The sequence below is a fragment of the Lysobacter sp. CA199 genome, from assembly GCF_052078715.1.
Lineage (GTDB): Bacteria > Pseudomonadota > Gammaproteobacteria > Xanthomonadales > Xanthomonadaceae > Lysobacter.
In genome coordinates this window covers 112,909-170,579 of the sequence record NZ_JBQJIL010000007.1, presented here as the reverse complement: position 1 = coordinate 170,579, position 57,671 = coordinate 112,909, and the positions used below count along the sequence as shown (strand labels likewise).

Below are 57,671 nucleotides of genomic sequence, written 5' to 3'. Positions count from 1 at the left end.
TGATCGAGGACGAGGTCGCCACGGCGCACGCGCCGCAACGCGAACAAGCCGCGCCGGAAGGCTTGCCTATCCGCGGCCGGGTGCCTTCGGTACCGCTGTGGCAGGCGCAGGCGCTGTGCGGGTTCTTCGGCGCGGCGCAACGCTGGCCGCTGCGCGAGGGCGGCTGGCTCAGTTTCGCCCAGGCCACGCCGATCGACGGCGAAGTGGTGACGCTGGAAGGCGACGGCGCGCGGGTCAAGCTGCAACTCGACAGCGGCCTGTCGCTGGACACCGACACCGGCCTGCACTGGAGCGACTACCAGGGCCGCTCGCGCGTGCTGGCCTGGAGCCTGGCCCACGAATCGCAGCTGATGCGGCTGAGCCAGGCGCTCGACATCGCGCTGATCCCGGTGGTCGACGATGGCGATACCTCGCTGCAAAGCCTGCAGGCGCTGACCTCGGCCGATCTGGACGGGCTGTGGCTGGCCTTCGTCATCGCCGACGCCGGCGGCCAGCCGCGCGCGCGCGGGCATCTGCGCATTCCGCCGGGCTGGGTCGACCGCCTGCTGCTGCGCGCGGAGATATTCGAGCGCCCGCGCGGCGAGGACATCGACGGCTATCGCGACTGGTCCGACCTGCCGATTCCGATCGCGCTGCGCTGGAACGGCCCGCAACTGCGCTACGCGCAATGGCGCCAGTTGCGTCCCGGCGACGTGCTGGTGATCGGCAATTACCAACGGCCGCCGCCGGTGCAGGCGCAGGTGCCTGGCTTCGCCTGGCCGCTCGCCCCGGACGCCGAGGGCTGGCGCATCGACGGCCCGCCCTTGACCCTTTCCACGCATCAGGAGACTTCCCCGATGAGCGACACCGAGTCCGCCCCCGAAACCGCCGAACCCACCGGGCCGGACGTTCCGGTGCGCCTGGAGTTCGACCTGGGCCGGCTGGAATGCCGCTACGAGGATCTGGCCGGCTTCCAGCCCGGCTACGTGTTCGCCCTGCCCTCGCGGCTGGAAGGCGCCAACGTGGTGATCCGCGCCAACGGCCGCGACGCGGGCCGCGGCGAAATCGTCGCGGTCGGCGACACGCTGGGTGTGCGCCTGATCTCCTGGAGCTGAGCCATGGATTTCAGTTCGTTCTCGCCGGCATTGGTGCTGCTGACGGTGATCAGCCTGGCGCTGGCGCCGTTCGTGGCGGTGATGGTGACCTCCTTCACCAAGATCGTGGTGGTGCTGAGCCTGCTGCGCAACGCGCTGGGCCTGCAGCAGGTGCCGCCGAACGTGGTCATCAACGGCCTGGCGATCGTGCTGTCGATCTACGTGATGTATCCGGTGATCCTGGAAACCCATGCCGCGATCAACGCGCGTGCCAACGGCACCACGGTCGCGGCCACGCAAGGGCAGCCGCCGGGCACGGCGGCGCCTGCGGGCGCGGCGACGCCGGATCAAGCCAATCCGGCCGCGGCCACCACGGCGGCGCCGGCCAATACCGCCGCGGTCGCCGCAGCGCCCGTCGCTACGGCGACGGCTCCGGCCGCTCCCGCCGCGACGCCGGCCGCTCCAGCGGCCACCGCCAACGCCGCGAACGCGCCGTCCGCGGCGACGCCCGCGAACGCGGGCGCGAAGAAACCCGCGACCGCGCCCGGAGCGCTGCTCGGCGGCGGCAAGATGGACGCCCAGCGCATGCTCGCGCTGATGGACGCCGGCAAGGAGCCGTTGCGCGGCTTTCTGATCAAGCACTCCAGCGACGCCGAACGCGCCTTCTTCTTGCGCAGCGCACAACGCCTGTTGCCGACCAACGCGCGCAGCGACATCAGCGTCAACGATTTCATCGTGGTGATTCCGGCCTTCACCGTCAGCGAGCTCACCGCGGCGTTCCAGATCGGCTTCCTGATCTTCCTGCCGTTCCTCATCATCGATCTGGTGGTGTCCAACATACTGCTCTCGCTGGGCATGATGATGCTCTCGCCGACCACCGTCTCGCTGCCGTTCAAGCTGTTGTTGTTCGTGCTGATCGGCGGCTGGGCCAAGTTGGTGCACGGGTTGGTGTTGACGTATGGCGCTTGAGGCGGGGATTCGGGATTGGAGATTCGGGATTCGCAAGGGCGGCATGCACCATGCCTGCGATTCCCGCGTCCTGATCTCAACCCTGCTTTCCTAATCACGAATCCCTAATCACGAATCCCGGCTCCCTATGGGCGACATGCTCGAAATGACCAAACAGGCACTGTGGCTGACGCTGTTGCTGTCGGGCCCGCCGGTGGCCGCCGCGGCCGTGGTCGGTCTGGTGGTGGCCTTCATCCAGGCCGCCACTCAGCTGCAGGAACAGACGTTCGCCTACGCGATCAAGTTCACCGTGATCGTGGTGACCTTGTTCGTCACCGCATCGATGATCGGCGGCACGCTGTACACCTTCGCCGACCGCATCTTCATCGATTTCCCGGGCATGGTCCGGCACTGATGCGCGGCTGCGAGATCCGTCGGCGGCGCGGTCGCGGCGCGCGATGAACATCGACTCCTACGGCAATGTGCTGATCGCGCTGGGGCTGGTGCTGCCGCGGGTGATCGGCTCGTTCATGATGCTGCCGCTGATCACCACCGAGAACATGCCGCCGCTGGTGCGCAACAGTTTCATGGTGAGTCTGGCGATCGTCGCCATTCCGGTGGCGATGAACGGCGTGCCGCTCGATCAGTTGAACGCGCTGGATTTCGCGCCGGTGGTTCTGAAGGAACTGTTCATCGGCGTGTCGATCGGCTTCTGCTTCGGCATGGTGTTCTGGGCGCTCAGCGCCGCCGGCAACGTCATCGATACCCAGGTCGGCATGACTCTGGCGCAGGTGATGGATCCGATCCAGGGCCATCAGGCGTCTTTGCACGGCAACTTCTTGTCGCAATTCGCGGCCTGGCTGTTCATGGCCAGCGGCGCGTTCCTGGTGTTTCTGGATCTGCTGCTGTCGAGCTACGCGATGTGGCCGGTGGTGTCGTTCTTCCCGAACCTGCAGGCGGCGGGGATGGAGTTGTTCGTCGGTCAGTTCAGCTATCTGATGACCGCATTGCTGGTATTGGCCGCGCCGGTGATGGTGGTGCTGCTGCTGATCGACCTGTCGTTCGGCCTGGTCAACCGCTTCGCTCCGCAGCTCAACGTGTTCACCATCACCATGCCGATCAAGGCCTGGCTGGCGACCTGGATCATCCTGTTGATGCTGGGCGTGTACGTGGAGATCGTGCTCGACCGGCTGGCGGGCAATCGCGGCCTGTTGCAGGCGCTGCACAGGGTGTTCGGCGGCTGAGGCAGGCGGGTCTTGTAGGAGCGGCGTAAGCCGCGACCAACCGCAGCCCGGTACGCAAGAGCGGCGGTCGAAGCTGGGAGGTTTGAGGGCTCGATGTAAAGAGCACAGTCGGAGATTATCGCTCCGGCGGATTGAGTGGTATGCGGCGTCTAATGTAAAGAGCGGCCGGAGATTATCGCTCCGGCGGGGTGCGTGGTATGCAGCGTCTTCGGTTAGTCGCGGCTTGAGCCGCTCCTACAATCGGACCTCAGGCTGCGTCGGTTGTTCGCAAAACTGGGGCGTGCGGGCTTTGCGCGCTCACTCCACCGGCGGCGGCAACTCGATCTCGCTGGTGTCGCCGTCGCGCAAGCGGCGCACGCTCTCGGCCCAGTGCAGCACCTCGGCCACGGCCTCGAAGAACTCGTTGCCGATGTACTCGTCCAGTTCGGCGCGTTCGTTGAGGCCGCGCGCCAGCTCGACGTTCTGCAACACCGGCACGCCGGCCTCGATCGCCGCGCGCTTGATCTGCTCGGCCATGTAGCCCTCGCCCTTGGCCACCACCATCGGCAGATCGGTGATGCCGTGCTCGTACTGCAGGGCGATGGCGATGTGGGTGGGATTGGTCACGACGACGTTGGATTGGCGGACGGCATTGAGCATGTTCTGCTGCGACCACTCTTGATGCAACTGCCGGCGCTTGCTCTTCACGTGCGGGTCGCCCTCGCTCTCCTTGACCTCTTGCTGGATGTCGCGCCGGCTCATCCGCAACTGCTTGATGTAGGCGAACTTTTGATACCACACGTCGATGGCCGAGACGAAGAAGAACACGAAGATCGTCCAGATCACGATCCGCACCAGGCCGTACCAGATGCCCGAGCCCATCGCGTCGGCCGGCGCATAAGGCAGCAGCATCAGCTGCGCCAGCATCTTGTAGATGACGAACACGCCGATGCCGATCAGCGCGGAGCTCTTGATGGTCGACTTGACCAGCTCGACCAGGTTGTCCATCGAGAACATCTTCTTGACGCCCTCGGCCGGATTCATCTTGTCCAGGCTGGGCTTGAGCTTGCCCAGGCTCAGCACCGGGCCGACCTGCAGGAACTCGATGACCACGCCCAGGAACACCGCCATGGCCAGCAGCGGCAGGGTCAACCACAGCAGCGCGTCGAAGGCGGCGGCGCCGACTTCGCGCAAGGCGTCGCCGAAGGGTTGGTTGATCGCCTTCAGGCTGGTCTCGAACAGCCGGATCATCTTGGTGCGCATGAAATCCAGCATCAGCCAGCCGCACACCACCCAGCCGAGCAGCAGCACGGTGCTGGTCAGCTCCTTGCTCTTGGCGACGTTGCCTTCCTTGCGGGCGTCGCGGATCTTTTTTTGGGTAGGCGGCTCGGTCTTGTCGGCGCCCTGGTCCTTCGACATGCGCGACTCTGCTGCGAGAGGATCAGGAGGCTAGCATGCAGCCGGCGACGCGGAAGTGGCGGGTGTCAGCAATCGCGCGGGGCCTTCGCATGACCGGGGTCCACGCGCAGGGCCAAGCGAACGACTGTTGTTGCGCAGCGCGGGCTGACAACAGGGCGAAGGCTCGCTGCGCGAGCTCCTGCCCTGCGCCGACTCGCCCGATCCGTCCGTGTCGGCGCCAGGCCCCTGGGCTGGCTTCCCCGCCCAAACTCGCCCCGAAGCGCCGCCACGGATGAACGGGCCCCGCCCGACCTAGGGTCACCCCGAGTTGGCCCTTTGCCCCCCGGGCGCTACATTTCGCCCATCCCCCCGACTTCACCCGTTGCCCGCCCCGCATGAGCACTATCGGCCCCGACTCGCGCATCGACCGCACCGGCTTAGACAGCCAGGCTGCGCTTGAGACCCTGCGCAGTCGCGAGCCGGCGGCTCAGGATCCGATCCACCACAGCGCCGCGGCCTCTCAGAGTGTCCCGGCCTACGCCCCGCCGGCGGTCGATGCCGGCGAGACGGTGCTCAATGCCGACGCGTGGCGCGACGTGCCCGCTGGCGAACGCCTGCTGGCCGGCGATGCCGGTCTGGAGCGCGAACTCGGCGCGATGGACCTGTCGGCCGCGGCCGATCGCGGCACCGACGCGGTGCTGGACTCGCTGACCGCCTGAGCCCACGCCCGGGCTTGATCGCCTTGGGCCACGGCCGTCGCCGATTTTCGCATCGCCGCCCGCAGGCCCGCTGGGCTAGGCTAGTGATCTCTCCGCTCCCCGTACGCATCGCGCCGTGAACGACGCTGTTCCCTCTCCCGAAGCGCTGCGCGCCGCGGCCGACCGGCTGATCTCGGCGCTGGCCGCGCACAGCGACCCGGAGTACCGCCTGACCGTGCTCAAGCGGGTGGTGCGCCGATTGGGCGAAGAGCGCTATCCCTTGTTCATCCGCCTGCTCGGGGTGGTCGCCGAAAGCGACGACGTGCGCGCCCAGCGCCTGCTCGCCGACACCTTCGGCACCGCGCTGCGGCGCATGGACCTGCCCGGCGGCGCGCTCAGCTCCTGGGGCGCCACGCGCCTGCCCGATGCCACCGGCCCGGTCGCGGTCAGTTCTTTGTCCGGACATTTCTTCGGCGCCACGCCGCGGCGCCAGTTGGGCCCGGTGGAGTATCTGACGGTCTGGTATCTGCAGCGCACCCAGCGCACCGCACTCGGCGCGGCCACGTTCCGTACCGCGCTGTCGCGCCTGATCGCCCTGCTCAACCGTAACGAGGATGCGCGCACGCTGTACCCGCAAAAGCTCGCCTCCGACGCGCAGAACGAACTCGAAGGCGCCTACACCCGCGCCACCCGCGAACGCCTGGCGGCGATCGCCGCGGCCTGGCGCGCCGGTCTATCGCCCGACGCGGTGGCGCAAGCAGCCTTGGACGCGGACCCTTCGCCGCATCCCAGCGGCTGGGTGGTGCGCGATCTGTGATCGCGCCCGCGCCGCCGGCGCGGATATACAAGGGACTTGCGCATGGGCATGTTCGACACCTATCACCCCGACGGGCCGTTGCATTGCCCGGTCTGCGCCGCACCGCTGCACGAATGGCAGGGGCGTGACGGGCCGAACGCGCTGTTGCATTGGCGCCAGGGCGAGTCCGATCCGTTCGCTTGCGATCAACAAGACGAGGACCTCGTCGATCCCGACGTCGGTCTGACGGGCTGGTCGTTGCCGCCGCGCTTCAGTTTCTATTGCTACGATTGCGCGTGCCCGTATCCGGTCGATGCGATCGGCGAGTGCGAGCACGGCGTGTGGCGCCGGACCGTCCTCGTCGACGCCGCCAACGCGCGTCAGCGCAAGCACGAGACGCGCGCGCAGTGGTCGGCGCGGCAACGCTGGCTGCGCGGGCTCGCACGCCGCTGAACGCGTCGCGCTGCGACACTGGGCCACATCCGCGCCCGCCGCGTCGGTGCTGCAATGCAGCCCTTCCGTATCGACGAGGTGGCTCGTGCGCGATCATCGAACCTCGGCCGCATCCGCGTGGCTGCTAAGCGTAGGAGCGCTGTCGACAGCGTCGCTTTCACGCCGTCGCGTGCTCGCCGGCCTCGGCGCGATGGCGATGCTGTCGGCCTGCGGCCGCGCCCGACCGCTGTCGCTGCACGGCATCGACCTGAGCCACCACAGCGGCTTCGGCCAGGATTTCCGTCTGCTCGACCCGCAAGGGCGCGAACGCAGCCTGGCCGATTTCCGCGGCAAGCCGGTGCTGCTGTTCTTCGGCTTCACCTTGTGCCCCGACGTATGCCCGACCGCGCTGACCCGCGCGGTGCAGATCCGCAAACTGCTCGGCCGCGACGGCGACCGCCTGCAGGTGCTGTTCGTGACCCTGGACCCCGAACGCGATACACCGCAGGTGCTGCAGACCTACACCCGCGCCTTCGATCCGGATTTCCTCGGCCTGTACGCCAGCCCGCAACGCATCGCCGAGACCGCCAAGGCATTTCGCGTGGTCTACGCCAAGGTGCCCACCGGTTCGACCTACACCATCGACCATTCGGCGCTGAGTTACGTCTACGACGCCGGCGGCACGCTGCGCATGGCGCTGCGTCACGAGCAGAGCGCAGCCGACTGCGTGCACGACATCCGTCAAATCCTGTGAGGCCGCCATGCCGATGAACCGCTCTATCGCCGCGCTCGCGGCCGCCGCCGCCGCCGCCGCCGCCGTGCTGAGTCTGTCAGCCGCAGCTTACGCGCAGGTCAAAGCCACACAGGTCGCAGCCGCGCAGGTCGCGATCCAGGAGCCGTGGGTGCGCGGCACCGTACCGCAACAAAAGGCCACCGGTGCGTTCATGCGCCTGACCGCCGCGCGCGATCTGCGCCTGGTCGCGGCGCGTTCGCCGATCGCGGGGACGGTCGAAGTGCACGAGATGAAGATGCAGGACCAGATGATGCGCATGCGCCAGATTCCCGCGTTGGATCTGCCCAAGCACCGCGCGGTGGCGCTGGCGCCGGGCGGCTACCACATCATGCTGATCGATCTGAAGCAGCCGCTGAGCGCCGGGCAGCGGGTCGCGATCACCCTGGTGTTCGAAGATGCGACCGGACAGCGCAGCGAGCAGACCGTGCAGGCGCCGGTGCGCGCGCTGGGAGCGAATCCGCCTTGAGCTTGGGCGTCCTGGGCGCCTGAGCACGAACCGTGCGGGTGGAATTGCGGCGTTGCATGAGAACGGCGGGCGAGCGCTGCCGCGTTAGTCCCACGCATTCGTGAGTGCGTGAGCTTTTGTGGGAGGGAGCTTCAGCCCCGACGCTTTTCGATCAGGTCGATGCGGACCCGAATCATCGGATCGAAAAGCGTCGGGGCTGAAGCTCCCTCCCACAACAGAGTTCCTGCATTCAAGAGGTCAGTGGCCAGGCCGCATCGGCGACTACAGCCCGATCGCGCTGCGCTCCGGACCGGGACGCTTGCCGAGCTTGCGCTGCAGCGATCGCCGGTGCATGCCGAGCAAGCGCGCGGTCGCCGAGATGTTGCCACCGGTGTCGTTGAGCGCCTGCTGGATGTGCTCCCACTCCAGCCGACGCAGCGGCGTCATCGTATCGGGCGCGTCGGCCAAGGCCGGCGTATCGGTCGATTCCAGGCCCAAGGCACCGAGAATCGCCGCGATGCTGGCCGGCTTGGGCAGGTAGTCGTCGGCGCCGCGCTTGATCGCGTCGACCGCGGTGGCGACGCTGGCGTAGCCGGTCACCAAGACGATGCGCATGTCCGCGTGCAACTCGCGCAGCGGGCGGATCAACTGCAGGCCCGACTCGCTGCCCAGCTTGAGATCGATCAACGCGAACGCGGGCGCCTGGGCGAAGGCATGGTCGAGCGCTTCGCGGATCGTGGCGGCGGTGCGCGCCTGGATGCCGCGTCGCGCCAGGCTGCGCTGCAAGGTCGCGGTGTAGGCCGCGTCGTCGTCGACGATCAGGCCGTCGACGCCGGTGCCGTTCACAACGGCACGGGAGAAGGTCGTTGCGTTCATGCGCGGCATCCTAAACCCGACGGCGCGCGCCGGGCGTGCGGCAAACTGCCACAGGGTGAGTGGACGCCGCTTGCGAGCCACCGGCTCGCGCGTCCGCGAACGCCCAAACGCCATGCGCTTGGGCCGGAGCGAAAGCTGGGTGACGACGCCACCCAGCTTTGTCCAATCAGACGATCACCGCACGGCAACCATCACTGCCGCTTGCAATCCACCACTTGCTCGGCATCGGTGCCGTAAGCGACTTCATGCAGGGTGATCGACGTGCCCTTGCCCGCCTGCAGGCCGAACGGAACTTCCAGCTTGCCCATGTTCGCGCCAGCGGTGCGCACGCACTTGAGCGGCACGCCGATGCGCTGCCACTGGCCCTTCGGCAAACCGCGCAGGATATCGCCGAGCGGCATCTTGGCCTCGCACTTTGGTCCGCTGCACACCGCCAGCAGGTTCGCATCGCCCGCGCCGACCGCATCGACCTTGAGCGTGATCAGCAGCTGCACATCGCCGTTGGTTTCGCGGATCAGTTCGATCGGCGCATCGGCGACCCATTCCACCCGCGCGTCGTTCTTCCAATCCATCCGCCACGCGTCTTCCTGCGCCTTGTAGTCGACGGCGCTTACCTTGACCGCGCCGTCGGCCGTGGCCAGCGGCGGCTTGATCGCATCGGCTGTCTTGCCCTGGGAGTTCACCCGCAGCTTCCAGCCATGCGGCAGCGCGCCGCGGCCGAGAAACTGCATCGAGCGCTGATCCAGATCGGCCGTGCCCGGATCTTCCGACAGCGCGCCGGTCTTGATCGGTTTGGCGTAGCTTTGGCCGTAACCGAACGCGAACTGCGGCGCGTAATCCTTATCGCCGACGTTGACGATCTGCACCGCTGTGCGCGGCCAGGAATACGACAGCTTGCCCTTGAAGTCGTGCGCCACGCCGCCCTTGGCATTGCGCAGCAACACGTCGGCGATGCCGCCGCCTTCCGAACCCGGCAACCACGCCGCGACGAACGCGTCGGAGGCGTTTATCTCGCGATTGGTCCACAACGGCCGGCCCGACAGAAACACGCTCACCACCGGGATGCCTTCGGCCTTGAGCCGCTTGAGCGTGTCCAACTCGGCGTTGCGCGAGCCGCGGAACGACACTGTGCGCAGATCGCCCTGGAATTCGGCGTAAGGGTCTTCGCCGTAGACGAAGATCGCCACGTCCGGCTTGCTCGCGTACTTGCCGTCCTTGGACAGCTCGGCCTGGCCGCCGGCCGCCTGAATCTGCTCGCGCAGGCCGGCCCAGATCGACTGCGCGTTCGGGAAATCGCTCGGCTTCAACCCGGTGCCCTGCCAGTTCAAGGTCCAGCCGCCGGCCTGCTTGGCGATGTTGTCGGCGCCATCGCCCAGCACCAGCACGCGCTGCTTGGGCGAGATCGGCAGCACGTTGGCATCGTTCTTCAGCAGTACCAGCGACTCGCGCACCGCCTGGCGCGCGATCGCGCGATGCTCGGGGCTGCCGAGCAGTTCGAACTTGCCGCCGAGCGGACGCTTGGACGGCGCGCCGGCTTCGAACAGGCCCAGCCGCAGCTTGACCCGCAGGATGCGGCTGACCGCATCGTCCAGGCGCGCCATCGTAATCTCGCCGCTGTTGACCTGCTTGAGCGCGTTCTCGTAATAGCCGCGCCAGCTGTCGGGCGCCATCAGCATGTCCACGCCGGCGTTGAATGCGGCCGCGCAGTTCTCGTTGGTGCAACCGGTCACCTGGCCGTGCGCGTTCCAATCGCCGACCACGAAACCGTCGAAACCCAGGCGTTTTTTGAGCACGCCGGTCAACAGATCGGCGTTGCCGTGCATCTTGCGGCCCTGCCAACTGGAGAACGAGGCCATCACCGTCTGCGCGCCGGCCTTCAGCGCGGGCGGGTAACCGGCGCCGTGGATGTCGCGCAGTTCTTGTTCGCTGATCTTCGCATCGCCCTGGTCGCGGCCCTCGAAGGTGCCGCCGTCGGCGAGGAAGTGCTTGGCCGAGGCGATCACGTGCGCGCCGTCGAGGAACTGCTTGCTGCCGACCTTGCCCTGCAGGCCTTCGATCGCCGCGGCGGCGTAGCTGACCACCACCCGCGGATCCTCCGAATAGCCCTCGTAAGTGCGGCCCCAGCGCTCGTCGCGCGGCACGGTCAGGGTCGGCGCGAAGGTCCACTCCATGCCGGTGCTGCGCACCTCGGCCGCGGTCGCCGCGCCGATCTTGCGGATCAGTTCGGGATTGCGCGTGGCGCCCAGTCCGATGTTGTGCGGGAACAAGGTCGCGCCGATCAGGTTGTTGTGGCCGTGCACCGCGTCGATGCCGAAGATGATCGGAACGGCGACCTTGCCGTCGCTGTCATCCATCGAGGCGTTGTAGAACTTGTCGGCGATGTCCAGCCATTCCTGCGGCGGCGCGGCGTAGTTGCCGCCCGGTTCGGAGATGCCGCCGGGTTCGGAATTTCCGCCGGCGAGCACCGAACCGATGTGATATTTGCGTACATCCTCGGGGGTGGCGCTGTTGATGTCGGCCTGGACGATCTGGCCGACCTTCTCCTCCACGCTCATCCGGGCCAGCAGCTGCGCGATGCGATTTTCCAGCTTGGCGTCGCGCGGGATCGGCGGCTTGCCGGCCGGCCAATGCGCCGGATCGATGCTCGCCGAGGCCGCAGGCGCGGGGTCGGCGGCGGCCGCCAACCCCGGCAACAGGGCCAGGGCGATGGCGCAAACCAGATGCCGGCGCCGGGGATTTCGCGACTGGATCGAAACAATCGCCGTGCGCTGGTCTGCGCTAAGCTGTGCGTTCATGCAATGCTCCTGTGGCCTGGAAGGTAATGCGCGGCTTGCGTGTGAATAAAGCCAAAGCCGTGCGAAACGGATGAGTATTGGCCGCGCGTTCTGGCAAAATGCAGGCAACACGCGGTAAAGGAAACGACCGGTTATGCGGGTTCGCATCGAAGATGTGGCGGAAGCGGCAGGCGTGTCGATGAAGACCGTCTCGCGCGTGCTCAATCAAGAGCCCAACGTCAGCGAGGACACGCGCAAGCGCGTGGAAGCCGCCGCGCGCAAGCTGCAGTATCGCCCCAATCCATCGGCGCGCAGCCTGGCCGGGCAGCGCTCGTTCCTGGTCGCGCTGCTCTACGACAACCCGTCCAGCAACTATCTGATGGAAGTGCAGGCAGGCATGCTCGATGCCTGCATCGCCCAGCACTACAACCTGATGCTCGGGCCGGTCACCTACGGCGACCGCAAGTTCCTCGCCAACGTCGACGAGATCATTCAGCACTCGCGCGCCGACGGCCTGGTGCTGACGCCGCCGCTGACCGATCACCCCGGCCTGATGAAGCGCCTGGGCCAGCTCGGCATTCCCTACGCCAACATCTCGCCCAAGCTGCGCTCGGGCCGCATCGGCGTGGTGCTCGACGAGGAACGCGCGGTGCGCGAGATGATGGCGCACCTGGTCTCGCTGGGACATCGCCGCATCGCCCACATCAAGGGCCATCCCGAGCACGGTGCCAGCCAGTGGCGCCTGAACGGCTACCGCGACGGGCTGGCCGCGGCCGGCATCGAGTTCGATCCGGAGCTGGTGGTGGAAGGCGACTTCCACTACGACACCGGCGCGATCTGCGCGCAGCGCTTGCTGCTGATGGACGATCCGCCGACCGCGATCTTCGCCGCCAACGACGACATGGCCGCCGGCACCATCCGCACCGCCAGCGAGATGGGCTTGTCGATTCCCGGGGACGTGTCGGTGTGCGGTTTCGACGACACGCCGATCTCGCGCCAGATCTATCCGCCGCTGACCACGGTGCGCCAGCCCACGCGCGAGATGGGCCGCCTGGCGACCAATGAACTGTTCAAGCGGATCAAGACGCCCGATGGCGGCCAGATGATCACCGCCGGTTACGAGCTGCAGCTGCGCCAGTCGACCGGTCCGATCGGCAAGGGCCGCGCGCGGCGGCGCTGAGAAACCGCGCGGCCGGAGCCTCGGCCCGGCTTGCGCGAACGCCGTCGCGATGGCGACGGCGTTCGAAAGATGAGCGGTGTGCGCTCGCGTGTTCACCAGAACAGCGCGTACAGCGCGATCAGGATCGCCACCACCGCGACCGCCGCCACGTTGAACGACGGCGAAGTCGCGTAGCTGACGCCGTCGTTCTGGATGCGGTCGCGGCCGGCGCCGGACGGAGTCGCCAACGACACGATCACCGCCAACGCCGCGGCGAGCAGAAACACCACGCCGACCCGGTTGACGAACGGAAACTCCGGCCATGCCAGCTTCAGCGCCACCGACAGCGCGAACGAACCCACCGCCGCGGCCAGCGCGCCGGCTTCGTTGGCGCGCTTCCAGAACAGGCCCAGCACGAAGATCACCACGATGCCCGGAGTGAAGAAACCGGTGTATTCCTGGATGTACTGGAAGCCCTGGTCGAAACCGCCGATCAGCGGCCGCGCGGTCACGATCGCGATGGCGATCGCCACCGCCGCGGCGATGCGCCCGACCCGCACCAGACGCTGCTCGCTCGCTTCGGGGCGGTGCTTGGCGTAGAAATCCAGGGTGAAGATGGTCGCGACCGAATTGATCTTCGATGCCAGCGAAGCGACGATCGCCGCGACCAACGCGGCGAACACCAGGCCCAGCACGCCGCTGGGCAGCAGCGACATCATCGCCGGATAGGCATCGTCGGAGCGGCTCAGCCCCGGCGACAGCATCACCGCGGCGATGCCGGGCAATACCACGATGATCGGCAGGATGATCTTCAATCCGGCCGCGAACACGATGCCCTTCTGCGCCTCGCGCAGATCCTTGGCGGCCAGCGCGCGCTGGATGATGTACTGGTTGAAACCCCAATAGCTCACGTGCATCACCCACAAGCCGCCGAGCAGCACGCCGATGCCGGGCAGATCCTTGTAGTGCGGATTATCGGGCGACAGGATCATCTTGAAGTGATCCGGGTGCGTGGCGATGAGCTTGTTGAAACCGGCGACCACGCCCGCGCCGTCGCCGATCTTGCTCAAGGTCAGTCCCGCCACCAGCAGACCGCCGAGCACCAGCAAAGTCACCTGCACGATGTCGGTCAACGCCACCGCCTTGAGCCCGCCGTACAACTGATACGCCAGCGCGAACGCGCCGAGCAGCGCCAGCGCCAGCATCTGGTCCATGCCGGTGACCTGGGCGACGGCGAGCGAACCCAGCCACACGATCGAGGTCAGGTTCACGAACACGTACAGGCCCAGCCAGAACACCGCCATCAGGGTGCGGATGCGGTTGCCGTAACGCTCCTGCAGGAACTGCGGCATGGTGTAGATGCCGTTGCGCAGGAACACCGGCAGGAAGAACTTGCCGACCACCAGCAACGTGGCCGCGGCCATCCATTCATAGGACGCGATCGCCAGACCCAGCGCGTAACCGGAGCCGGACATGCCGATGATCTGTTCGGCCGAGATGTTGGCGGCGATCAGCGAGGCGCCGATCGCCCACCACGGCAGCGCCTTGCTGGCGAGGAAGTAATCCTTCGCGGTCTTCTCGTGCCCGGCTTTCTCGCGCGACACCCATTGCGCGAGAGCGAACACGCCGGCGAGATAGATCAGGACGATCAGGGTATCGAGCAGAGGAAGTTTCATGCGATTCCGTGGGCTTTGTTCATGGGCTCGAGTTCTGAGCGCTCTGTCTGCCGTCATTCCCGCGAAGGCGGGAATCCAGGGCCTTTCGTGCGAGAACGCTTGAAGTCACTGGATTCCCGCCTTCGCGGGAATGACGGCTGGGAGATACACAGCATCCGGAAGAATCAACTCGCGCCGACACCCGCGACACCCCGCCGACCCGGCGCCGCGCACCGTGGGGTATGCGCGGACACCGGGGCGGCGAGGCAGGGACGCCGCGATGCCGTCATCAGAAGTTCCAACGCACGCGTACGCCATAGCTGCGCGCGTCGTTGAGGAAGCGCGTGTTCACGCTTGAACCCACCAACGCTTTCTGCGACACATCCTTGTTGGTCAGATTGCTGCCCCAGGCCTCGACCCGCCAACTGCCGTCGAGCGAGCTGAAACCGATGCCGGCGTTGACCTGGGTGAAGCCCTTCTGCTTGTCCGGGAAACCGGCGGTGCTCGCGTCCTCGACCCGGGCGACCGCGCCGGACGCGTCGCGCAGGAAGGTCACGTCGCGATCGTTGTACTGGGTCAGGAAGAACGAAGAACGATGCGCGGCCAGGATCTGCCAGTCGAAGGTGCCGCGGCTGAATTCGATCGCCTGTTGCAGGCGCGCGTTGAAGGTGAACTCCGAGGACAACGGCAATTCGTTGCCGGTCAGGTCGATCTGCGAGGTGATGCCGCCGTTGGCGTAATCCTGGCTGCGTACGTCGGCGACCACGCCCTGCTTGATCTCGGTCTTGAGGTACAAGGCGTTGAGGTCGAGGGTGAAGCCGCCGCCGAAGCGCAAGCGGCTCTCGGCCTCGATACCGTACAGCTCGGACTTGCCGACATTGCGGTTGACTAACGCGAAACCGTTCGGCCTGCCGTCGGGATCGAAGGCGATCGTGGTCAGGTCCTGGAACACCTGATCCTGGTAGTCGTAATAGAAGCCGGCGACGTTGAAGGTCGACGTGCGGCCGAGGAATTCGAAGGAGTTCTTCGAACCGATTTCGAACGAGGTCAGCTCCTCGGGCTTGTAGGTTTCCGGAATGACGTTGACGTCGAAGCTGTCGTTGAAACCGCCGGCCTTGTGGCCGGTGGACACGATGGCGTACAGCAGACTGCGGTCGCTCAGGTCGTACTCAAAGCCCAGGCGCCAGTCGAGAAAGTCGAAGGCGCTCGAGCCGTGCTGCTCGGACGGAATGCCCAGGGTGATGAAGCTGTGCTGGCCGTTGGCCGGGCAGTTGACGGTGTTGCCGCCGATGTCGGGACGGTCGATGCAGGTACCGTTCGGACGCGTTCCGTCGACGATGCCCTGCAGTTGCTGCTGCATGGTGTCGCGCGCGCCGGCCTGCAGGATGCCCTGCAACAGATAGCGCGCCTTGTCGGCGTCGGTGACCAGGCCGGTGGTGTCGAAGCTGGGTCGGTCGAGCAAGGTCGGCTTGAAGCCTTCGGTGCCCAGACGGGTCTGGAACACGCCGCCGTCGCCGCCCAGGCCGATGGTCCAGTTGCCGCCGATGCCGTCGCGCGACTTGCGCTCGTCGGTGTAGCGCAGGCCGCCCTTCACCCGCAGGCGATCGTTGACGTCGAAGGTACCGTCGCCGAACACCGCCCAGGACTTGCCGTCGACGTCGGGCATGGTGAACTCGGTGCCCGAATAGAACGCGCCCTTGTCGGCCAGCGCGATGAAGCCGACCTGCTGCTTCTCGTGGAAGTAGAAGCCGCCGGTGGTCCAGCGGAAGCGCGCGTCGTCGTCGGACGACAGGCGCACCTCGTGGGTCTGCGCCTGCGAGCGCGCCTGCAGATAGTTGGTGCCGAAGTTGTCGTAATCCAGCCCGCCCCAGGTCGCCGGTTCGCCCGGCGGACGTTGGCGCAGGTCGCGGCCCGGCCAGGTGTTGCCTTCCGACGCCGAGTTGATCTGGAAGTAATCGACGTCGCGATAGCTGCCGTTGTATTCCAGATTCACCGCGCCGAAGTCGTAGCGCACCGTGCCCTGGAAACCCCACAGCTTGTTGTCGACCTTGCCCTGCACGCCGCGATAGACCATCGAACGCATGTCGATGTCGTCGGGTTTGAAGCCCGCCTCGGCCGCGTCGAACACGCCCGCGCCCGGATAGCCGGTGCCCAGTTCGCGGCCGACATCGAGCATGGCGAACACCGACAGCTTGTCGTCGGGTTCGTACAGGAACGACAGACGGCCGGCGGTGTCGTCCTGGATACCGGCCGGCTCCAGGTGTTGCCACAGACCGGCGTTCTTGTAGCCGGATTCCTTTTCGATGTGATAGCCGGCGAAACGCAGCGCGGCGTACTCGCCGAGCGGGAAGTTCAATGCGGTCTCGTAGCCTTTCTGATCGCGGTTGCCGACCTCGGCCTGCACGTAGCCGCCGAATGCGCCGCCCAGCTCGGGCTTCTTGGTGATGATGTTGAGCGTGCCGGCCAACGCGTTGCGGCCGCGCAAGGTGCCTTGCGGGCCCTTGTTGATTTCCACGCGTTCCAGATCGTAGAACATGGCGCCCAGGCCGCGCGGACGCGGGATGTAGGCGCCGTTGACGTGTGGCGCCGCGCCCGGATCGCCGAGTTCGGTGTTGTTCGAGGAACCCACGCCGCGGATGAAGACCTCCGTCGCGCCTTCCTGATTGGCGATGCTCAGGCCCGGCACGGCGACCTGGATCTGACGCAGCTCGTTATTGATGCCCAGACCGCGCAGATCGTCCTGCGACAAGGCCTGCGCGGTGCCGGCGTATTTCTGCAGGCTCTGCTCGCGGCGTTCGACGGTGACGATCACCGAATCCAGATCGGTCGCTTCGCGCTGCGCGGCCGGTTCGCGCGCGGGCGCGGTGTCCTGCGCGGCGGCGGTGCCGGTCAGCAGTGCGGCCACGATGGCCAGGTTCAAGCTCGAACAACGGTTACGCACCTTCATCAGAACATCCCCTCCCGAGGGTCGGCGTCGAGGCCGATCGTATTGTTGGTGGCGTGAGCGATTCCGGCGCGGACGCCCTGGCTCGGGCCGGCCGACAGTGCGGAAAAGCTTGTAACGCGGCTATGACAGCGCTGTCAACAAAGGGGACAGGATGCCGCAATGCAGCATGGTTTCGTCCGATAACTGTTGTCGCGGCGCCGGCGGAACATGTGTCCCGCGGTTGCGTGATGCCAATCACGCGCATGGCCCGTTCATGCGTCGAATTCGCGCATTCAAACGACGCGGCGTGGGGAACCGGCTTAGACCAAAGTCGTGCGCACGCGCGAGCGCGAGCTCATGAGCCGATGCCGCGTCGATGGCGGCAGGCGGTCCGCCGATTGCGCAATGCATCACATCGAATGCGCGCGGTGCCGGTTTCATGGGCAGACCAGCCGCCGCGCACCCTTACAAAGAAGAAACCCCGGCCAAAGCCGGGGTTTCCCATCACGACTCGCGATCGTGTCCTTCAACGCATGCAGTCACTACATGCCAGCGATCACGGCGTGGCGTCGGTCGCCTTGTCGGCATTGACGATGCCCGAACCGATCACCGGATTCTGCACCACCGGGAACGGCGTGATGTTCGCCACGGCCTTGATGATCGCCTCGGCCTGCGCCGGGGTCCGGTCGACGCCCGGCTTGGACTGCATCAACGCCACGACGCCGGCCACGAACGGCGCCGCCATCGAGGTGCCGCTGTAGTTCGCATACGCCGCCGCGCCCGGCACCGTGGTGCCGGAATTGAGCGTCGACAGAATGCTCTGCCCCGGCGCCGCCACGTCCACCAACGGGCCCCAGTTGGAGAAGCTCGCGCGCACGCCGGCCGAGGTGGTCGCACCGACGTTGATCACGTTGGCGCAGCTGGCCGGCTGGAATCCGGCCGCGTTGGCGTTGCTGTTGCCGGCCGCCACCACCACGGTCACGCCGCGCGACACCGCGCCGTTGATCGCGGTCTGGAAGGTCGAGCTGCACGCACCGCCGCCGCCCAGGCTCATGTTGATGACCGTGGCCTTGTTCACGCCCACCGCCGGCACGCCGGCGACCGTGCCGCCCGAAGCCCAGGTGATCGCATCGGCGATATCCACCAAGGTGCCGCCGCAAGCGCCGAGCACGCGCGCGGTCAGCACCTTGGAACGGAACGCGGTGCCGGCGACGCCGACCGCGTTGTTGGTCACCGCCGCGGCGATGCCGGTCACGTGCGTGCCGTGCCAGCTCGAGTTGGTCGCGGGGAAACCGGCGCCGCATTGTCCGGCCGTGGTCCAGTCGCCCTGATCGGCCGGATTGGCATCGCGGCCGTTGCCATCGCGCGCGGCGGCGGCGTTGGTGATGAAGTCGTAGCCCTGGGGCGAAGTCAGGTTGGCGGCGAGATCCGGATGGCTGGTGATGCCGGTGTCGATCACCGCGATGATCTTGCCCTGGCCCTGATAGGTGTTGTCCCACGCGGTGTTGGCGCGGATGCCCCAGGTGCCGCCCAGGCCGAACTGCGAGGGATAGCTGGGATCGTTGGGCGTCAGCGCCGTACGAAACAGCGAGTTGGGTTCGATGTACACGAGATCGGGGTTGGACGCGATCTGCTGCATCAGCGTGGTCGCCTCGACCACGTCGAGCGGACGGCTGACTTCGATCAGTTCGCCGCCGGTGGAGACCGGACGCACGTGCTTGATCTTCAGATCCTTCTGACCCAACGCGCGCACTGCGGTATCGAGCTGGCGCTGCAGATCCGGGCCTTTGGGCAGGCCGGACTTGTACGCGACGATGAAGCCGGCGACCGGCTGCTCCGGATCCAGGCTGGTCAGATTGACGCGATCGGCGGCGAACGCTGGCGCGACGGCGAGAACGGATACGGTGGCGACCGCCAGCAGGTGCGGGCGGAAAGACTTGGATTGCTGAGACATTGCGAAACTCCGTGAGGTTTCGTTGAGCCGCAGGGTGCGGCGGAACCGTCCTGGTCCCCTCTCGCGATCAAGCTTAGGGTTGTGATGACCTGCCTTACGCGAGTGCGTCCGGACGTGTCGGCGGACAGCGCTAATGTCCGCGTTACGCAGCCTAGGACGGAATATTTATTCGGCAATGTCTAAAAGGCCGTCCGTCACATCGCATTCGTTGATATCGATCATGGATTGCGTATCGGTGCGGCGGCGGCTCGCATCGGCCGAAAATAGCGTTGCGCGCATGCATCGACGAAGTGCGACGCGCAGCGTGAAGCGGCGTTCACGCGCCGATCGTGCGGAAACCGATTACCCAACCCAGAGTGGCAGCGACGCTGCGGAAGTCTCTCTGGACACGACTCGCCGCGCCGCTCATCCCAAGCCGAGCGCTCGCGTTCGCACCCGATCGACCCCTCTCCCATCACCGGGAGAGGGGCTCGCTGCTCAGCTCTCGTAAGCCGACTCGCCGTGCGTGGTGATGTCCAGGCCTTCGCGTTCGGCTTCTTCGGCCACGCGCAGTCCCACCACCAGCTTGACGATCGCGAACGCGATCACCGACACCACGCCCGACCAGACCACGGTGACGCCCACGCCGAGCGCCTGCACGCCGAACTGCGCGGCGATGCTGTCGTTGCCCGCGCCCAAGCCGAAACCGCCCAAGGCCGGCGAACTGAACACACCGGTCAGCAACGCGCCGATGATGCCGCCCAGGCCGTGCACGCCGAACACGTCGAGCGCATCGTCCGCGCGCAGCAGGCGCTTGAGACCGTGCACGCCCCACACGCACAGCGCGCCGGCGATCGCACCGATCGCGATCGCGCCGAACGGCCCGACCGTGCCGCAGGCCGGAGTGATCGCGACCAGACCGGCGACCACGCCCGAAGCGCCGCCGAGCATCGACGGCTTGCCCTTGATGACCTTCTCCACCAGGCTCCACGCCAACGCAGCGGCCGCGGTCGCCAACAAGGTGTTGAGGAAGGCCAGCGCCGCGCCCGCGGTCGCTTCCAGGTTGGAACCGGCGTTGAAACCGAACCAGCCCACCCACAGCAGCGACGCGCCGATCATGGTGAAGGTGACGTTGTGCGGCTTGATCGCCTCGCGTCCGTAACCCACGCGCTTGCCGACGAAGTAGGCGCCGACCAGACCGGCGACACCGGCATTGATGTGCACGACCGTACCGCCGGCGAAATCGATCGCTCCCTTCGCGAACAGATACCCGTCCGGCCCGTACCAGACCATGTGCGCGATCGGCAGATAGGCGAAGGTGAACCACAGCGCCGAGAACAGCAGCACCGCCGAGAACTTGATGCGCTCGGCGAAGGCGCCGACGATCAAGGCGCCGGTGATGCCGGCGAAGGTCGACTGGAACGCGATGAACACGTACTCGGGCAACGACACGCCGGCGGTGAAGGTGGCCGCCAGCGATTCCTTGTTCACGCCCTTGAGGAACAGCTTGTCGAGATTGCCGATGAAGGCGTTGCCGCCGTTGAAGGCCAGCGAGTAACCGTAGGTCACCCACAACAGCACGATCAGCGAGAACACCGCCAGCACCTGCATCAGCACCGACAGCACGTTCTTCGATCGCACCAGGCCGCCGTAGAACAAGGCCAGGCCCGGCACCGTCATCAGCAATACCAGCAGGGTCGAGGTCAGCATCCAGGCGACATCGCCCTTGTCGACGACGGGCTTGGCGGCTTCGGCGGCCGCGGCCGCTTCCTGCGCATGGGCCGGGCCCAGCGCCAGCAGTGCCGCCGCCGGCAACGCGGCCCAGGCCAGGGTTCGCAATGTCCGCTCGCGCGAGCGGGGGTCGAGCATCGTTTCGTACTTCATGTTCGTCTCTCGCAGGCTGGGGTCAGAGGGCGTCGTCGTCGAGTTCGCCGGTGCGGATGCGCACCGCGCTTTCCACCGGCAGGACCAGGATCTTTCCGTCGCCGACCTTGCCGGTGCGCGCGGCGTTCTGGATCGCTTCCAAGGCGGCGTCGAGCAGGCTCTCGGGCACCGCGCATTCGATCTTGAGCTTGGGCAGGAAATCCACGACGTACTCGGCGCCGCGATACAACTCGGTGTGGCCCTTCTGGCGTCCGAAGCCTTTGACTTCGGTGACGGTGATGCCCGATACCCCGACTTCGGTCAGCGCTTCGCGCACCTCGTCGAGCTTGAACGGGCGGATGATGGCGGTGATCAGTTTCATCTCGCGGCTCCGCGGGTTGGGATGGATGCGCGCAGCGTCAGAACGCCTTGCTTACCGTCAGGGTGAAGGCGGTGTCGGCCAGGAAGTTGTTGTGGGCGTTGGTGTAGAGCGCCTTTTCGGCGTCGGTGTCGCTGTAGGCGGCGGCGACGGAGAATCCGTTCTCGAAGCTCTTGGTCACTCCGAGCTTCCAGTCGGTGTACTCGAAGTCCTCGTTGTTCTCGATCCACTGCTTGCCGCCGTGCAGGTTCAAGACCCAACCGGGCTGGAAGGTCCAGTTGAGATTGAGATCGACATAGCCGCTGCCGTCGGAATCGGCATAGCCGAACAGATCGGTGACGGCGTAGGAGTACTTCAATCCCACCGACACCGTTTCGCTGGGCGCGAGCGTGCCGCCCAGATAGATCTCGGTGGTGTTGGGGCTGTTGAAGCCGGACGGATAATCGCCCGGGTAGTAGTAGGTCAATACGCCGACGTCGTACGAGAATATCTCGCCGGCCTTGCCGCGATAGCCCAGATAACCGTCGAGTTCCAGGCTGTTGGAGATGTCGTCACCGATGACGACCGTGTCCGACAGCCAGCTGACGTTGCTGCCCCAGGCGCCGACGTAGAACCCGCTGTCGTGCGCGTATTCGATGCCGCCTTGCAGAGCCGGTTCCTGATTGGTCTGCGAAACGCCGCGGAACAGGTAGTCCGAAGTCAGGCTGATCGAGCCCGTGGTTGCGGCGTGCGCGTTGCCGGCCGCGATAGCGGACAACGCGAGCGCGGCAACGAGTGCGCCCTTGAGTCCGATGACGGTCAGGCCAACGGATTCGGCGTGAACGCGCGCCGTCGTGTTGGCGACAGTGCGAACGGTTTCAGTCTTGAGATTAGACGACATGACGCAGGCTCCTCATAAGCGGTGGCCCCTCCCCGGTCATTGCTGTGTGCGCGGTGGTCTTTCGTGTTGGCAACGCGGAGCGCTTCGTTGGCGCTCTCGCTGTTTTTCGGAAACAAGCCGCCCCGCGGCGGGCTTGGCCCGTCGTGCGTGTCCTTATGGTTGTGGATGGAAAATAAAACGGCCCGAGGCGTACGCCGCGGACCGTGCTGAGTTACAACGCCTTGCTCATGAACACGCTGTTGGGATCGTCGCGATAGTCGGCGAATGGTCCGCAGTAATCGAAGCCGTAACGCGCGTACAAGCTGCGCGCCGGCTCGAATCCCTCCATCGAGCCGGTTTCCAGACTCAGCCGCCGGTACTTACGCCGGCCGGCTTCGCCCAATAGATGTTCGAGCAACGCCGCGGCCACGCCGCGACGTCGATGCGCAGTGGCGGTGCGCATCGACTTGATTTCCCCATGCTCGGCGTCGAGCTGCTTGAGCGCGCCGCAACCGAGCAGATCCTCTTGCTCCCAGGCGCTCCAGAAGGTGATCTCCGGGCGATTGAGGCCGTCCAGGTCGAGCGCGTGGATGCTTTCCGGCGGCGATAGTTCGGCCATGCCCTGCAGGTGTTCGCGCAGCAGCGCGATCACCTCGGGATGGTCGAGTTCGCCGGTACGGATGTGCATCGGGCGTTGCTCTCCTGTTTCACGATTGTCGAGTCACTGCGCTGCGCATCGGTCCGCAACGGCGTGTATATCGCCGTTGCGGACCTCACTGCGTACGCCGTGGCCGTTTTAGACGGCGTAGTACATCTGGTATTCGAGCGGATGGGTCGCCGCGCGGAACTTGGTCACTTCCTGCATCTTCAGCGCGATGTAGCCGTCGATGAAGTCGTCGGTGAACACGCCGCCGGCCTTGAGGAACTCGCGATCCTTGTCCAGCGCTTCCAGGGCCTGGTCGAGCGAATGGCACACGGTCGGAATGCCCTTCTCTTCTTCCGGCGGCAGGTCGTACAGATCCTTGTCGCTCGGCGCGCCCGGATCGATCTGGTTCTTGATGCCGTCCAGGCCCGCCATCATCAGCGCGGCGAAGGTCAGGTAGCCCGACTGGATCGGGTCGGGGAAGCGCATTTCGATGCGGCGCGCCTTCGGGTTGGCCACGTAGGGAATGCGGCAGCTCGCCGAACGGTTGCGCGCCGAATAGGCCAGCATCACCGGCGCTTCGAAGCCCGGGACCAGGCGCTTGTAGCTGTTGGTGCCCGAATTGGTGAAGGCGTTGATGGCGCGCGCGTGCTTGAACACGCCGCCGATGTACCACAGCGCCATCTGCGACAGGCCGCCGTAGCCGTCGCCGGAGAACAGGTTGACGCCGCCCTTGGCCAACGACTGGTGCACGTGCATGCCGCTGCCGTTGTCGCCGACAATCGGCTTGGGCATGAAGGTCGCGGTCTTGCCGTTGCGGTGGGCGACGTTCTTGATGATGTACTTCATCGTCAACAGCTCGTCGGCCTTGGCGACCAGCGAGTTGAACTTGGTGCCGATCTCGCACTGGCCGGCGTTGGCGACTTCGTGGTGGTGCACTTCGACTTCGATGCCGACCGCTTCCAACGTCTTGCACATCTCCGAACGGATGTCGTGCAGCGAGTCGAGCGGCGCAACCGGGAAATAGCCGCCCTTCACGCCGGGACGGTAACCGCTGTTGCCGCCTTCGTATTCCTTGCCCGAGTTCCACGCGGCTTCTTCCGAATCGATGTGGAAGAAGGTGTGGCCCATCTCGTTGGCGTAACGCACCGAGTCGAAGATGAAGAATTCCGGCTCAGGGCCGAAGAACGCCTGGTCGGCGATGCCGCTGGACTTGAGGAAGGCTTCGGCGCGCTTGGCCACGCCGCGCGGATCGCGCGAATAGGCCTGCATGGTGGCCGGGTCGAGGATGTCGCAGGTCAGGATCAGGGTCGGATCGGCGGTGAACGGATCCAGCACCGCGGTCGAGGCATCGGGCAGCAGGATCATGTCCGACTCGTTGATGCCCTTCCAGCCGCTGATCGAGGAGCCGTCGAACATCTTGCCGTCTTCGAACAACGCCGGCTCGACGATCGACTTGGGGAAGGTCACGTGGTGCTGGACACCACGCATGTCGGTGAAACGCAGGTCGACGAATTCGACCTTGTGATCCTTGACGAGCTTTTCGACGTGTTCGAGGGACATTGGTTGGGGTCCGGGAATGGAGGTACTGGGGAAAGGGGAATGATTGGAACTTGGTGACGGGTTGTATCAAGCAAGAGGCGTGCCAACTTGAAAATCGATTTAAGACATTGATTTGTAACACCATGAAATCGACGGCGACAGATGATCGCACCAACTAGGGGCTAGCAAATGGGCTGACGATCCATCTTGGTGCAACCCTAGATCGGCTATTCTGCCCGCCGCCCCGCATCACCCATTCCCCTTCTCACTCCCTTCATTCCCCGCCCCCAATGACCGACCTGCTTTCCGCACTCCTCCTCGGCATCATCGAAGGCATCACCGAATTCCTGCCGATCTCCAGCACCGGCCACTTGTTGATCGCCCAGCATTGGCTCGGCGCGCGCTCGGACCTGTTCAACATCTCGATCCAGGCCGGCGCGATCCTCGCGGTGGTGGTCATCTACTGGAAGCGGCTGTGGGGCCTGGCCACCGGCGTCGGCCAGCGCGAGAACTGGGACTACCTGCTCAAGCTCGGCCTGGCCTTCGGCCTGACCGCGGTGCTCGGCATCGTGGTCAAGAAGGCCGGTTTCACCCTGCCTGACCACGTCACCCCGATCGCCTGGGCGTTGGTGCTGGGCGGGGTGTGGATGATCGCGGCCGAGCATTTCGCCGCCAAACGCGCCGCCGCGCTCGGCGAACGCAGCGAAATCACCTGGACCGTGGCCGCGCTGGTCGGCATCGCCCAGGTCATCGCCGGCGTGTTCCCGGGCACCTCGCGCTCGGGCGCGACCATCTTCATCGCCTTGCTCGCCGGCACCACCAGCCGCGCGGCGGCGACCGAGTTCACCTTCCTGGTCGGCATCCCGACCATGTTCGCGGCCAGCGGCTACGAGCTGATGCACGTGATGGGCACACCGGCGGCCGCCAACGAAGACTGGAGCGCGCTGGCGGTGGCCTTCGTCGCCTCGGCGGTGACCGCCTTCATCGCGGTGAAGTGGCTGTTGCGTTATATCCAGACCCACCGATTCACCGCCTTCGCGATCTACCGCTTCATCTTCGGCGCGGCGCTGTTGCTGCTGATGCCGTCGGGCAGCTGATCGCGAGCTTTCACGGAATCCACCGCCATGAGCGAATCCGAACGCGACGCCGGGCAGGAACTGCTCGACTACCTGCAGTTGTCCGGTCCCGAGCGCTATGCCGCGTTCCTGGCCGAGGTCTCTGCCGGCGGCCGCCTGTGGGTGGCCGAATCGGGCGAATACGTGCTCACCTTGTTCGACGATCAGCGCAACGAACTGCTGCCGGTCTGGCCCTCGGCCGATACCGCTCGCGCCGCGCTGGCGCAGGCGCCGCACCTCAAAGGCTACGCTCCGGTCGTACGCGAACTGGCGGCCTGGCGCGAACGCGCCGCGCCCGCGCTGAGCGAAGCCGGGGTGAGCGTCGGCGTGTTCCCGGACGCGGCGATGCAATGCGCGGTGGTGGCGCCATCGGAATTACTCGCGCATCTGGACGCACTGTTGGCCGACGATGGCGATGGTGAGGACGAGACCTCGCGGGAACTGGACCTGGAACAGGCGCGACGCGCGCTGGCGCAGAAATTCGCCAAGCCCGACACACGCTGAGCCGGCCGAGACGGGTTCGATGCGCCGGGTCGGATAGTCGATTCACGCCCGCCCGCCGCTATCCGCCCGCTGAACCCGGCCAACCCCATGCGGCGCTCGGCTACGTTGATCCTATCTTCGCAACGCACATCGGAACATTGCGCCCCATGAATATCACTCGTCCGCTCGTCTTCTCCGCCGCCGCGCTTTCGCTGGCCCTGCTCGCCGCCTGCGCCGCGCCCTCGCACACCGCCGACGGCGATGCCGCCAAGCCCGCCGGCGACACCGCCGCGACGGCGAAATCCAGCGTGGCCTTGGACGGCTACAAGTGGAATCTCGACAGCGCCACCGACAACACCGGCAAGCCGATCGCGGTGCTGCAGCGCGAAGGCAAGTACGGCCTGCAGCTGAGCTTTGCCAAGGATCGCCTGGGCGTGAGCGGCGGGTGCAACCACGTCGGCGCGGCGTACTCGCTCAAGGGCGAGCGCATTGAGATCAAGCAATTCCAGACCACGCTGATGGCCTGCCAGGACCAGCGCCTGATGCAGATGGACGGCGAGATCTCCAAGCTGCTGGAAGGCACCGCCCAGTTCGCGATCGAGGGCGAAGCGCCGCAACCGCGCCTGCTGCTGACCACCGCCGGCGGCGCCAAGCTCAGCCTGAGCGGCCAGCCGACCGCGGAAACCCGTTATGGCGGCGCCGGCACCACCAAGTTCTTCGAAGTCGACGCGCAGCGCCGCACCTGCCCGCATCCGCTGATACCCAACCACCAGTGCCTGTGGGTGCGCGAGCGCAAATACGACGCCAACGGCGTCGCTCTGGCGCCGAGCGAAGACTGGCATTTCCTGTATCAGGACATCGAGGGCTATCAGCACGAAGCCGGAATCCGCAACGTCGTGCGGATCAAGCAGTTCGAGATCAAGAACCCGCCGGCCGACGCTTCGTCGGTGGCGTACGTGCTCGACATGGTGGTCGAGAGCGAACTGGTTCCGCCGCCCAAGGGCTGACTAGGGGCTGAGCGCCGAGCGCAACGCCAGCGGCCGAGGTTGCTCGGCTGCTGGCGCCTTCACACGACGACGCGCCAGACCGTCGTCATGGGCTCTGCGGCAACGCGTTCAACGCCGCGGGCTTGGGAATGCCGTCCCAACTCATCCACGCGCGTTCGACCGTCGGCCCGTTGGCCTGGATCCATGCGCCGAAGTCTTCGGCCGCCTTTTCGCCGTAGTTGCGATGGGCGTAAATGGCCATCACGCCCACGCCGTCGACCAGCTTGAGGCGGACGAACACCGTCTCGAAGAAGCCCTTACCGGGCAACAGCGCCACGATCAGATGCTCGGCGGGCTTGTCGGCGGTGAGCGGCACCGAATCGGTCTTGATGATCTTTCCGGCGCCCTTGTACTGCGCCAACAACGCTTCCGCCAGCCCCGCCAACGCGCCGCCGTCCTGCACGTCCTGCCGCGGCACCAGCGTGATCATGTCCTGCCACTTGGACAGGTTCTCCTGGCCCACCGGAGTGAATTCGTTCTGGGTGCCCTTGGACCAGCGATGTGCGTAACGCGCGCCGTTGAAGCTCAAGGACGAGGCGGCTTGCATCTGCGCGGTGCCGTCGTTGGCGGCTGGCGACTTGGCAGGCGCAGATTGCCAAACCGACGCCAACACCAGGGCGGACAGGACGAGGTGGAAGGGCTTGCGTGCGATCGACATAAGGGTTTCCTACCGTGGATGGATGAAGCTCCAGAAACAGCGGCCGCCAGGCCGCGCCCGTACCGCAATCCGAAGAGTAGAACAAAGCGCGGAGGCCGTGGGGAATCCGGCCGTGGCGTATGCAGGCCGCGAACCGGCGGTTTCGCGCTGCTCCCGAGTGCGCGATTGTCTCAACAAGCGCAGGGTGAGCATCATGATTCACATGAGCACGCATCACACGCTGTACGCCAGAGACAGGGACGGGACGTACGGCATGCCTGCTACGAAGTGGAGCGCTGGGTCGATGCCTTCTGGTGCCCTCCGGGCCTCAAGGAGAAGAAGCGCGTGGCACGGAGTTGCCCTAACGGAAGTCGGGATAGTCTGCCTTGAGTCGAGCCAGGGCCGCGATCGCCAGCGGATGAGGCTCTACGTCCGGCATGTCGCGGATGAGCGACCAAGGCGTATCGATCAGGAGGTGCCCAGTCTCGAACTCGGGCAGCCCTTCTCGGCGCCGCAATGCCTGCACAGCTAGCAATTCGGCAGGATAAATCCGATCGAAAGACGTTTCGAACTCGTATGTCGTCTTCTCTGTACCGTCCCGGCTGCGGCTGATGTGAAAATCGGCTGCAGCGCTCATCGCACCCGCAAAAGCGGAGATATCCGTCGTGCGCCAGTGAGTCAGAACGTCCCGATACTCTTGTTTTAGCAGGTCCATTGGACCGTAGCTCGTCCGTATGGAAAACGCTTCCGCAAATAGGTACACAAGGAACGCATCATTGGTCCCTCGCCTCCAGCCATCCTTCTTATTTGGATTGACCCTAAGGTCTTTCTCGGCAATGTCCACAAGCAGCCCGGCGAGAACCTCGGCTGTCTCCCAGTGCAAGACCATCGCAGGCCCAGCCGCTTTCATGCTGGCCCAAAATGCAAAAACAGTCTGCTCAGCGATTGGGAGCGACAAGCTGGCTTGCCGACGAAAATCCATGGCTCGAAATGCAACGGCGTAGCTAAATGCAGGCGCCCAGCTTCCCGGATCACGAATCGACTCAGGCGTACACGCCTGCATCGCATATGTATGCCCGAGCATGTAGAAGGTATTGATCGACGTTCGAAACTGACCAGTTGCGTCTAGGTCAGCTTGCAGCGTAGCCAGACGCAGAGTGAGCGACTCCTTCTTGACCATGTTGTTCTGCCACCACAATTCAGCACCTTTGAAGGTCTTCTTTAAAGACGGGTGCCAAGCTGGGGAAGCCGGGCTTCCACTGGACTTCTTTGGCATTACACGGTCATCCTCGGTCCGCCGCGCCCAGGTTCATCCTGGCTGCGCTGTTGAGACTCTTGTTGCGCCAGAGCTTGCAGTTGGTTAAGTTGTTCCACCTGAGCCAAGTTCTTTTCGGCTGGCTCTTGGGCCGCTTGCGCTGCATTGACGCGCACATCGAAATGCGGCCCCCGATCTCCATGCGGCGAGTAAACCGCAAAAATACTGGTCTCACCGGTGGTCGGCGAAGTTGCAATCGCCACTCGATCAACGCTCTTGGTTACGCTGTCCGCTGTGTATTCGCGCAACAACGCTGCTGACATGTTGTCGATTTGGCGGCCATCCCATCGACCATCAGCCGTCATCGCGCCGTGGAATTTTTGTAATTCCGGAGTGTTCCGAAGGTAGTCGAAAGCCGGCTCTACATCAGCCTGCCTGCCTTCCCGCTTAACCCACGGATCTGTTTGCTGGCTATCGATGCGAAGCTTGTGCGAGCCGGGCTCGTTGCTTATGTTGATCCGAACCCAGGAGGCTTGCGCAGTGAACTCCCCGGTGCTCTGGTCGAAGGCTTCGACACGGATGCGCTCTGCAATGTCGGGCAGCCCGTCGATGGTGCGATGCGAGGCCCACTGGCCTTCATTGCCGATGGCACGCGCGATCCGCTTCCCGATAAACTCGCCAGGATTGTCGATGTTTTGAGCTACTGCCTGCCCTTGAGCCGAAGTCTTTACTTCAAAGAACTCCAACTTTTGACTATCGGGGTTACGGCCTACGACATCCACCCCGTGGCCGGATTTGTTCTTGATTGCGATGATTTCGGTGTAGCCCTGCTCCACCATCTTGTGCGTCTGGATGGCCTCGCCAATGTCGCCGATCTGCTTCTTACTCAGCGTCTTTAGGTCCACACCCTTCAAGCTATGGTCGAGCGCTTCCTGAAAGTTGACCTTGCCTTCAAATACGGTCTTGTCGAGCTTAGCGATCTCACCCAGTTCTTTCGGACGGAGCTGGCCGCTGCGCAGCAAGCCCTCGACGTTATCCGTCATGTGCGCGGCTTTTACGATCCCTTCGAGATCGCCGTTCTTACGGGCGCTGTTGATTAAGCCTTCCGCGAACTCCTGGGCGCCGGCTGCGGCGCTACCGCCGCGCCCTATACCTCGATTCAATTTGCCGAGGACTTCGCCGATTTCCTTCACCGCCTCGGCGGTCTCGGCCGCTTTAGCCGTGTCGCCCGCCAGCTCACGGACGCCGCGCCCAAGTTCACCGGCCTTGCCGAGCACGTGCATGTCGGGGCCGTCGACACGGACCACCTCGCCTACCCGCGACAGCTCTACCGCGTGCTCCGCAGGAACCAATGTATCGAGCGCTTTGGCGGCCTTCCCGAACTTGCCGAGCGCGCCCGCTGGTACTAGATTCGCGACGATTTCCACGCCAATCGCACCAGCAGAGCCGCCCAGGTATTCCGACTCCGTGCCCCTCGCCTGAGCATCTCTGAATCCCTTGTCCCACTTCTCCATCGCATCGCTGGCCGCCGCCTGGGCGTCGGTCATCGGCTTCTTCGAGTCATCCATGACCTCGGCGGCGTACATCCGCGCCATTCCGACGACCATCTTGCGGTAGTCGGGGTCTTTGGCCAGCCGATCGGCCATCTGTGCCACATCGACGAAGTCGCCGACGGTGCGCGCGGCGTGAGTCAGGGCGCCTCGCGCAGCGCCAACCTGGAATTGGTGCATGCCGAGCATGACTGTCGCCGCGCCGGCCGCCGCCTTCTCGCCGCTGCTCGCGTTGGGATCAGACGCGATGTCGCGTAAGTGTTGTTGACCGGCGCCACGTAAGTCCTCAAACGCATGGTCTGCCGCCTTGAACTGTTTGACCGCTTGATCGCGGACTACTGCCGCAGCTTCCGCCAACCGTTCGCCCTGACGCTCCAGATAGCTATCAGTGATGTTGGCGGCGTCCAGCGCGTCGGCGAACCGCTGCTTCTCGGCTGGAGTCTCCAGGCGGCGATCAACTGCGCTGAGGAAATTGTCCCGATCGAATTGTCGGTAACCGGGCGATCGCTGCAAGTCGTTGACGAGCCCCGCAGCGTCAACACCGCCCACTCGACGGTTGTGAAGCATCAGGCGCTCAGCTTCGTAACCGAGCTGATCCACGCGCCCTTGTTCATCGGTGGCCGCAAGCAAAGCGGCCAGATCGCGGGTATCCACCCGCTCGCCATGTGTCGCCATCTGAATGTCCCTATTCGCCAAGACTCGAACCGAGGATAGCAAAGCGATTGGACGTCTCGTTGGCTCGCAAGATTCTTAAACGGAGAGACGCTGAGATGGTCACATTACTTGCCGATTCGTACGGCCGCCCGTTGCTCTACCAGGACAGCAGCAGCCACCTCTCTTACCCCATCGACGACACGGATTGGTTGACTTTAAGGCGGCTATTGGTGCGCAAGTGGGCGATGATCGGCCTCATACGAGCCCGGGCTTTTTCAGCGCCGCCGCACCGCGGCTATAGTCGTGGCGCGACCTGCCTCACTTGGTGTACACAAGAGCTGCTACACGTTCGTTTGGGCGCACGCAGGTCCGGGACAGGTCTGGTTTTCGCAGGAATCCGCGCCTGCTGGGCCGGGGCGGTGGGTCGGGAGCAGCGCCGGGACTCGTCTTTGCGATAGGGTTGGGGCAAGGCAACCGCGGATTGTGAACCGGCTCGACACGGTTCGAGCATGGGAAGCGGAGGGCGACGGGCGAGGGACACGATCGGCGGCGGGTCGAGCCTCGCCGAGGCGGGACAGCGTACTGGCACAGGCATGGACATCCGGGGGAGAAATGAGCGTATTCGATGAAATGCGGCCTGCGGGAATCGGACTGCGCCATCCTTACGAGGGCTACGACCGCTGGTATCAACAACAAGACGCCAAGCGTCTGACCGAGAAGATGCGCGACGCCGAAGTCGTGTTTCGCAAGACCGGAATCACCTTCGCCGTCTACGGCGATGACGACGCGCACGAGCGGCTGATACCTTTCGATGTCGTGCCACGGATCATTTCCGGCGCCGAGTGGCGGCGGCTGACCCAAGGCATCGAGCAGCGGGTCCACGCGCTCAACGCCTTCCTCGACGACATCTACCACCGCCAGGAAATCGTGCGTGCCGGGCGCATTCCTCGCCAACTGATCGCCGGCAACGCGGCGTTCCTGCCGGAGATGATCGGCATGCGGCCGCCGGGCGGCGTGTATACGCACATCATCGGCATCGACATCGTGCGCATCAGCGAGAACGATTTCTACGTGCTGGAAGACAACGCGCGAACGCCGTCGGGCGTGTCGTACATGATCGAGAATCGCGAAACGATGATGCAGCTGTTTCCCGAGCTGTTTCAGCAGGTGAAGGTGCGTCCGGTCGAGAACTATCCGCAGCTGCTGCGTCAATCGCTGGCGGCGTCGCGGCCGGCCGGCGCGCCCGACGATCCGACCATCGCCGTGCTGACCCCGGGCAGCTTCAATTCCGCCTATTTCGAGCACGCGTTCTTGGCCGACCAGATGGGCGTGCAGCTGGTGGAGGGCCAGGACCTGCGCGTGGTCGATGGCCATGTCGCGATGCGCACCACCAAGGGCTACAAGCGCATCGACGTGCTGTACCGGCGGGTGGACGACGCGTTCCTGGACCCATTGACGTTCAATCCCGATTCCATCCTGGGAGTGCCCGGCATCATGGACGCGTATCGCGCCGGCCGCATCACCATCGCCAATGCGCCCGGCGCGGGCATCGCCGACGACAAGGCGGTCTATTCCTACATGCCCGAGATCATCGAGTTCTACACCGGGCGCAAACCGATCCTCGGCAACATCCAGACCTGGCGATGCTCCGACGCCGACAGCTACGCCTACGTGAAAGAGCATCTGCACGAACTCGTGGTGAAGGAAGTCCACGGCTCCGGCGGCTACGGCATGCTGGTCGGCCCGGCTGCGAGCAAGGCCGAGATCGAAGCCTTCAGCCGCAAGCTCGGCGCGAACCCCTCCAACTACATCGCCCAGCCCACACTGTCGCTGTCTACGTGTCCGATCCTGACTGCGAACGGCCTGGCGCCGCGGCATGTGGACCTGCGTCCGTTCGTGCTGGTATCCGACAAAATCCAGATCGTGCCCGGCGGGCTGACCCGCGTCGCGCTCAAGGATGGATCGCTGGTGGTCAACTCGTCGCAAGGCGGCGGAACCAAGGACACCTGGGTGTTGGACGACTGAAAACGCCCTGGCGTCGGCCGGACCGGACCGACGCTTGAGCCACTCAACGAAGCAATGAGGTTTCGCCATGCTGCTTGGACGCAACGCCAGCGGTCTGTATTGGATGAGCCGCTACTTCGAACGCGCCGAGAACACGGCGCGGTTGATCGACACCGGGCTGCGCATCGCGTTGATGCGGACGCAAAGCGCTGCCGACGAACTGCGTTCGGTCATCGTCAGCGCCGGCGTGGAATCGGCTTTTTTGGACAAGCACGATGAATTCACCGTCGCCACGGTGACCGATTTCATGTTGCGCGACAGCAGCAATCCGTCCAGCGTGACGACCTGCATCGACGCCGGACGCATGAATGCCCGCATGGTGCGCACGGCGTTGACGCGCGACGCATGGGAGGCGATCAACGAAGGCTGGATGGCGCTCAAGTCCGCGCTGTCCGCTCCCATCGACGGGCGCGACCTTCCGGCGGTGCTGAACCTGATCAAGCGCGAGACCGCCCAGATCCGCGGCTCCATCCACGGCACCCAACTGCGCAACGAGATCTACGACTTCGCCCAGCTGGGAACCTATATCGAACGCGCCGACGACACCGCGCGCATCCTCGACGTCAAATACTACGTGCTGCTGCCGTCGGCGTATTGGGTTGGCTCGAGCCTGGACACCTCGCAATGGGAATCGATCCTGCGATCGGTGTCGGCGCATCGCTCGTACCGCTGGGTCTACGGCACGCAGTACCGGCCCTCCAACATCGCCGACTATCTGATCCTCAACGCGCGCATGCCGCGCTCGCTGGCCTTCAGCTACCGCATGATCAAGGAGCACCTGGATTGCCTGGCCCGCGACTACGGCGAGGATGGCCCGCGCTTGTTGGCGGTGGAAGAAAACATGGCGAAGCTGGCGGTGACCTCGATCGAGCACATCTTCGAATCGGGGCTGCACGAATTCCTTGCCAGCTTCATCCGCGACAATAACCGGCTCGGGCAGGAAGTCGCCGAGCACTACCGTTTCGTGTGATCTGCCATGCATCTGAAAATATCCCATCGCTCGCAGTACCTGTATTCCTCGCCCATGCACCATGTGCTGCAACGATTGCGCCTGATCCCGCGCGACAACCCCGGCCAGACCGTGCGCTCGTGGCAGGTCCGCCTGGAAGGCGCGGTCGAGGAGTTTCGCTACAACGATCATTTCGACAATGCCACCTGCCTGGTCAGCGCCGACGGCGCGGCCAACGCCATAAGCGTGATCGCCGAAGGCGAGGTGGAGACCTGCGATACCGCCGGCGTCACCGGCCCGCATCGCAGTCTCGCCCCGCTGTGGCTGTTCGCGCAGGAAACCGCACTGACCACGCCCGGAGCTGCCCTCAAGGAGCTGGCGGCGTCGATTCCGGCCGCCTCTGACCTGGACCGGCTACACCGGCTCATGGGCGAGATCCGTGCGCGCGTGGCCTACGTCACCGGTTCGACCGATGCGTCCACCACTGCCGAATTGTCCTATCTGCAGGGCGAGGGCGTGTGCCAGGACCATGCGCACATCTTCGTCGCGGTGGCGCGCGAGCTGGCTTACCCGGCGCGATACGTCAGCGGCTACCTGCTGTTGAACGACCGCACCGACCAGGTGGCCAGCCATGCCTGGGCGGAGGCGCACGTCGCCGACCTGGGCTGGGTCTCGTTCGACCCGTCGAACGGCATCTGCATCGACGAACACTATGTCCGCTTGGCCTGTGGCCGCGACTACCGCGACGCCATGCCGATCTCGGGCATGACCTTCGGACTCGCCCAGGAGCGGCTCGACGTCAAGATTCGTGTGGAACAATAAGGCACTGGACAATTCGGACACCGAATCGATGACTTATTGTGTCGGCTTGAAATTGGATGCCGGTCTGGTGTTCATGTCGGACACCCGGACCAATGCGGGATTGGACAACGTATCGGCGCACCGCAAGATGCACGTGTGGGAACAGGAGGGCGAGCGGCTCATCGTGCTGGTTTCCGCCGGCAATCTCGCCACCACCCAGGCGGTGATCGGCCTGCTGGATGAGCGCGCCAGGGAGTCGTCCGAAACCGGGGCGAGCGTGTTCGATACGCCGTCGATGTTCCGCACCGCGCAGTTGGTGGGCAACGTCGTCAAGGAAGTCATCGCAGACTCGGCGCCGAGCGGACAGACCGCCGACAGCAGCTTCAACGCGTCCTTCATCCTCGGCGGACAGATCCGCGGCTCGCAGCCGCGCTTGTTCCTGATCTACCCGGAAGGCAATTTCATCGAATCCACGCCCGACTCGCCCTACTTCCAGATCGGCGAAACCAAGTACGGGCGGCCGATCATCGTGCGCGCCTTCGACCGTTCGATGAGTTTCGCCGAAGCCGCGAAACTGCTGATGGTGTCGTTCGATTCCACCACGCGATCCAACTTGTCGGTCGGCCTGCCGCTGGACCTGCTGTTCTACGAGAACGACCGCCAACGCGTCGCGATGATGCGCCGGATAGAGCCTGACGACACCTATTACCGCTCGATTTCCGAAGGCTGGTCGAGTGCGCTCAAAAGCGCGTTCGAGCGTTTGCCGTCGTTCGAATGGGAGCCCGCCGCCGGCCGGAACCGGCAGGAACCGCGCTAGCCGTCGGCGCAGGCGCTTGCTCCAGGCGACGCTGCGACGCAATCCGGCCGCTCGCTCGCGTGGCGGCCGAACGCCTCCCTCAGCGCGCCCGCACCACCAAGGTCTTGGGCAAGCGATCGTGCCAGGCCGCGGCGCGCGCGGCGCCGGTGAACAGGATCGTGATCGGCTCGAACGGAATCTGCCGCGCCGCGGTGCGGCCCAGCACCTGGCCCCAGCTCGGCGGGCGGCCCTGCTCATCGACCACGCGGGTGCTGGTGACCAGCTTGCCCAAGGTCACCCCGAACATGCCTTCCATCGGTACGTAGTAGACGAACTGGGCGAGGAGCATCATCAGCGACATGGTCGGGTTCCACGGCGCGTTCGGCTCGGGTTGCAACAGCTTGAGCACCGTCGGATCGAACGCGGAGTAGACGCTCAAGCTGCCCAGCACCAGCGCGGTGCAGACCAGCGAATCGATCAACAGATTGACCAGACGCTGGGCGCGAGTGGCGGTGACCAACTGGGCGATGCGCTCGGCCCGGACCTGGGCTTGCGGCGCGTCGTAGGGATTGTTCGGATCGTTCATATCGTTGCTCGGTGAAAACGCCGCGCTCGGCTTCGCGCATCGCGATGCGGGCGGCGATGGGTGAATCGGCCCGCGCTTACAAAGTGCGGGTCTGGCCGCCGTCGACATCGACGATCGCACCTTGCATGTAGCTGGCCGCGTCCGAGGTCAGGAACGCGACCACGCGCGCGACTTCGGCCGGTTCGCCGAAGCGCGCCACGCCCAGACGGCGCGCCAGCTCGTCGGCGGCCTGGGCCGCGTCGATGCCGCGCTCGCCCGCGATCGCGTCGATCCGCACCCGGGTGCGCTCGGTCGCGATCGAACTGGGGTTGACCGCATTGACCCGCACGCCCTCGCCCACGCCGCGATCGGCCAGCGCCTTGGTCAGATTCAGCAGCGCGGCGTTGACCGATCCGCCGATCGCGAACTCGGCGTTGCCGGTGCGGCCGCCGATGCCGGCGATGTTGACGATGCAGCCGCGCGATCGAACCAGTTCCGGCCAGGCGGCGCGGCACAGCCGCATCGCGCCGAAGAACTTCAGCGCGAATCCGGCGTCCCAGTCGGCGTCGCTGAAACCGAGAAAATCGCCGCGCGGGGTGGCGCCGGCGTTGTTGACCACGATGTCGAGCCGGCCGTACCTCGCGAGAGTGGCTTGAACCAGTTCCGCGGCCGCCGCCGGCTCGGACAGATCGGCCGCCAGCGCGCAGGCCGGGTTGGGCAACTGCGCGGCCAGCGCTTCCAGTTCGCCGAGCGAGCGCGCGGTCAGCGCCAGCGACACGCCCTGCGCCGACAGCTCGCGCGCGATCGCCGCGCCGATGCCGCGGCTGGCGCCGCTGATCAAGGCGACCCGCGCCGAACTCATCGGTTCAACCCTGCACCGCGGGATTCAGCGAGTAGGTGCCGTAGATCGACGCCTGGCCCAGCACGTGGCCGTGCATCGCGTTGAACACGTCGGCGGCGGTGAAGCGCTTGTCCAGCGGCAGGCGTTCGACGTCCAGCGCGAACACGCGGAAGAAATAGCGGTGCAGGCGCAGATCGTTGGGCGGCGGGAACGGGCCGTCGTAGCCGTACCAATCGCCGGCCATGTCCGGATCGCCGGCGAACCAGCCGGTGTAATCGTTGATGCCCTGGCGCGCGCCGCGCGGACCGGACGGATCGTGCTTACCGTGCGCGACCACGCCGTCGCTGCAGCTGCCGGCCGCGATCTCGCGCACGTCGGCGGCAATATCGGCGACCGCCCAATGAACGAAATCCGCGCGCACCTGATGCAGCGGAATCTGCACGTCGCTGCGGCCGACCATCTCGGCCACGGTCGGCACATCCGGATCGATGCACAGCAGGACAAACGAACGCGCGCCCTGCGGCACTTCGTCCCAAGACAGATGCGGATTGCGGTTCGGCGCGAAGCCGTAGCCGTCGCCGCTGGGCTGGCCGGCGGCGAACTCGGCCGGCAGGCGTTGACGGTGCTGGAAGCTGTTGCTGTGAATGCGCATGAGGACTCCTGGATGGACGGCGCGGAGCTCGCGCCGAGTCAGCGTGTGGTTCACGGTGGAGCGATGGACGATACCCCGGCGCGATGACCGCCGGTCGCGACGATCACACCGCTCTGGACATTTCGAGCAAAACCGCCGCGCGGCCGTCACGAACCGGTTAAGCGATCGCGGCGGCCGTCGTCGGCCGTCGCCGACTCAGACCTCCGGATAACCCAAGCGCTTGGCCACCGGCGTGAGCAGCGCCAGCGCCTCGCCCAGCGCGCCGGTGTAGGCGCGCCAGCGTCCGGCCGGCAGCCGCTCGCTCATCGCGATGCCACCCGGCAACGAGACCTGCACGCGCAAGCTGTCGGCCAGGATCTGCGCGATCGCGCCCGGGTCTTCGCCGGTTTGGTCCAGGCGCACCAGGTTGTGCGGGAACAGATTGTTCTCGTGCAGATCGGCGACCTGTTCGAGCGTCTGCGCCAGCCAGCGCGCGCCTTCTTCCGGCGAGGGCAGCGCGTACGGCGTCGGGCTGCCGTTGGCCAGCCAGTCGAGCAGCATGTCGCGCGGATCGTGGATCGGGATCAGCAGGAAAGCTTCGGACAGGTACGGGCGCAGCGCGCGCAGCAGCGCGTTGTCCCACCACAGCAGCCAGTCGAAGATCGGGCCGTCGGCGGCGCCGCGCGCGGGCAAGGCGGCGCGATACAGCTTGATCAGGAAGGCCGGATCCAAGGTGCCGGCGAGCAATTCGTCGACCGTGCCGTAGCGCTGCATCGGATCGGTCGGCGGTTGCGGGCCGTAGCGGTCGACCAGCAGCGGTGCGCCGATGGCGCTGAGCACCTGGGCGATGCGTTCCACGCGCGAGCCGGGCGCGCCCCACAGCAACAGAATGCCGCGGGTGCCTTCCTCGATCCGGGTCAGCGCCGGCCAATCGTCGCCGCCGCGCTTGCTGATGGGATTGAACGGCAGGCGCTGATCGACGACTTCGGCATGCAGTTCGGCCCAGGTCGCCGCGGCGGCCTCGGGCTGCCCGGCCAGATCCAGGGTGCGGCCCAGCAGTTGCCGCAGTTCGCGCTTGGCGGCCGGATCGGCGGCCATGCCGATCAAACGCTCGACGCGTTCGGCGGCGGCGTCGGGATCGCGTTCGGTCAGGCCCTGGACGATGCGCATTTCCGCGGCCACGTCGCCCGGGCTGAGTTCGACGATGCGCCGGGCGATGGCTTCGGCTTGATCGTGTTCGCCGAGGTGATCGTGCACGGCCGCGCGCGCTTCCAACGCGGCCAGATGTTCGGGCATGGCCTGCTGCCAACGTTCGACGACCGTCAGCGCCGAGGGTTCGGCGAACGGCTCCAGCACCAGCCGCGCGCGCCACAGATCGGGCTGCTGCGGATGCGCGGTGAGCGCGCTTTCCAGCGATTGGCGCGCATCATCGACTGCGCCGAGTCGGCGCCAGGCTTCCATGATCGCGTTGAGCGTGCGCGGGTCGTAGGGATGCGCGGCGAACGGGCTGCGCAGCAACGCCAGCGCGCGTTCGTTGCGGCCGGCGTCGAGCTCCAGTTCGCCGGCCCAACGCAGCACGCCGAATCCGGCGTCTTCGCGCCGGGTCAGCGGCTCGATCCGGTCGGCGGCTTCGACATAACGCGATTGCTGGCGCAGCAGATCGGCGATCAGCAGTTGCAGCGTGGGCTGGTCGGGACTGCGCTGGGCCAACGCGATGAAGGCCTGCTCGGCGAACGCCAGATGGCCCTTGGCCAGATACGCGAAACCCAGGCTGTGCAGCACCTGCGGATCGTCCGGCGCGAGCGTGGCGGCGTGGCTGAGGATCGCCAGCGCGCGGTCGGCATCGCCGCGGCGCAGCGCCAGCGCGCCTTCGATCGCGGCGACCTGCGGATGATTGGGCGCGATGCGCGCGGCGGTGCGTCCCAGGCGCTCGGCTTCGTCGAGGTCGCCGCGCACGATCGCCAACTGCGCTTTGACCACGTAGGCCGGGAACTGATTCGGATCCAGTCCGATCGCCTGCGCCAGCGCGGCCTGGGCCTGGTCGAGCTGACGGCCGTCGAGCAGGGCGCCGGCGCGTTCCAGATGCAGTTGCGCATCCTCGGGCGTGAGGCCGATGGCGCGGTCCAGCGCGGCCACGGCGGCCTCGCGTTGGCCGTCCAGGCGCAGCGCGGCGGCGTGCAGGCGGTGCGCGGTGGCGTCGTTGGCTTGCTCGCCGACGAGCTGTTCGGCGACGGCGAGGGCCTCCGCCGTCGCGCCGCGACGCAGGGCGTCGAGGATGGGTTCGTACATAAGAGACGTGCTTCGCGCAGGGACAAGAAGGCGATTGTAGGGGCGCGCGTGGATTTGCGCCTTTTCCGGCTTCGGCGCAAAGGCGTCCGCCCGCGCGGTCGATTTCGCATTGTCCGCGGCGGCCGCGCGCGCATGCCGGCCTCTTGCCCGATATGGCAGTTTTATCAACGACTTAGATGCACGCCGCGATGCGCACCACGCGGGTTCGCGCGGCCGGCGGCGCTCCAGCGTCCGCTGCCGGCGATCGGGGCCGCGCGCTTCGCGCCCGGATCGAGCGCACGCGGCGACGGCGCTTTACTTGCCGACCTTTTCGACCCCGCCTTCGTATGGATAACGCACGCCGTCGACCTGGGTGCCGTCGCGATAACGCCCCTGCGAGCCGCTGCCGTCGCCGCTGGCATACCACGCGGGGCCTTCGCGCGTGCCGTCGACATAGGTGATTTTCCCGACCGTCTGCCAATCGACATCCACCACATAGGCTTGGCCGGTCAACTCGTCCTCGGCGTAGTCGCCTTTGACCCGATAGCCGGAGGCGCCGAGCATCTCGCCGGCGCCGCTGCGCGCGCCCGCCGACATCGCGCCGATGTAGCGCCACTTGTGCTTGCCGTCGTAGTACACGTCGGCGATGCCCGTGCCTTCGGCCGCGCCGTCCTTGCAGGCGCCGCTCCAGTTCCATTCGGTGCCTTCGGGCGGCATCAACGCCACCAGCAGCAAGCCGCAGGGCCGCGGCTGGGGTTTCAACAGCGGTTGCGCCCGCACCGACTCGGCGTAGCGCTGCTTGGCCTGCGCCACTGCGTCGGCGTAGAGCTTGGCGCGTTCGGCCGGCGTCGTCGGAAGTTCTGCGGCAGCGACCGCCGCGCTCGCGAGCATCGTCGCCAGGCCTGTCGACAGGAGGCATTTCGGAGAATCGATTCGCATGTCGGCGGGTTCCCTATCGGTGAAACAGAAGGTTGAGCGAGTCGCCGTCATCGGCGCGCGCCATCGCGTCTTTGATGCACGCTGCGTCGCTCATGCTCGGCGCTACCGACGACAGATCGATGACCAAGCACCGGGCCGCGTCCGGCATCGCGCCGCGGCCTCAGGCCGAAGCCAGCGCGGCCATGCGGTCGGCGATCCAGCGCTCGGCGAAGCCGTCGAGCTGCGCGTTCTCGAGAAAGCCGCAGTGCCCGCCGCAAGACGCCACTTCCAGCCGCGCGTTCGCCGGCAATTCCAGTTCGTGGAAACCGGCCAGCGGAATCACCGGATCGTCGGCGGCCATCAGGATGCTCACCGGCACCTGCAACTGCGCCAGCCGCTGGCCGGCGACCGAATAGCCGTCGAAATAGCGGTCCAGGGTGCCGAAATCGGTGTGCCGCTCGACCATCCACTGGGTCAAGGGCCGCATCCGCAGACCCAGGGTACGATCGTCGAAGTCGTGGGTGGTCGGGAACAATTCCCGCTTGCGCGCCAGCGAATCGCGCCATTTGCGCTCGAAGTACCACAGGTACATCGGCAACCCGGTTTCCATCGATTCCATGGTGCGCGCCGGATCGAGCACCGGACACACCGAAGCGACGTGAGCCAGCGGCAGCCCGGCCTCGGGCGCGCGCAGGGCCAGACGCAGGGCGAAGTTGCCGCCCAGCGAATAACCGGCCACCGACAGCGGCCGCAGCGGAAAGCGTCGCGCGATCTCGGCGGTGGCCTGCACCACTTCCTCGATCCGGTTGGAATGGAACAGGCCTTCGTTGAGGTGATGGGTGTCGCCGTGATCGCGGAAGTTGAGCCGGAACACTTCGAAGCCGCGCGCCAGCAACTGCGCCGCGGTCAGGCGCATGTAGTTGGAATCCACGCTGCCTTCCCAACCGTGCAGCAACAGCACCAGACCGCGCGGCGTGACGCCGGGCATGGCGCTGTGCAGGCCGTGCAGGCGCACGCCGTCGGCGGTTTCGATCAGATGCGGTTGGGTATGCGCGCCCATCTGCGCGAAGCGGCGTTCGGCATTGCGCCGGCGCAACGGGCTGGAGCCGAGCATCGACTGCACGTGCGCGTTGCGCAGCCAGCGCGGCGGTGCGTAGTCGGCGGCGGTCAACATGGGCTCAGCTCGCCATCGCCTCGATGATCCGCTGCCGCGCCAATTCGGCGATGCGGCGGCGGCCGTCGGCTTCGCCCGGGCCGATCGGAATCAGGAAGTGCACTTCCGCCACTCGCCCGGGCTCGCCGAGCAGACGCAGGAAGTTGGCGAAGAAGCTTTCCTTGCCCTGGAACGCGACAACGGCCTGCGCGTCGCCGCGCTCGCCGTAGCGCAGCGCCACCGGCTGCACCGGCACGCCGGCCTCGACCGCGGCCAGGAAGATGCGCGCGTGGAACGGGCCGATCTCGCGACCGCCGCGGGTGCCGCCTTCGGGAAATACGCCGACCGAATGGCCCGCGCGCAGGCGCGAGAGCATTTCGTGCAGCACCCCGCCGAGCGACTCGGTGCTGCCGCGGTGATGGAAGATGGTCTGTCCGCGCGCGGCCAGCCAGCCCACCACCGGCCAGCCGGCGATTTCGCGCTTGGCCACGAAGCCCATCATGCGCTGGCTGTGCAGGATCTCGATATCGACCCAGCTGACGTGATTGGCGACGAACAAGGTCGCCCCGCGCAGCGGCGTGCCGACCCGGCGCAGGCTGAAACCGAAGATCCGCATCAGTCCGCCGGCCCAGCCCCGGATCAGGCGTTCTTCCAGGGTTTCGGCGCCCAGCGCGATTCGCCCGGTCGGCAGAGTGATCAGCAGCAGGACCAGCGGCAGGTGGATGAGCAGGTGCCATACCAGCAGGGGCACACGGATCAGGTAACGCAGCACGCGCGCGGTCGATGCGCCGGAGGGCGCGACCGCGCCGGCGTGGGGAGGCGGCGCATTCATTGTGTGCACGATACCGAAGCGCCGTCGCAGCGGCCAGCGGCGATTTCAGAGACGGACGGTGTTTGAAACGCTTTGGTGAAAATTTGACCGCTCGTTCTGGGCTGAATGGGATGGGGGCGGGCTTAGCCTCGCAAAGCAAATCCCCCTGCCCCGCTTTTTCAAAGGAGGAAGGCGATCTGGGGCATTCGAGGAGGAACCGCAGCGGCATCCGAGCCGCTCAACCCATCCACCTAAACGCATCCCACCCGAGGGATTCCCCCCTTTGAAAAAGGGGGGCAGGGGGGATTTGCTCTTAGCGTCCCCCAGCGCCCTCAATTGGACGAAGCCGCCACCGCCCCCGCCGAAGCCGCCGCGCGATCGCGCAGGCCGACCTTATGCCCGATCTTGGCGAAGTACAGGATGTACAGGTAGCACGGCACCATCAGCAGCAGGAACACCAGCTGGAAATCCAGGTGCTGCTTGAGCACCGCGTACAGCTGCGGAACCACCGCGCCGCCGGCGATGCCCATGATCATCACCGCCGAACCGACCTCGGTATGCCGGCCCAGGCCGCGGATGCCGAGCGGGAAGATCGCCGGCCACATCATCGCGTTGGCGAAGCCCAGTGCGGCGACGAAACCCACCGACACATAGCCGTGGGTGACGAACGCGCCGATCGTCAGCAGCACGCCCAGCACCGCCGACAGGCTCAGATAACGCTCCTGCGAGATGAAGCGCGGGATCACGATCAGACCGACCACGTAGCCCACCAACATCCCGCCCAGGGTCAGCGAGGTGAAGAACTTGGTCTTGTCCAGCGGCAGGCCGAAGCTGTGGCCGTAGGTGCCGATGGCGTCGCCGGCCATCACTTCCACGCCGACGTAGACGAAGATGCACAGCGCGCCGAGCCACAGATGCGGATACGCCATCAGGCTGGCGCGGCTGCCGCCGGCATCGGCCGAAGAACGGTTGGCCTCCTCGGCGCGCAACTCCGGCAGCGGCGAGAACAGCACGCCCACCGCGAGCAGCGCCAGCAGGCCGGCCATCATCAGATACGGGCCGTGGATGCTGGCGGCGAAGGTATTGAGCAGTTGCGCCTTGGTCGCCGGATCGGCGGCCTTGACCTGCTCGGCCAGATCGCCCATGCCGTGCAGCACCATCGTGCCGAGCACGATCGGCGCCAGGATGCCGGCGACCTTGTTGCAGATGCCCATCACCGCGATGCGCTGGGCCGCGCCCTCGATCGGGCCGAGGATGCTGATGTAGGGATTGACCGCGGTCTGCAGCACCGCCAGGCCCGCGCCGATCACGAACAGCCCGCCGAGCGCGCCGGGGTACCAGCGCTGGGTGGTGAACTCGCCGAACACCGCCGCGCCGATCGCCATGACCAGCAGGCCCAGGGCCATGCCGCGCTTCATGCCGGTGCGGCGCAGGATCGCCGAGGACGGCACGGCCAGGAAGAAGTACGACAGATAGAACGCCATCGGCACCAGGAAGGCGCCGACCTCGTCCAGATCGAAGGCCAGCTGGGCGAAGGCGATCAGCGGCCCGTTGAGCCAGGTGACGAAGCCGAATACGAAGAACAGCGCGCCGATGATCGCGATCGAGCCGAGATACCGCGGCTGAGCGCTGGCGTTGGAAACCGACATGAGACATCCCCTCCCAGAGAAGCGGGTGACGCCCGCCGCGCGTGCGCCCGTCCCGGTTGACCGGCACGACAAGCGACCGGCCAACGTTGTCACAAGTCACCGCGTCCTGCCAACCGAACCCCGCCGATTCAGCTCAAACCCGCGCCAGAACGTGATCTCCAGCGCGCGACGGTATGTTGCGGCGCATCAATAAAATTGGTCCGAGCGCGCGGTTTGCGCGACCGGATGACAGTTTTTCGCGCGATTGTTGACAACGTTGTCAAACCCAGAGCACTCTCGGCGCCGCCAGGGGGACACCGATGGGCAGCCGTGGAGGGCGCATGCAGTGGTACGGGCTGTTGAAGGCAGGGCGATTGGGGATTGGGCAAGCCATCGGCGCGATCGCGCCGGACGTTCGGGTGCGCGCATGAGCGCTGCGCCCCGGCTCACTCCGGCCGCGCCGGCCAACACGAACACCTTCATCGCCGCCGATGTCGGCGGTACCCACACCCGCGTCGGCCTGGTGCGTCCGGGTCAGGGCGGCGAATCCACCGTGGCCGTGCTCGCTCACCGCAAGTACGTCTGCGCCGACTACCCCGGCCTGGCCGCGATCCTGGCCGAGTTCATCGCCGGCAACGGCGTGGGCGTGGACCGGGTGGTGATCGCCACCGCCGGCGTCGTGCTCGACGACGAGGTGGTCAATTCCAATCTTCCCTGGCGCATCTCGCTATCGCAGCTGCGCAGCGAACTGGGCCTGCACGAAGTGCTGGTCATCAACGATTTCCAGGCCAACGCCAACGCCGCCCAGTGCATGGCGCCGGCCGACTCCACGCTATTGACCCCCGGGGTCAGCGAATCGGACGCCACGCCCGGTCCGGTGCTGGTGATCGGTCCGGGCACCGGTCTGGGCGCGGCGGTACGCATTCCATACGGCAAGTCCACCGTGGTGCTGCCCACCGAACCGGGCCATACCGCGTTCGCGCCGGGCAACGCGCGCGAAGTGGAGATGCTGCGCCTGGCGCAGCAGCGCGGTCAGACCCACGTGCCGACCGAATACTTCGTCTCCGGCCCCGGGCTGGTGAACCTCTACAGCGCGTTGTGCACGCTCAGCGGCGTGGAGGCATCGCTGCGCGCGCCGGCGGCGATCACCGAAGCGGCCCGCCGCGGCGAAGCGATCGCGCGCGAAGCGGTGCTGACCTTCTGCGCGCTGCTGGGCAGCGTGATCGGCGATCTGGTGGTGATCAGCCGTGCCCACGCGGTGTTCATCGCCGGCGGCATCCTGCCGCAACTCAAGGACTTCGTGCCCGACAGCGCGTTCCACACGCGGATGCTCGACAAGGGCGTGATGCGTCCGGTGCTCGAGCGCGTGCCGGTGCGGCTGATCGAGAACGAACGCCTCGGCGTGATCGGGGCGGCGAGCTGGTACCTGGAGCATCTGGCGCAGACGGAGCAAGACGCTCTCGCCGCGCCGCGGCAACACCCGCAGTAAGCACGCGGCGTGATCGCGCGAGCGCGAAGGCGCATGCGCGATCGCGGTCTCGCGCAAAACATCGCTGCATATCGCTGCACATCGGGCAACGGCTTGCCCGAACCGGTTCTGGAACATCCAGTTGCACGCCCAACTAAGCAAAACCGGACTTCGCGACGAACTGGGTCTGTCCGGTCGATCGCCGAGCCACCCACCGCCGAGGGAGGAGTAGCCAATGAAAGCAAGCAAAACCATCCTGTCCGCCAGCATCTTCGCGGCACTGACGATGGGCCCCGGCATCGCGCTCGCGCAGCAGGCGCAACAGACCGAACCGGCTGCGACGCCGTCGCAGGACGCGACCGACATCGACGCGGTGGTAGTGCAAGGCATTCGCGCCAGTCTGCAGAAGTCGCTGGAGACCAAGCGCAACGCCGACGCGGTGGTGGAAGCCATCACCGCCGAGGACATCGGCAAGTTTCCCAATACCAACGTCGCCGAGGCGATGACGCAGATTCCCGGCGTCACCATCGACCGGCGTTTCGGCCAGGGCGAACGCGTCAGCATCGACGGCACCGATCCCAGCCTCAACCTGACCTTTCTCGACGGCCATCCGCTGGCGCAAACGCCATGGCTGCACGGCGAGCAGCCCAATCGCGGCTTCGACCACACCCTGATCGCCTCGGAGCTGATCGGCCGCATGGAAGTGTACAAATCGCCGGAAGCCAAGCTGCCCGAAGGCAGCCTCGGCGGCACCGTGCTGATGCATACGCGCAAGCCGCTGGATCTGGACGCCAACACCTTCAACGGCACCCTGGGCTACAGCTACAACGATCAGGCCAGCAAGGGCAAACCCAGCGTGTCGGGCCTGTACAGCTGGAAGAACGCGGAGGAAACCTTCGGCTTCAACGTCGCCGCGCAGCATTACGAAGAACGCGTCGACCGCCAGGGCGTGGAGATCTTCAGCTACGTCGCGCCGTCGACCTATCCCAACGCCGCAAGCCAAGTGCCGGCCGACGCGCGCGTGCCGAATTTCGTCAACGCCGCCTGGTTCCAGCAGGACCGCGAGCGCGACAGCGTCGCGCTGAATCTGCAGTACAAGCCGACCAGCGCGCTGGAGTTCAACCTCGACACGCTCTACATCAAGGAAAGCTTCGACAACTACAACCAGTCGGTCTACAACTTCCTCAGCGATCGCGCCGGCTCGGTCGATCAGCTCAAGCTCGGCGCCAACAACGTGGTGACCAGCGGCCACTCCGGCCCCGACGCGCGGGTGTTCTACGACGCCAACGCGCGCGTATCGGAAGTGGAAACCAAGGGCGTGGACCTGCGCGGCAGCTTCCGCGGCGACGGTTGGAAGATCGACGGTCAGGTCGGCACGAGCAAAGCCACCAACGACAACATGCGCACGTACTTGCTGCAGTCGACCTACACCGGCGCCTACCGCTGGGACATCGGCAAGGGCGTGTTCTTCGACGACGTCACCGGCTCTCGCGATCCGCGCAACTGGGGCGCGACCGATTCGATCGGCAACGTCAACTTCTTCCAGATCGAAGCCAAGGACCAGTACGCGCAGGTCGATTTCAGCGTCAACTTCAACGGCTTCTTCAACCAGCTCGAAGTGGGCCTGCGCCGGCACAAGCACGAGGAGTCCAACAGCCTCAACGTGTTCGACATCGCCGCCGACACCACCCTGGCCGATATCGGCACCTCGGGCTACACCGACATCCTCAAGGAATTCGGCGGCTTTTCGCCGAGCCATGCGCGCCATCTGCAGCTCAGCCGCAGCGACGTGATCAACTGGGTCAACAGCCGCAACATCGATTATTCGTTCAACAACAGCGACGCGGGCAACTACCTCAACAACACCTTCCACGTCGAGCAGACCAACACCGCGGCCTATGCGCAGCTGAACTTCAGCCACGACCGCCTGCACGGCAACGTCGGCCTGCGCCGGGTCGAGGCCGACATCCGTACCAGCAGCTACGAGCTGGGCGGCGCGCAACCGGTGCTGCCGGCGCAGGCCGGATGGTGGACCACCCGCCGCAACAAGAACGATTACCTGCTGCCTTCGCTCAACCTGGTCTACGACCTGGCCGACGACTGGGTGATCCGCGCCAGCGCGGCCAAAGTGGTGGCCTGGGCGCCGTACCGCCAGCTGGTGGATTCGACCTTCCTCGACAACGGCCTGCTCACCGGCACCGGCGGCAACTCCAGGCTCGATCCTTACGAATCGAACAACTTCAACGCCTCGCTGGAGTGGTACTTCGCGCCCGAATCGGCGCTGGCGCTGTCGGTGTTCTACAAGGACATCAGCAACTTCGTGAACCTGGACAACGGCGTGGAGCGCAACTTCAACTCGCTGCGCGACATCGATCCGGCGCGCTGGAACAGCGCCCTGCTCGGCCGCAACGGTTGCACCGCCGACGGCTTCTGCGACTACGCCGTGCTGCGTCCGCGCAACGGCGGCGCGGCGACGATCAAGGGCTTCAATCTGGGCCTGCAGATGCCGTTCGGCGAAACCGGCTTCGGCTTCACCGGCAGCTACACCTATGCCAAGGGCAAGAGCGAACAAGGCGACGAGCTGCCGTACCAGTCCAAACAGTCGGTGACCATCAGCCCGTACTACGAGAAGGGCGCGTTGACCGCGCGCATCAGCTACGGCTGGCGCAGCCATTACCTGGCCGGCGGCTACGTGGCCGGCGCGCCGCCGGCGAGCGTGGACGACTACACCGATCTGGGCGCCAGCGTCGGCTGGGCGTTCAACGAGCACCTCACCGCGCGCCTGGACGCGCAGAACCTGCTCAACGAGAAGTACACGCAGTACCTGGGCGACAAGAGCCTGCCCTTGAACGAGTACACCAGCGGCCGTCGCTACATGGCCTCGCTGAGTTTCTCGTTCTGACCCGGCATTCGTCCGCGGCATCGCCGTGGACGAAGCGGTAAACGACGCGCCGCCGGGCATTCCACGCGGCGGCGCGATCGAAGCAGCAAGCGCGGGACCAGCGCGCGCCGGCGACGGCGAACGCGCCACCGGCTCCGCCGCGCAGTCGGCAACACGCAACGCCGGACGCGGCTTCGCCCGCGACCGGAACGGATCGGATCCAGACGTTACGCATCGAAAAACCGGACTTCGCGACGAACCGGCCACCGGACGATCGCCGAGCCATCACCGCCCGAGGGAGGAACAGTTAATGAAAGCGCGCAAGACCATCCTGTCTGCCAGCATCATCGCGGTATTGTGTATGGGGCCCGGCCTGGCGATGGCCCAGGACGCCCCGCCGGCGAACGCGGGCCAAGCCACCGACCTGGACACGGTCGTGGTCACCGGCATCCGCGCCAGCCTGGAAAAATCGCTCGACACCAAGCGAGCCAACGTGACCGTGTCCGAGGCGATCACCGCCGAGGACATCGGTAAGTTCGCCAACACCAACGTCGCCGAGGCGATGTCGCAGATTCCAGGCGTGGTCCTGGATCGGCGCTTCGGCCAGGGCGAGCGCGTCAGCATCGACGGCACCGATCCCAGCCTCAACCTGAGCTTCCTCGATGGACATCCGGTCGCGCAGTCGATCTGGCTGTACGGCGAGCAGCCCAACCGCGGCTTCGACTACACCCTGCTTGCGCCGGAAGTGCTCGGCCGCTTGGAAGTGATCAAGTCCTCCGAAGCGCGCCTGACCGAGGGCAGCCTCGGCGGCACCGTGCTGATGCACACGCGCAAGCCGCTGGACATGGACGCCCACTCCGTCGCCGGTTCCTTGAGCTTCAACAAGAACGATCAGGGCGGCGACACCCGTCCCAGCGGCTCGTTGATATACAGCTGGAAGAACGCCGACGAGCGCTTCGGCTTCAACATCGCCGCCCAGCATTACGAAGAGGCGGTGGATCGCCAGGGCGTGGAAGTGTTCGGCTACGTCAAGGCCAACACCTTCCCCAACCAGACCGGTGCGGCCGCGGGCATCGACGTGCCCAACTTCGTCAACGCCGCCTGGTTCCAGCAGACGCGCGAGCGCGACAGCGCCAATGTCAATCTGCAGTTCAAGCCCAGCGACGAACTGGAGTTCAACCTCAGCGGCTTGTACATCAAGGAAAGCTTCGATAACTACAACCAGTCGGTTTACAACTTCCTGACCCAGCGTCCGGGCGCGGTGGATCGCATCACCACCACCGGCGGCGTCGGCGCCGGCGGCCACAGCAACGCCAACCCGGTGTTCTACGACAACAACGTGCGCGCCTCCGAGCCGACCACCAAGGGCGTGGACCTCACCGGCAAGTTCCAGACCGACCGTTGGGGCGTGTCCGGCCAGGTCGGCCACAGCAAGTCGGAGAACTCGCTGGAGCAGTGGTTCATCGAGCCGGTGTACACCGGCGGCTACAGCTGGGACCTCAAGCGCGGCCTGACCTTCGATAACCCGGCGGCGGCCAGCAACCCGGCCAACTGGGCCGGCGACGGCTTCATGGGCAACTACGGCGTCATCGACACCGAGACCAAGGACACCTACGGCCAGCTGGACTTCAACATCCGTTTCGACAGCGTGTTCAACAGCCTGCAGTTCGGCGTGCGCCGCGGCAAGCACGAGGAAGACTATCGCCAGAACGTCTACGTCGGCCTGCCGGTCGCCGATCTGGTCACCGTCGGCACGATCAACCCGGCCAACATGCGCGATCTCAACGCCGGCTCGGGCCGTCACGTCCAGGTCGGTCGCCAGAACGTGATCGACTACGTCAACCAGTACCGCGACATCCTGCGTCCGGACGCCGGCAGCTTCCTCAACAACACCTACAACATCGAGCAGAACAACACCGGCGCCTATGTGCAGGCCGACTTCGCCACGGGCGGTTGGCGCGGCAATCTGGGCTTGCGTTATGTCGAGTCCAAGACCGACGGCTTCGCCTACGAGCCGGGCGGCGCGCCGAGCTTCGACAACCTGGCTTCGAAGGAACGCCGCACCTCGAAGAAGCAGGACTTCGTGCTGCCGTCGTTGAACGTGGTCTACGACACCGGCAGCGACGTGCTGCTGCGCTTCGGCGCGGCCAAGGTCGTGGCCTGGGCGCCGTACAACCAGCTGGTGCGCAACACCTTCCTCAACGACAACACCTTCACCGGCACCGGCGGCCGCGCCGAGCTCGATGCCTACGAGTCGACCAACTACAGCCTGTCGGCGGAATGGTACTTCGCCGAGCAGTCGGTGCTGGCGGCGTCGGTGTTCTACAAGGACATCGGCAACTACATCCTCAGCGTTTCCAACATCGAGCGTCAGTTCAACTCCAACGCGCAGACCGCGCCGGCGTTCTACCAGTCGCGCATCGTCGGCACCAACGGCTGCACCACCGACGGTTTCTGCGACTACAGCATCACCCGTCCGGAGAATGCCGGTAAGGGCAAGGTCAAGGGCTTCACCGTCAGCTACCAGCAGCCTTTCGGCGACACCGGCTTCGGCTTGACGGCGAACTACACCTATGCCGACGGCGAAGGCGCCAACGGCACCGACCTGCCGTATCAGTCGCGCGACGCGGTGGCGATCAGTCCGTACTACGAGCACGGCCCGCTGACCGCGCGCGTGAGCTACAACTGGCGCAGCGACTACCTGGCCGGCGGTTACGTGGCCGGCGCACCGCCGGCAAGCGTGGACGACTACGCCGAGCTCGGCGCGAGCGTGAGCTGGACCTTCGACGACCGCCTGACGGTCGCGCTGGAAGGCATGAACCTACTCGACTCCGAGTACAAGCAGTACCTGGGCCGCGAGGAACTGGTGGCGCAGCGTTTCCACACCGGCCGCCGTTTCATGGCCTCGTTCCGTTTCAAGTTCTGATCGGCCCGTCCGGCGATCGATGCGGCACCGCGCGCGCCGGCTGCGAAGCCGGCGCGACGCGACGACGAGCGATCGTTCGCGATCGCGCCGTCGGTTGTACCTGAAGCCCGGTACTGAGGTGCCGGGCTTCGTTGCTTTGAGGGATTTGGAATTTGGAATTTGGAATTTGGAATTTTGGATTCGGGAATCGGGAATCGGGAATCGGGAATCGGGAATCGGGAATGCTCGCACTTCCGCTACAAGAGTTCCGACTGATGCAACGAGGTTTTTTTGTGGGAGGGGCTTCAGCCCCGACGCTGTCCGATCCGACGCTGCGATTCTTGCCGAGCGTCGGGGCTGAAGCCCCTCCCACAAAAGACCTCGCCGCATCCAGGCCCTCGAGCCACCGCGCTCGCCCGTAACTCCTCGGACCTCACGAGCCAAGCAAACAGCAATTCGGCCCGCTGCAACAAGACCCGCCGCAGAGGGCTTCCACCCGCCCCAAACGAACACCGCGCGAATGTCCACATCCGGCCCGTTCGCCCGACCAGCCTTCCATGGAGTCAGTCCACGATGAAGACGCGCACGACCCGCACGCTGCTCGCCACCGCCACGCTCGCCGCCGCGCTGGCGGCCTGCACCGAACCGCCGGCCGCCGATCCGGCTACCGCGACGCCGTCGTCGCGCAGCGCCGATGCCGCCGCCGCGCCGCGCGCCGCGGCGCATCCCACCTCCATCATTCCGCGGCCGGCGCAAACCACGCCCGGCCAGGGCGCGTTCGAATTCGGTCCTACCACCGCGCTGCAGGTCGCCGCCGGCCAAGCCGGCGCGCGCAAGGTCGCGGAGTTCTTCGCCCGGCAAGTGCAGGCGCTGCGCGGCTTCGAGCCGAAGATCGGCGAAGGCGCGGGCGCGGCCGGCGCGGTGTCGTTCGAACTCGTTCCCGATGCGAAGCTCGGCGATGAGGCCTACACGCTGGAGATCCGCAGCGACGGCGCCAAGATCAGCGCGCGCAGCGAGGCCGGCCTGTTCTACGGCGCGGTGAGTCTGTGGCAACTGGTCACCGCCGACGGCGGCAAGGGCGCGGCCCGGATCGCCGCGCAACGCGTCGAGGACGCGCCGGCGTACGCCTGGCGCGGCTTGATGCTGGACGTGGCGCGGCATTTCCGCAGCGTCGATGAAGTCAAGGCTGTGCTCGACCAGATGGCCCTGCGCAAGCTCAACACCTTCCACTGGCATCTCACCGACGACCAAGGCTGGCGCATCGAGATCAAGCGCTATCCGCGCCTGACCGAAGTCGGCGCCTGCCGTGTCCTGGCCGGCGCCAACGGCCGCGACGCGCAGGGCAAGCCGGAGCAGTACTGCGGCTTCTATACTCAGGATCAGATCCGCGACGTGGTCGCCTACGCCGCCGCGCGCCACATCACCGTGGTGCCGGAAATCGAGATGCCGGGACATGCGCAGGCCGCGATCGCGGCGTATCCGAATCTCGGCGTAACCGATTTTCTTCGCGCAGCCCCGCCGGTATCGCCGGACTGGGGTGTGCACACCTACTTGTTTGGCGTCGACGATTCCACCTTCACCTTCCTGGAGAACGTGCTCGACGAAGTCGCCGGCCTGTTTCCGTCCAAGTACATCCACATCGGCGGCGACGAGGCGGCCAAGGACCAATGGATCGCCTCCAGGCAGATCCAGGCCAAGATCAAGTCGCTGGGCCTGAAGGACGAGATGGCGCTGCAGAGCTGGTTCGTCGGCCGCATCGGCAAACACCTGGAAGAACACCGGCGCGTGCTGCTGGGCTGGGACGAGATCCTGGAAGGCGGCAAGCTGCCGACCAACGCGACGGTGATGTCCTGGCGCGGCGACGAGGGCGCGTTGCAAGCCGCGCGCGAAGGCCACGACGTGGTGGTCGCGCCCGATCGCAAGCTGTACCTGGACTACGTGCAGAGCGATCGCGACGACGAGCCCAGCGGCCGCTTCCCGGTCAGCACCCTGCACGCGTTCTACGAATTCCAGATGATCCCCGCCGGCCTGGACGCACAGCAGGCCAAGCGCGTGATCGGCGCACAGGCCAACTTGTGGGTCGAACACAAGCCCACTTACGAATTGGTGCAGAAGGCGCTGTACCCGCGCCTGGACGCGCTGTCGGAAGTGGTCTGGTCGCCGGCCTCCACGCGCGACTGGAACGATTTCCAACGCCGCCTGGCGCCGCAGTTCGCGCGCTACCGCGCCCAGAACGTGCAAGTCAGCGACGCCGCCTACGCGGTCGACTTCAAGGTCCACGACGGCCAGCTGGCGCTGTCGAACCAGACCGGTTTCGGCCAGATCCGCTACCGCACCGACGGCGGCGAGCCGGACGCGAACTCGCCGGTGTACGCGCAACCGCTACCAGCCAAGCCGCCGTTGGACTTGGTCGCCACCACCTTCCTCGACGGCCAGGCGATCTCCGCGCCGCGCCGCTTCGGCGCCAAGGAGCTGGCCAATCTCAGCGAACGCAACAGCGCCACGCTCAAGCCCTGCCGCGAAGGCTACAACCTGCGCCTGGCCGACGATGCCGCGCGCGACGGCGGCCGCGACGGTCCGCGCGCCGCGCTCACCGTCAACCTGATCGACCCGTGCTGGATCTACCCCGCCGCTGAGCTCGACGGCGTCGCCACCGTGCAGGCCACGGTCGGCCAAGTGCCGTACAACTTCCAGCTCTGGCACGACACCGACAAGATCGTGACCCGCCCGGCGACCCTCGGCGGCTCGCTGGAAGTGCGCCTGGACGACTGCAAGAGCGAGCCGATCGCGCGCCTGCCGCTGGAACCGGCGCGCAAGTCCGACGGTCTGACCACGCTGCAGGCCGCCCTGCCCAAGCTGAGCGGGCGCCACGATCTGTGCTTCGTCTTCGCCAGCGGCGGGCACGACCCGCTGTGGGCGCTGGACCGGGTCTCGTTGAAGCCGGCGCAGTAACCCCACGACCCGCACCGGGGCTTCGCGGCCCGGTGCGGGTCTGCCGCGGCGCGGGCGGTGAACCGCGTCGCCGCCAGCAGCCCTGGGTCGGCCAGGCATCGCCGCTGATCACCTTCGGCGAACAATTTTTGTGCGCCGATTCATGAATTTGGTCATCAGCGGTTAGCATGTAGCGGCCCAAGGGGGACCCACCACATGCCAATCCGCAACCTGCTGTTGGCCACGGCGCTCGCCGCGGCCCTGGCGTCCGGCACCGCCGGCGCGCAAAGCCTGTCCAAGCCCAACGAGTTCTATTTCGACGCCGACGCGCAGACCGTCAAGCCGGTGATCGCCGTGCGCGAGACCGGCGAGGCGGCGATGGAACGCCTGGCCAAGATCCTGGAGCGCAAGCCCAACGCGCCCACCGAGGCCGCTCAGCTCGCCCACCTGGCGATGCAGGCCGGCCGCAACGAACTGGGCCGTCAGCTCTACGCCCGCGCGCTGCGCGAGATCGACAGCGGCAGCAGCTACTGGCGTTCGATCAATTGGAACTACGCCTGGGATCTGTACCGCAGCGGCGCGTTCGACGAAGCGTTCAAGCAATGGGTGACCCTGCACAACGCGCGCAGCGTCAACGCCGCCTGGATGCCGCCGACCTACGCCGTCGCGCTGTGGTCGCTGGGCCGCAAGGACGAAGCGGTGCAGTGGTACGCCGCCGCGGTGCGCACCGAACCGGACCAGTGGCGCGACGCCTCGCGCTATGCCGAGTTGCTGCCGCAATGGCGCGCGGCCGATCGCGGCACCCTGGCCGAAGTGCAGAAGGCCTGGGCGATCGATCCGCCGACCTGGCCGTAAGCCCGGCCCGCTCGAAACACCTGCAACGGCCGCGACCGACGTCGCGGCCGTTTTCGTCTGTGCCACCCGGACGCGGTCGTCGGTGAGCGCAGCTGTCAATGAACGCTTATGCCGTCACGACGCTGTCGCATCGGCGTGGCTGACCTGCTGCCGCGTTCACACCGCGCGGGCGTTGCGCTGGGTAACGTCCATTGCGACCGCTCGTCGCCAGCCTTCCCGTTGAACCAGGGACGCGGCTAAAGTCGGCCGTTCACGACCGGACCCGCCGCGCGGCCGGTCTGTCGCTGGCCAGCGCAGGCGGGGATCGGATGTCCATATCGGCACTGAGCGTCCTGGTGGTCGAAGATCACGGCTTCCAGCGCCGCATGGCCCTGCGCCTGCTCGCCGAACTGGGCCTGGAACGCCTCCACGAAGCCGCCGACGGCGCCAGCGCGCTGCGCCTGCTGCGCAGTCAGGCGCACGCGCCGGACGTGGTGATGGTCGATCTGGACATGCCCGGCATGGACGGGATCGAGTTCATCGATCATCTGGCGCGCGAACACCTGGCGCGTTCGATCCTGGTGGTCAGCGCGCTCGATGCGGCGCTGTTGAACACCGTGCAGACCATGGCCCGCGCCTGCGGCCTGCGCGTGCTGGAGGCGGTGCCCAAGCCGCTGACCAAAGCCAAACTGCTCGCCGCCCTGACCAGCCTGAGCCAAACCAAGGCCGACGTAGAAACCGAGCCCCCCGGCGAAATCCTCCCCACCGACCTCCAAACCGCCCTGACCAACGGCGACATCGTCCCCTGGTTCCAACCGCAGGTGGAACTGAGCAACGGCCGGGTGATCGGGGTGGAAGCGCTGGCGCGTTGGCGGCGTGCCGATGGCCGGGTGGTGCTGCCGCAGCATTTCGTGCCGCTGCTGGCCGCCGCCCACCTGCTCGATGAGTTGACCGAACGCATGCTCGCCCAGGCCTGCCGCTGGAAGCGCGACTGGGACCGCGCCGGGCTGCGCCTGAAGCTGTCGGTCAACGTCTCGGCCTCGACCCTGGACGACGCCGGCGCCGCCGACCGTTACCAGCGCATCGTCCGTGAGGCCGGCGTGGACCCTGGCGAGATCGTGCTGGAACTGACCGAAAGCTCGCTGATGGCCGACGCCGCGCGCGGCCTGGCGGTGCTCGCGCGGCTGCGATTGAAAGGGTTCGGTTTGTCGATCGACGACTTCGGTACCGGCTGGTCCTCGCTGTCGCAGCTCTCGCAGGTGCCGTTCACCGAATTGAAGATCGATCAGGAGTTCGTCGCCGGCGCCAGTCAGCAGCCGCGCAAACGCGCGGTGGTCGAGGCCAGCCTGGACCTGGCGCGCAAACTCGGCCTGGACGCGGTGGCCGAAGGCGTGGAAACCATCGAGGATTGGCAGATGCTGGCCGAGCTGGGCTGCGCGATCGCGCAAGGGCGGTTGATCGGCGACGCGGTGCCCGGCGAGGAACTTCCGGCCATGCTCGGCCGCTGGCGCCGTCCCGAATACTGAGGTGCCGATGTTCGCCTGGCTAGACCGCTACAGCATCCGCCGCCAATTGTGGGGTTTGTTCGCCCTGTTCCTGCTGGCCGGCACCAGCGTGCTGCTGCTCGACGAGTTCGAGCAATACCGCGCGCGGCGCAGCCTGCAGACCTTGCAGGACGACGCCCTGCTCGGCCTGCGCCTGATCAAGACCATCTCCGACGCCTACGGCCTGGATGTGGTCGATACCACCTTCCGCGTGCGCAACAACCTGGTCGGTTGGGACGAAGGGCTGACGCGGGTGGACAGCGCCGGCCGGCGCATCGATCGGGCCTGGCAGCAGCTGCAATCGCTGCCGCATTCGGCGCAGGAAATCGAACAACTGCACGCCGCCGCACAGGCGCGCCGCACCGCCGATACCGCGGCGATGGAATTGCGCGACATCCTGCGCCGGCGAGACCTGCGCATGCTCGACGATTTCGCCGACCACCGCCTGTACCCGGCGATCGATCCGTTGACCCAGCGCATGCAGGTGCTGTCGGATCTGGAGATGGTCCAGGCCGACAAGGTGGTGCG

Annotated in this window: 46 protein-coding genes and 1 pseudogene (2 of these 47 only partly in view); 25 read left to right on the top strand and 22 right to left on the bottom strand. The window is 66.2% G+C overall.

The genetic code is table 11. The annotated features are described in order from the left end of the window. From sctQ to sctT, 5 genes and pseudogenes are all read left to right on the top strand, one after another. Positions 1 to 1,094: the 3' portion of a type III secretion system cytoplasmic ring protein SctQ gene (gene sctQ, locus ACTOWJ_RS14050; RefSeq protein WP_441335249.1), read on the top strand. 19 nt of this gene lie to the left of the window's left edge; 1,094 of the gene's 1,113 nt are visible here — the last part of the coding sequence; its start codon lies beyond the left edge, outside the window; the stop codon is at positions 1,092 to 1,094. Positions 1,095 to 1,097: 3 nt separating this feature from the next. Then, positions 1,098 to 1,334 (top strand): annotated as a pseudogene (locus ACTOWJ_RS14045) (hypothetical protein); the annotation flags it as partial. A 309-nt stretch (positions 1,335 to 1,643) separates the two neighbouring features. Continuing rightward, the gene (locus ACTOWJ_RS14040; RefSeq protein WP_441335449.1) at positions 1,644 to 2,042 is read left to right on the top strand and encodes a hypothetical protein; all 399 of its coding nucleotides are present in this window, start codon (positions 1,644 to 1,646) and stop codon (positions 2,040 to 2,042) included. A gap of 127 nt (positions 2,043 to 2,169) precedes the next feature. Further along, positions 2,170 to 2,436, top strand: coding sequence for a type III secretion system export apparatus subunit SctS (gene sctS, locus ACTOWJ_RS14035; RefSeq protein WP_441335248.1), 267 nt, complete (start codon positions 2,170 to 2,172; stop codon positions 2,434 to 2,436). Positions 2,437 to 2,479: 43 nt separating this feature from the next. Further along, positions 2,480 to 3,265 carry a type III secretion system export apparatus subunit SctT gene (sctT, locus tag ACTOWJ_RS14030; protein ID WP_441335247.1) on the top strand — a complete coding sequence of 262 codons (786 nt, stop codon included), beginning with the start codon at positions 2,480 to 2,482 and terminating at the stop codon, positions 3,263 to 3,265. Positions 3,266 to 3,562: 297 nt separating this feature from the next. Here the strand turns inward: sctT and sctU are convergent, their stop codons facing one another. Further along, positions 3,563 to 4,663: a type III secretion system export apparatus subunit SctU gene (gene sctU / locus ACTOWJ_RS14025; RefSeq protein ID WP_441335246.1), complete on the bottom strand. Its 1,101-nt coding sequence runs from the start codon at positions 4,661 to 4,663 to the stop codon at positions 3,563 to 3,565. A gap of 374 nt (positions 4,664 to 5,037) precedes the next feature. Here sctU and ACTOWJ_RS14020 point away from each other — a divergent pair, with 374 nt between their 5' ends. The 5 genes from ACTOWJ_RS14020 to ACTOWJ_RS14000 all read left to right on the top strand — a co-directional run bounded on the left by ACTOWJ_RS14020 (position 5,038) and on the right by ACTOWJ_RS14000 (position 7,827). Continuing rightward, positions 5,038 to 5,361: a hypothetical protein gene (locus ACTOWJ_RS14020; RefSeq protein WP_441335245.1), complete on the top strand. Its 324-nt coding sequence runs from the start codon at positions 5,038 to 5,040 to the stop codon at positions 5,359 to 5,361. A 115-nt stretch (positions 5,362 to 5,476) separates the two neighbouring features. Next, positions 5,477 to 6,157, top strand: a complete 681-nt coding sequence (locus tag ACTOWJ_RS14015; RefSeq protein ID WP_441335244.1) for a hypothetical protein — start codon at positions 5,477 to 5,479, stop codon at positions 6,155 to 6,157. Between the two features lie 42 nt (positions 6,158 to 6,199). After that, a complete protein-coding gene (locus ACTOWJ_RS14010) occupies positions 6,200 to 6,589 on the top strand; it encodes a hypothetical protein (protein WP_441335243.1) in 390 nt (129 codons plus the stop codon). A gap of 169 nt (positions 6,590 to 6,758) precedes the next feature. Then, the gene (locus ACTOWJ_RS14005) at positions 6,759 to 7,322 is read left to right on the top strand and encodes an SCO family protein (protein WP_441335242.1); all 564 of its coding nucleotides are present in this window, start codon (positions 6,759 to 6,761) and stop codon (positions 7,320 to 7,322) included. A 13-nt stretch (positions 7,323 to 7,335) separates the two neighbouring features. Further along, positions 7,336 to 7,827: a copper chaperone PCu(A)C gene (locus tag ACTOWJ_RS14000; protein ID WP_441335241.1), complete on the top strand. Its 492-nt coding sequence runs from the start codon at positions 7,336 to 7,338 to the stop codon at positions 7,825 to 7,827. Positions 7,828 to 8,088: 261 nt separating this feature from the next. Here ACTOWJ_RS14000 and ACTOWJ_RS13995 read toward each other — a convergent pair whose 3' ends face one another. Together ACTOWJ_RS13995 and ACTOWJ_RS13990 are read right to left on the bottom strand one after the other, a co-directional pair. Continuing rightward, complete coding sequence (locus ACTOWJ_RS13995; RefSeq protein WP_441335240.1) at positions 8,089 to 8,682, bottom strand: response regulator transcription factor; 594 nt, start codon at positions 8,680 to 8,682, stop codon at positions 8,089 to 8,091. A 191-nt stretch (positions 8,683 to 8,873) separates the two neighbouring features. Next, positions 8,874 to 11,477, bottom strand: coding sequence for a glycoside hydrolase family 3 N-terminal domain-containing protein (locus ACTOWJ_RS13990; protein ID WP_441335239.1), 2,604 nt, complete (start codon positions 11,475 to 11,477; stop codon positions 8,874 to 8,876). Positions 11,478 to 11,610: 133 nt separating this feature from the next. Here ACTOWJ_RS13990 and ACTOWJ_RS13985 point away from each other — a divergent pair, with 133 nt between their 5' ends. After that, complete coding sequence (locus ACTOWJ_RS13985; protein WP_441335238.1) at positions 11,611 to 12,636, top strand: LacI family DNA-binding transcriptional regulator; 1,026 nt, start codon at positions 11,611 to 11,613, stop codon at positions 12,634 to 12,636. Positions 12,637 to 12,728: 92 nt separating this feature from the next. Here ACTOWJ_RS13985 and ACTOWJ_RS13980 read toward each other — a convergent pair whose 3' ends face one another. The 8 genes from ACTOWJ_RS13980 to glnA form a co-directional block, all read right to left on the bottom strand. Continuing rightward, a complete protein-coding gene (locus ACTOWJ_RS13980) occupies positions 12,729 to 14,291 on the bottom strand; it encodes a sodium/sugar symporter (RefSeq protein WP_441335237.1) in 1,563 nt (520 codons plus the stop codon). 268 nt (positions 14,292 to 14,559) lie between these two features. Next, complete coding sequence (locus ACTOWJ_RS13975) at positions 14,560 to 17,217, bottom strand: TonB-dependent receptor (RefSeq protein WP_441335236.1); 2,658 nt, start codon at positions 17,215 to 17,217, stop codon at positions 14,560 to 14,562. A 535-nt stretch (positions 17,218 to 17,752) separates the two neighbouring features. Continuing rightward, entirely contained in the window at positions 17,753 to 19,150 is a 1,398-nt protein-coding gene (locus ACTOWJ_RS13970) for a S8 family peptidase (RefSeq protein ID WP_441335235.1), read from the bottom strand. Between the two features lie 477 nt (positions 19,151 to 19,627). Then, positions 19,628 to 20,998, bottom strand: a complete 1,371-nt coding sequence (locus ACTOWJ_RS13965) for an ammonium transporter (RefSeq protein ID WP_441335448.1) — start codon at positions 20,996 to 20,998, stop codon at positions 19,628 to 19,630. Between the two features lie 37 nt (positions 20,999 to 21,035). Next, on the bottom strand, positions 21,036 to 21,374 hold the full coding sequence (locus tag ACTOWJ_RS13960; protein WP_057941192.1) for a P-II family nitrogen regulator: 339 nt from the start codon (positions 21,372 to 21,374) through the stop codon (positions 21,036 to 21,038). A 37-nt stretch (positions 21,375 to 21,411) separates the two neighbouring features. Beyond that, positions 21,412 to 22,251, bottom strand: coding sequence for a TorF family putative porin (locus ACTOWJ_RS13955; RefSeq protein WP_441335234.1), 840 nt, complete (start codon positions 22,249 to 22,251; stop codon positions 21,412 to 21,414). 211 nt (positions 22,252 to 22,462) lie between these two features. After that, positions 22,463 to 22,918, bottom strand: coding sequence for a GNAT family N-acetyltransferase (locus ACTOWJ_RS13950; protein ID WP_441335233.1), 456 nt, complete (start codon positions 22,916 to 22,918; stop codon positions 22,463 to 22,465). 108 nt (positions 22,919 to 23,026) lie between these two features. After that, positions 23,027 to 24,436, bottom strand: a complete 1,410-nt coding sequence (gene glnA / locus ACTOWJ_RS13945; protein WP_441335232.1) for a type I glutamate--ammonia ligase — start codon at positions 24,434 to 24,436, stop codon at positions 23,027 to 23,029. Positions 24,437 to 24,705: 269 nt separating this feature from the next. Between glnA and ACTOWJ_RS13940 the strand changes: the two genes are divergently transcribed. The 3 genes from ACTOWJ_RS13940 (at position 24,706) to ACTOWJ_RS13930 (ending at position 27,020) form a co-directional block, all read left to right on the top strand. Further along, on the top strand, positions 24,706 to 25,512 hold the full coding sequence (locus ACTOWJ_RS13940) for an undecaprenyl-diphosphate phosphatase (protein WP_441335231.1): 807 nt from the start codon (positions 24,706 to 24,708) through the stop codon (positions 25,510 to 25,512). A 27-nt stretch (positions 25,513 to 25,539) separates the two neighbouring features. Next, entirely contained in the window at positions 25,540 to 26,034 is a 495-nt protein-coding gene (locus ACTOWJ_RS13935) for a DUF2750 domain-containing protein (protein ID WP_441335230.1), read from the top strand. Positions 26,035 to 26,180: 146 nt separating this feature from the next. Continuing rightward, complete coding sequence (locus ACTOWJ_RS13930; RefSeq protein WP_441335229.1) at positions 26,181 to 27,020, top strand: DUF4377 domain-containing protein; 840 nt, start codon at positions 26,181 to 26,183, stop codon at positions 27,018 to 27,020. An 85-nt stretch (positions 27,021 to 27,105) separates the two neighbouring features. Here the strand turns inward: ACTOWJ_RS13930 and ACTOWJ_RS13925 are convergent, their stop codons facing one another. The 3 genes from ACTOWJ_RS13925 to ACTOWJ_RS13915 form a co-directional block, all read right to left on the bottom strand. Further along, positions 27,106 to 27,717: a hypothetical protein gene (locus ACTOWJ_RS13925; protein ID WP_441335228.1), complete on the bottom strand. Its 612-nt coding sequence runs from the start codon at positions 27,715 to 27,717 to the stop codon at positions 27,106 to 27,108. Positions 27,718 to 28,057: 340 nt separating this feature from the next. Further along, positions 28,058 to 28,972, bottom strand: a complete 915-nt coding sequence (locus tag ACTOWJ_RS13920; protein ID WP_441335227.1) for a hypothetical protein — start codon at positions 28,970 to 28,972, stop codon at positions 28,058 to 28,060. Beyond that, the gene (locus ACTOWJ_RS13915) at positions 28,972 to 31,176 is read right to left on the bottom strand and encodes an XVIPCD domain-containing protein (protein ID WP_441335226.1); all 2,205 of its coding nucleotides are present in this window, start codon (positions 31,174 to 31,176) and stop codon (positions 28,972 to 28,974) included. Before ACTOWJ_RS13915 ends, ACTOWJ_RS13920 begins: the two co-directional genes overlap by 1 nt. 591 nt (positions 31,177 to 31,767) lie before the next feature. On the opposite strand from ACTOWJ_RS13915, the gene ACTOWJ_RS13910 reads away from it, so the two are divergent. From ACTOWJ_RS13910 to ACTOWJ_RS13895, 4 genes are all read left to right on the top strand, one after another. Beyond that, positions 31,768 to 33,180 carry a circularly permuted type 2 ATP-grasp protein gene (locus ACTOWJ_RS13910; RefSeq protein WP_441335225.1) on the top strand — a complete coding sequence of 471 codons (1,413 nt, stop codon included), beginning with the start codon at positions 31,768 to 31,770 and terminating at the stop codon, positions 33,178 to 33,180. Positions 33,181 to 33,247: 67 nt separating this feature from the next. After that, positions 33,248 to 34,189, top strand: coding sequence for an alpha-E domain-containing protein (locus ACTOWJ_RS13905; protein ID WP_441335224.1), 942 nt, complete (start codon positions 33,248 to 33,250; stop codon positions 34,187 to 34,189). Between the two features lie 6 nt (positions 34,190 to 34,195). Continuing rightward, positions 34,196 to 34,990, top strand: a complete 795-nt coding sequence (locus tag ACTOWJ_RS13900; RefSeq protein WP_441335223.1) for a transglutaminase family protein — start codon at positions 34,196 to 34,198, stop codon at positions 34,988 to 34,990. A gap of 28 nt (positions 34,991 to 35,018) precedes the next feature. Continuing rightward, positions 35,019 to 35,786, top strand: coding sequence for a peptidase (locus tag ACTOWJ_RS13895; protein WP_441335222.1), 768 nt, complete (start codon positions 35,019 to 35,021; stop codon positions 35,784 to 35,786). A gap of 79 nt (positions 35,787 to 35,865) precedes the next feature. On the opposite strand, the gene ACTOWJ_RS13890 is transcribed toward ACTOWJ_RS13895, so the two are convergent. The 8 genes from ACTOWJ_RS13890 to ACTOWJ_RS13855 all read right to left on the bottom strand — a co-directional run bounded on the left by ACTOWJ_RS13890 (position 35,866) and on the right by ACTOWJ_RS13855 (position 44,601). Continuing rightward, complete coding sequence (locus ACTOWJ_RS13890; protein ID WP_441335221.1) at positions 35,866 to 36,351, bottom strand: RDD family protein; 486 nt, start codon at positions 36,349 to 36,351, stop codon at positions 35,866 to 35,868. A gap of 76 nt (positions 36,352 to 36,427) precedes the next feature. Next, positions 36,428 to 37,192: an SDR family NAD(P)-dependent oxidoreductase gene (locus ACTOWJ_RS13885; protein WP_441335220.1), complete on the bottom strand. Its 765-nt coding sequence runs from the start codon at positions 37,190 to 37,192 to the stop codon at positions 36,428 to 36,430. Positions 37,193 to 37,196: 4 nt separating this feature from the next. Further along, positions 37,197 to 37,823: a YbhB/YbcL family Raf kinase inhibitor-like protein gene (locus ACTOWJ_RS13880; protein ID WP_441335219.1), complete on the bottom strand. Its 627-nt coding sequence runs from the start codon at positions 37,821 to 37,823 to the stop codon at positions 37,197 to 37,199. A 195-nt stretch (positions 37,824 to 38,018) separates the two neighbouring features. After that, positions 38,019 to 40,091, bottom strand: a complete 2,073-nt coding sequence (locus ACTOWJ_RS13875) for a tetratricopeptide repeat protein (protein ID WP_441335218.1) — start codon at positions 40,089 to 40,091, stop codon at positions 38,019 to 38,021. Between the two features lie 294 nt (positions 40,092 to 40,385). Further along, positions 40,386 to 41,009, bottom strand: coding sequence for a hypothetical protein (locus ACTOWJ_RS13870; RefSeq protein ID WP_441335217.1), 624 nt, complete (start codon positions 41,007 to 41,009; stop codon positions 40,386 to 40,388). A 160-nt stretch (positions 41,010 to 41,169) separates the two neighbouring features. Continuing rightward, positions 41,170 to 42,159 (bottom strand): YheT family hydrolase, encoded by a 990-nt coding sequence (locus ACTOWJ_RS13865; protein WP_441335447.1) that lies wholly within the window; start codon positions 42,157 to 42,159, stop codon positions 41,170 to 41,172. A 7-nt stretch (positions 42,160 to 42,166) separates the two neighbouring features. Further along, positions 42,167 to 42,973 carry a lysophospholipid acyltransferase family protein gene (locus ACTOWJ_RS13860; protein ID WP_441335216.1) on the bottom strand — a complete coding sequence of 269 codons (807 nt, stop codon included), beginning with the start codon at positions 42,971 to 42,973 and terminating at the stop codon, positions 42,167 to 42,169. Between the two features lie 311 nt (positions 42,974 to 43,284). Beyond that, the gene (locus ACTOWJ_RS13855; protein ID WP_441335215.1) at positions 43,285 to 44,601 is read right to left on the bottom strand and encodes a sugar MFS transporter; all 1,317 of its coding nucleotides are present in this window, start codon (positions 44,599 to 44,601) and stop codon (positions 43,285 to 43,287) included. Positions 44,602 to 45,007: 406 nt separating this feature from the next. Here ACTOWJ_RS13855 and ACTOWJ_RS13850 point away from each other — a divergent pair, with 406 nt between their 5' ends. The 7 genes from ACTOWJ_RS13850 to ACTOWJ_RS13820 all read left to right on the top strand — a co-directional run. After that, positions 45,008 to 46,069 (top strand): glucokinase, encoded by a 1,062-nt coding sequence (locus tag ACTOWJ_RS13850; RefSeq protein WP_441335214.1) that lies wholly within the window; start codon positions 45,008 to 45,010, stop codon positions 46,067 to 46,069. Between the two features lie 214 nt (positions 46,070 to 46,283). After that, entirely contained in the window at positions 46,284 to 48,950 is a 2,667-nt protein-coding gene (locus ACTOWJ_RS13845; RefSeq protein WP_441335213.1) for a TonB-dependent receptor, read from the top strand. A 340-nt stretch (positions 48,951 to 49,290) separates the two neighbouring features. After that, complete coding sequence (locus ACTOWJ_RS13840) at positions 49,291 to 51,855, top strand: TonB-dependent receptor (protein WP_441335446.1); 2,565 nt, start codon at positions 49,291 to 49,293, stop codon at positions 51,853 to 51,855. A 552-nt stretch (positions 51,856 to 52,407) separates the two neighbouring features. Next, positions 52,408 to 54,786 (top strand): family 20 glycosylhydrolase, encoded by a 2,379-nt coding sequence (locus ACTOWJ_RS13835; protein ID WP_441335212.1) that lies wholly within the window; start codon positions 52,408 to 52,410, stop codon positions 54,784 to 54,786. A gap of 195 nt (positions 54,787 to 54,981) precedes the next feature. Next, positions 54,982 to 55,620, top strand: coding sequence for a tetratricopeptide repeat protein (locus tag ACTOWJ_RS13830; protein WP_441335211.1), 639 nt, complete (start codon positions 54,982 to 54,984; stop codon positions 55,618 to 55,620). Positions 55,621 to 55,928: 308 nt separating this feature from the next. Then, complete coding sequence (locus ACTOWJ_RS13825) at positions 55,929 to 57,125, top strand: EAL domain-containing response regulator (protein ID WP_441335210.1); 1,197 nt, start codon at positions 55,929 to 55,931, stop codon at positions 57,123 to 57,125. A gap of 7 nt (positions 57,126 to 57,132) precedes the next feature. Continuing rightward, positions 57,133 to 57,671, top strand: partial view of an ATP-binding protein gene (locus ACTOWJ_RS13820; protein WP_441335209.1) — the start only. It continues 2,332 nt past the right edge of the window; only the first 539 of its 2,871 coding nucleotides appear in the window; it begins with the start codon at positions 57,133 to 57,135; its stop codon lies off the right edge, out of view.

Bases quoted from the DNA above. Each gene is read 5' to 3' on its own strand.
- ACTOWJ_RS14040 (WP_441335449.1), top strand. From the start codon at position 1,644: ATGGACGCCCAGCGCATGCTCGCGCTGATGGACGCCGGCAAGGAGCCG.
- sctS (WP_441335248.1), top strand. From the start codon at position 2,170: ATGGGCGACATGCTCGAAATGACCAAACAGGCACTGTGGCTGACGCTG.
- sctT (WP_441335247.1), top strand. From the start codon at position 2,480: ATGAACATCGACTCCTACGGCAATGTGCTGATCGCGCTGGGGCTGGTG.
- sctU (WP_441335246.1), bottom strand. From the start codon at position 4,663: ATGTCGAAGGACCAGGGCGCCGACAAGACCGAGCCGCCTACCCAAAAA.
- ACTOWJ_RS14020 (WP_441335245.1), top strand. From the start codon at position 5,038: ATGAGCACTATCGGCCCCGACTCGCGCATCGACCGCACCGGCTTAGAC.
- ACTOWJ_RS14010 (WP_441335243.1), top strand. From the start codon at position 6,200: ATGGGCATGTTCGACACCTATCACCCCGACGGGCCGTTGCATTGCCCG.
- ACTOWJ_RS14000 (WP_441335241.1), top strand. From the start codon at position 7,336: ATGAACCGCTCTATCGCCGCGCTCGCGGCCGCCGCCGCCGCCGCCGCC.
- ACTOWJ_RS13995 (WP_441335240.1), bottom strand. From the start codon at position 8,682: ATGAACGCAACGACCTTCTCCCGTGCCGTTGTGAACGGCACCGGCGTC.
- ACTOWJ_RS13990 (WP_441335239.1), bottom strand. From the start codon at position 11,477: ATGAACGCACAGCTTAGCGCAGACCAGCGCACGGCGATTGTTTCGATC.
- ACTOWJ_RS13985 (WP_441335238.1), top strand. From the start codon at position 11,611: ATGCGGGTTCGCATCGAAGATGTGGCGGAAGCGGCAGGCGTGTCGATG.
- ACTOWJ_RS13980 (WP_441335237.1), bottom strand. From the start codon at position 14,291: ATGAAACTTCCTCTGCTCGATACCCTGATCGTCCTGATCTATCTCGCC.
- ACTOWJ_RS13975 (WP_441335236.1), bottom strand. From the start codon at position 17,217: ATGAAGGTGCGTAACCGTTGTTCGAGCTTGAACCTGGCCATCGTGGCC.
- ACTOWJ_RS13970 (WP_441335235.1), bottom strand. From the start codon at position 19,150: ATGTCTCAGCAATCCAAGTCTTTCCGCCCGCACCTGCTGGCGGTCGCC.
- ACTOWJ_RS13965 (WP_441335448.1), bottom strand. From the start codon at position 20,998: ATGCTCGACCCCCGCTCGCGCGAGCGGACATTGCGAACCCTGGCCTGG.
- ACTOWJ_RS13960 (WP_057941192.1), bottom strand. From the start codon at position 21,374: ATGAAACTGATCACCGCCATCATCCGCCCGTTCAAGCTCGACGAGGTG.
- ACTOWJ_RS13955 (WP_441335234.1), bottom strand. From the start codon at position 22,251: ATGTCGTCTAATCTCAAGACTGAAACCGTTCGCACTGTCGCCAACACG.
- ACTOWJ_RS13950 (WP_441335233.1), bottom strand. From the start codon at position 22,918: ATGCACATCCGTACCGGCGAACTCGACCATCCCGAGGTGATCGCGCTG.
- glnA (WP_441335232.1), bottom strand. From the start codon at position 24,436: ATGTCCCTCGAACACGTCGAAAAGCTCGTCAAGGATCACAAGGTCGAA.
- ACTOWJ_RS13940 (WP_441335231.1), top strand. From the start codon at position 24,706: ATGACCGACCTGCTTTCCGCACTCCTCCTCGGCATCATCGAAGGCATC.
- ACTOWJ_RS13935 (WP_441335230.1), top strand. From the start codon at position 25,540: ATGAGCGAATCCGAACGCGACGCCGGGCAGGAACTGCTCGACTACCTG.
- ACTOWJ_RS13930 (WP_441335229.1), top strand. From the start codon at position 26,181: ATGAATATCACTCGTCCGCTCGTCTTCTCCGCCGCCGCGCTTTCGCTG.
- ACTOWJ_RS13925 (WP_441335228.1), bottom strand. From the start codon at position 27,717: ATGTCGATCGCACGCAAGCCCTTCCACCTCGTCCTGTCCGCCCTGGTG.
- ACTOWJ_RS13920 (WP_441335227.1), bottom strand. From the start codon at position 28,972: ATGCCAAAGAAGTCCAGTGGAAGCCCGGCTTCCCCAGCTTGGCACCCG.
- ACTOWJ_RS13915 (WP_441335226.1), bottom strand. From the start codon at position 31,176: ATGGCGACACATGGCGAGCGGGTGGATACCCGCGATCTGGCCGCTTTG.
- ACTOWJ_RS13910 (WP_441335225.1), top strand. From the start codon at position 31,768: ATGAGCGTATTCGATGAAATGCGGCCTGCGGGAATCGGACTGCGCCAT.
- ACTOWJ_RS13905 (WP_441335224.1), top strand. From the start codon at position 33,248: ATGCTGCTTGGACGCAACGCCAGCGGTCTGTATTGGATGAGCCGCTAC.
- ACTOWJ_RS13900 (WP_441335223.1), top strand. From the start codon at position 34,196: ATGCATCTGAAAATATCCCATCGCTCGCAGTACCTGTATTCCTCGCCC.
- ACTOWJ_RS13895 (WP_441335222.1), top strand. From the start codon at position 35,019: ATGACTTATTGTGTCGGCTTGAAATTGGATGCCGGTCTGGTGTTCATG.
- ACTOWJ_RS13890 (WP_441335221.1), bottom strand. From the start codon at position 36,351: ATGAACGATCCGAACAATCCCTACGACGCGCCGCAAGCCCAGGTCCGG.
- ACTOWJ_RS13885 (WP_441335220.1), bottom strand. From the start codon at position 37,192: ATGAGTTCGGCGCGGGTCGCCTTGATCAGCGGCGCCAGCCGCGGCATC.
- ACTOWJ_RS13880 (WP_441335219.1), bottom strand. From the start codon at position 37,823: ATGCGCATTCACAGCAACAGCTTCCAGCACCGTCAACGCCTGCCGGCC.
- ACTOWJ_RS13875 (WP_441335218.1), bottom strand. From the start codon at position 40,091: ATGTACGAACCCATCCTCGACGCCCTGCGTCGCGGCGCGACGGCGGAG.
- ACTOWJ_RS13870 (WP_441335217.1), bottom strand. From the start codon at position 41,009: ATGCGAATCGATTCTCCGAAATGCCTCCTGTCGACAGGCCTGGCGACG.
- ACTOWJ_RS13860 (WP_441335216.1), bottom strand. From the start codon at position 42,973: ATGAATGCGCCGCCTCCCCACGCCGGCGCGGTCGCGCCCTCCGGCGCA.
- ACTOWJ_RS13855 (WP_441335215.1), bottom strand. From the start codon at position 44,601: ATGTCGGTTTCCAACGCCAGCGCTCAGCCGCGGTATCTCGGCTCGATC.
- ACTOWJ_RS13850 (WP_441335214.1), top strand. From the start codon at position 45,008: ATGAGCGCTGCGCCCCGGCTCACTCCGGCCGCGCCGGCCAACACGAAC.
- ACTOWJ_RS13845 (WP_441335213.1), top strand. From the start codon at position 46,284: ATGAAAGCAAGCAAAACCATCCTGTCCGCCAGCATCTTCGCGGCACTG.
- ACTOWJ_RS13840 (WP_441335446.1), top strand. From the start codon at position 49,291: ATGGGGCCCGGCCTGGCGATGGCCCAGGACGCCCCGCCGGCGAACGCG.
- ACTOWJ_RS13835 (WP_441335212.1), top strand. From the start codon at position 52,408: ATGAAGACGCGCACGACCCGCACGCTGCTCGCCACCGCCACGCTCGCC.
- ACTOWJ_RS13830 (WP_441335211.1), top strand. From the start codon at position 54,982: ATGCCAATCCGCAACCTGCTGTTGGCCACGGCGCTCGCCGCGGCCCTG.
- ACTOWJ_RS13825 (WP_441335210.1), top strand. From the start codon at position 55,929: ATGTCCATATCGGCACTGAGCGTCCTGGTGGTCGAAGATCACGGCTTC.